The organism is Pseudomonas sp. B14-6 (genome assembly GCF_013260315.1).
GTDB lineage: Bacteria > Pseudomonadota > Gammaproteobacteria > Pseudomonadales > Pseudomonadaceae > Aquipseudomonas > Aquipseudomonas mandelii.
On sequence record NZ_CP053929.1, the window covers coordinates 4,492,675 to 4,549,797 of the forward strand.

Annotated in this window: 50 protein-coding genes and 3 pseudogenes (1 of these 53 only partly in view); 25 read left to right on the plus strand and 28 right to left on the minus strand. The window is 60.5% G+C overall.

The annotated features are described in order from the left end of the window. Positions 1-13 precede the first annotated feature (13 nt). Entirely contained in the window at positions 14-886 is an 873-nt protein-coding gene (locus HP062_RS20590) for a Tim44 domain-containing protein (RefSeq protein WP_010465378.1), read from the plus strand. A gap of 136 nt (positions 887-1,022) precedes the next feature. Then, a complete protein-coding gene (locus HP062_RS20595) occupies positions 1,023-1,430 on the plus strand; it encodes an SMI1/KNR4 family protein (protein WP_008007803.1) in 408 nt (135 codons plus the stop codon). Between the two features lie 21 nt (positions 1,431-1,451). On the opposite strand, the gene HP062_RS20600 is transcribed toward HP062_RS20595, so the two are convergent. Beyond that, entirely contained in the window at positions 1,452-3,215 is a 1,764-nt protein-coding gene (locus HP062_RS20600; protein WP_010465380.1) for a cation:proton antiporter, read from the minus strand. A gap of 204 nt (positions 3,216-3,419) precedes the next feature. Here HP062_RS20600 and HP062_RS20605 point away from each other — a divergent pair, with 204 nt between their 5' ends. Continuing rightward, entirely contained in the window at positions 3,420-3,902 is a 483-nt protein-coding gene (locus tag HP062_RS20605) for an acyl-CoA thioesterase (protein WP_010465381.1), read from the plus strand. 51 nt (positions 3,903-3,953) lie between these two features. Here HP062_RS20605 and pdxY read toward each other — a convergent pair whose 3' ends face one another. Beyond that, positions 3,954-4,826, minus strand: a complete 873-nt coding sequence (pdxY, locus tag HP062_RS20610; RefSeq protein ID WP_010465382.1) for a pyridoxal kinase PdxY — start codon at positions 4,824-4,826, stop codon at positions 3,954-3,956. Between the two features lie 118 nt (positions 4,827-4,944). On the opposite strand from pdxY, the gene HP062_RS20615 reads away from it, so the two are divergent. Then, positions 4,945-5,358, plus strand: a complete 414-nt coding sequence (locus HP062_RS20615; protein WP_010465383.1) for a DUF3301 domain-containing protein — start codon at positions 4,945-4,947, stop codon at positions 5,356-5,358. On the opposite strand, the gene HP062_RS20620 is transcribed toward HP062_RS20615, so the two are convergent. After that, positions 5,355-6,320: a GTP-binding protein gene (locus tag HP062_RS20620; RefSeq protein WP_172791949.1), complete on the minus strand. Its 966-nt coding sequence runs from the start codon at positions 6,318-6,320 to the stop codon at positions 5,355-5,357. The two genes, HP062_RS20615 and HP062_RS20620, sit on opposite strands and share 4 nt — an antisense overlap. Before the next feature lie 27 nt (positions 6,321-6,347). Here HP062_RS20620 and HP062_RS20625 point away from each other — a divergent pair, with 27 nt between their 5' ends. Then, a complete protein-coding gene (locus tag HP062_RS20625) occupies positions 6,348-6,704 on the plus strand; it encodes an NADH:ubiquinone oxidoreductase (RefSeq protein ID WP_172791950.1) in 357 nt (118 codons plus the stop codon). Here HP062_RS20625 and HP062_RS20630 read toward each other — a convergent pair. Then, positions 6,701-7,351, minus strand: coding sequence for a DUF1826 domain-containing protein (locus HP062_RS20630; protein ID WP_172791951.1), 651 nt, complete (start codon positions 7,349-7,351; stop codon positions 6,701-6,703). The genes HP062_RS20625 and HP062_RS20630 overlap by 4 nt on opposite strands. Then, positions 7,351-8,558, minus strand: a pseudogene (zigA, locus tag HP062_RS20635) (zinc metallochaperone GTPase ZigA). The gene HP062_RS20630 and the pseudogene zigA overlap by 1 nt, the downstream one beginning before the upstream one ends. Before the next feature lie 143 nt (positions 8,559-8,701). On the opposite strand from zigA, the gene HP062_RS20640 reads away from it, so the two are divergent. Then, complete coding sequence (locus HP062_RS20640; protein WP_010465388.1) at positions 8,702-9,079, plus strand: hypothetical protein; 378 nt, start codon at positions 8,702-8,704, stop codon at positions 9,077-9,079. Here the strand turns inward: HP062_RS20640 and HP062_RS20645 are convergent. Then, entirely contained in the window at positions 9,076-10,272 is a 1,197-nt protein-coding gene (locus HP062_RS20645) for an N-acetylmuramoyl-L-alanine amidase (RefSeq protein WP_172791952.1), read from the minus strand. The two genes, HP062_RS20640 and HP062_RS20645, sit on opposite strands and share 4 nt — an antisense overlap. Positions 10,273-10,358: 86 nt before the next feature. On the opposite strand from HP062_RS20645, the gene folE2 reads away from it, so the two are divergent. Genes folE2 through HP062_RS20680 form a run of 7 tightly spaced genes read left to right on the plus strand, consistent with a single transcriptional unit; the run spans position 10,359 to position 16,506 of the window. Continuing rightward, on the plus strand, positions 10,359-11,255 hold the full coding sequence (gene folE2 / locus HP062_RS20650) for a GTP cyclohydrolase FolE2 (RefSeq protein WP_172791953.1): 897 nt from the start codon (positions 10,359-10,361) through the stop codon (positions 11,253-11,255). Then, a complete protein-coding gene (locus HP062_RS20655; RefSeq protein ID WP_083375422.1) occupies positions 11,252-11,920 on the plus strand; it encodes a metal ABC transporter ATP-binding protein in 669 nt (222 codons plus the stop codon). The genes folE2 and HP062_RS20655 overlap by 4 nt, the downstream gene beginning before the upstream one ends. Further along, entirely contained in the window at positions 11,920-12,786 is an 867-nt protein-coding gene (locus HP062_RS20660; RefSeq protein ID WP_102594433.1) for a metal ABC transporter permease, read from the plus strand. The genes HP062_RS20655 and HP062_RS20660 overlap by 1 nt, the downstream gene beginning before the upstream one ends. A gap of 11 nt (positions 12,787-12,797) precedes the next feature. Beyond that, positions 12,798-13,673: a metal ABC transporter substrate-binding protein gene (locus HP062_RS20665; protein WP_010465393.1), complete on the plus strand. Its 876-nt coding sequence runs from the start codon at positions 12,798-12,800 to the stop codon at positions 13,671-13,673. After that, positions 13,670-14,230: a DapH/DapD/GlmU-related protein gene (locus HP062_RS20670; RefSeq protein ID WP_077748526.1), complete on the plus strand. Its 561-nt coding sequence runs from the start codon at positions 13,670-13,672 to the stop codon at positions 14,228-14,230. Before HP062_RS20665 ends, HP062_RS20670 begins: the two co-directional genes overlap by 4 nt. Positions 14,231-14,232: 2 nt before the next feature. Continuing rightward, positions 14,233-15,570 (plus strand): dihydroorotase, encoded by a 1,338-nt coding sequence (locus HP062_RS20675; RefSeq protein WP_172791954.1) that lies wholly within the window; start codon positions 14,233-14,235, stop codon positions 15,568-15,570. A 30-nt stretch (positions 15,571-15,600) separates the two neighbouring features. Beyond that, the gene (locus HP062_RS20680) at positions 15,601-16,506 is read left to right on the plus strand and encodes a His/Gly/Thr/Pro-type tRNA ligase C-terminal domain-containing protein (protein WP_172791955.1); all 906 of its coding nucleotides are present in this window, start codon (positions 15,601-15,603) and stop codon (positions 16,504-16,506) included. 79 nt (positions 16,507-16,585) lie between these two features. Here HP062_RS20680 and HP062_RS20685 read toward each other — a convergent pair whose 3' ends face one another. Further along, positions 16,586-17,107 (minus strand): DUF3617 domain-containing protein, encoded by a 522-nt coding sequence (locus tag HP062_RS20685; RefSeq protein WP_010465397.1) that lies wholly within the window; start codon positions 17,105-17,107, stop codon positions 16,586-16,588. A 131-nt stretch (positions 17,108-17,238) separates the two neighbouring features. Between HP062_RS20685 and cls the strand changes: the two genes are divergently transcribed. After that, positions 17,239-18,678 carry a cardiolipin synthase gene (cls, locus tag HP062_RS20690; protein ID WP_172791956.1) on the plus strand — a complete coding sequence of 480 codons (1,440 nt, stop codon included), beginning with the start codon at positions 17,239-17,241 and terminating at the stop codon, positions 18,676-18,678. Here the strand turns inward: cls and cfaB are convergent. From cfaB to hflK (HP062_RS20715), 5 genes and pseudogenes are all read right to left on the minus strand, one after another. Next, positions 18,675-19,859: a C17 cyclopropane fatty acid synthase CfaB gene (cfaB, locus tag HP062_RS20695; RefSeq protein ID WP_077748522.1), complete on the minus strand. Its 1,185-nt coding sequence runs from the start codon at positions 19,857-19,859 to the stop codon at positions 18,675-18,677. The genes cls and cfaB overlap by 4 nt on opposite strands. 216 nt (positions 19,860-20,075) lie before the next feature. After that, the gene (locus HP062_RS20700) at positions 20,076-21,986 is read right to left on the minus strand and encodes a cation-translocating P-type ATPase (RefSeq protein ID WP_172791957.1); all 1,911 of its coding nucleotides are present in this window, start codon (positions 21,984-21,986) and stop codon (positions 20,076-20,078) included. Further along, the gene (hflK, locus tag HP062_RS20705) at positions 21,983-23,041 is read right to left on the minus strand and encodes a protease modulator HflK (RefSeq protein WP_172791958.1); all 1,059 of its coding nucleotides are present in this window, start codon (positions 23,039-23,041) and stop codon (positions 21,983-21,985) included. The genes HP062_RS20700 and hflK (HP062_RS20705) overlap by 4 nt, the downstream gene beginning before the upstream one ends. After that, on the minus strand, positions 23,038-24,075 hold the full coding sequence (gene hflC / locus HP062_RS20710; protein WP_102594440.1) for a protease modulator HflC: 1,038 nt from the start codon (positions 24,073-24,075) through the stop codon (positions 23,038-23,040). The genes hflK (HP062_RS20705) and hflC overlap by 4 nt, the downstream gene beginning before the upstream one ends. Further along, positions 24,072-25,843: pseudogene (gene hflK, locus HP062_RS20715) on the minus strand (protease modulator HflK). Before hflK (HP062_RS20715) ends, hflC begins: the two are co-directional and overlap by 4 nt. On the opposite strand from hflK (HP062_RS20715), the gene HP062_RS31175 reads away from it, so the two are divergent. Beyond that, complete coding sequence (locus HP062_RS31175) at positions 25,766-26,104, plus strand: hypothetical protein (RefSeq protein WP_256666199.1); 339 nt, start codon at positions 25,766-25,768, stop codon at positions 26,102-26,104. The pseudogene hflK (HP062_RS20715) and the gene HP062_RS31175 sit on opposite strands and share 78 nt — an antisense overlap. A 142-nt stretch (positions 26,105-26,246) precedes the next feature. Next, on the plus strand, positions 26,247-27,647 hold the full coding sequence (gene lpdA, locus HP062_RS20720) for a dihydrolipoyl dehydrogenase (RefSeq protein ID WP_083375413.1): 1,401 nt from the start codon (positions 26,247-26,249) through the stop codon (positions 27,645-27,647). A 70-nt stretch (positions 27,648-27,717) separates the two neighbouring features. On the opposite strand, the gene HP062_RS20725 is transcribed toward lpdA, so the two are convergent. Continuing rightward, positions 27,718-28,191 (minus strand): Lrp/AsnC family transcriptional regulator, encoded by a 474-nt coding sequence (locus HP062_RS20725; RefSeq protein ID WP_010465412.1) that lies wholly within the window; start codon positions 28,189-28,191, stop codon positions 27,718-27,720. Between the two features lie 145 nt (positions 28,192-28,336). Between HP062_RS20725 and HP062_RS20730 the strand changes: the two genes are divergently transcribed. Next, positions 28,337-28,966, plus strand: coding sequence for a LysE family translocator (locus HP062_RS20730; RefSeq protein WP_138739040.1), 630 nt, complete (start codon positions 28,337-28,339; stop codon positions 28,964-28,966). Positions 28,967-28,969: 3 nt separating this feature from the next. On the opposite strand, the gene HP062_RS20735 is transcribed toward HP062_RS20730, so the two are convergent. The 6 genes from HP062_RS20735 to HP062_RS20760 form a co-directional block, all read right to left on the minus strand. Next, positions 28,970-31,087, minus strand: coding sequence for a hypothetical protein (locus HP062_RS20735; protein ID WP_172791959.1), 2,118 nt, complete (start codon positions 31,085-31,087; stop codon positions 28,970-28,972). Beyond that, on the minus strand, positions 31,074-32,267 hold the full coding sequence (locus HP062_RS20740; protein ID WP_172791960.1) for a DUF3142 domain-containing protein: 1,194 nt from the start codon (positions 32,265-32,267) through the stop codon (positions 31,074-31,076). The genes HP062_RS20735 and HP062_RS20740 overlap by 14 nt, the downstream gene beginning before the upstream one ends. Before the next feature lie 114 nt (positions 32,268-32,381). Continuing rightward, positions 32,382-33,209, minus strand: a complete 828-nt coding sequence (locus tag HP062_RS20745; protein ID WP_010465420.1) for a class I SAM-dependent methyltransferase — start codon at positions 33,207-33,209, stop codon at positions 32,382-32,384. Then, positions 33,203-34,360, minus strand: a complete 1,158-nt coding sequence (locus HP062_RS20750) for an acyltransferase (RefSeq protein ID WP_172791961.1) — start codon at positions 34,358-34,360, stop codon at positions 33,203-33,205. The genes HP062_RS20745 and HP062_RS20750 overlap by 7 nt, the downstream gene beginning before the upstream one ends. A gap of 52 nt (positions 34,361-34,412) precedes the next feature. Beyond that, a complete protein-coding gene (locus HP062_RS20755; RefSeq protein WP_172791962.1) occupies positions 34,413-35,711 on the minus strand; it encodes a glycosyltransferase in 1,299 nt (432 codons plus the stop codon). Beyond that, positions 35,705-37,270, minus strand: a complete 1,566-nt coding sequence (locus HP062_RS20760; RefSeq protein ID WP_256665860.1) for a glycosyltransferase — start codon at positions 37,268-37,270, stop codon at positions 35,705-35,707. The genes HP062_RS20755 and HP062_RS20760 overlap by 7 nt, the downstream gene beginning before the upstream one ends. Before the next feature lie 428 nt (positions 37,271-37,698). Here HP062_RS20760 and HP062_RS20765 point away from each other — a divergent pair, with 428 nt between their 5' ends. The 8 genes and pseudogenes from HP062_RS20765 (at position 37,699) to HP062_RS20800 (ending at position 46,684) form a co-directional block, all read left to right on the plus strand. Beyond that, positions 37,699-38,613, plus strand: coding sequence for a GDP-mannose 4,6-dehydratase (locus tag HP062_RS20765; RefSeq protein WP_172791964.1), 915 nt, complete (start codon positions 37,699-37,701; stop codon positions 38,611-38,613). Then, entirely contained in the window at positions 38,610-39,581 is a 972-nt protein-coding gene (gene gmd / locus HP062_RS20770; protein WP_172791965.1) for a GDP-mannose 4,6-dehydratase, read from the plus strand. Before HP062_RS20765 ends, gmd begins: the two co-directional genes overlap by 4 nt. Before the next feature lie 3 nt (positions 39,582-39,584). Further along, complete coding sequence (locus HP062_RS20775) at positions 39,585-41,027, plus strand: mannose-1-phosphate guanylyltransferase/mannose-6-phosphate isomerase (RefSeq protein WP_077748510.1); 1,443 nt, start codon at positions 39,585-39,587, stop codon at positions 41,025-41,027. After that, the gene (locus HP062_RS20780) at positions 41,028-41,825 is read left to right on the plus strand and encodes an ABC transporter permease (RefSeq protein ID WP_083375406.1); all 798 of its coding nucleotides are present in this window, start codon (positions 41,028-41,030) and stop codon (positions 41,823-41,825) included. It begins immediately after the preceding gene. Continuing rightward, positions 41,825-43,075, plus strand: a complete 1,251-nt coding sequence (locus HP062_RS20785) for an ABC transporter ATP-binding protein (RefSeq protein ID WP_172791966.1) — start codon at positions 41,825-41,827, stop codon at positions 43,073-43,075. The genes HP062_RS20780 and HP062_RS20785 overlap by 1 nt, the downstream gene beginning before the upstream one ends. Continuing rightward, a complete protein-coding gene (locus tag HP062_RS20790) occupies positions 43,072-44,439 on the plus strand; it encodes a glycosyltransferase family 1 protein (RefSeq protein WP_172791967.1) in 1,368 nt (455 codons plus the stop codon). The genes HP062_RS20785 and HP062_RS20790 overlap by 4 nt, the downstream gene beginning before the upstream one ends. Beyond that, positions 44,423-45,552: pseudogene (locus HP062_RS20795) on the plus strand (glycosyltransferase family 4 protein). Before HP062_RS20790 ends, HP062_RS20795 begins: the two are co-directional and overlap by 17 nt. Position 45,553: 1 nt before the next feature. Further along, positions 45,554-46,684, plus strand: a complete 1,131-nt coding sequence (locus HP062_RS20800; RefSeq protein ID WP_010465444.1) for a glycosyltransferase family 4 protein — start codon at positions 45,554-45,556, stop codon at positions 46,682-46,684. A gap of 101 nt (positions 46,685-46,785) precedes the next feature. On the opposite strand, the gene HP062_RS20805 is transcribed toward HP062_RS20800, so the two are convergent. The 9 genes from HP062_RS20805 to atpD form a co-directional block, all read right to left on the minus strand. Continuing rightward, complete coding sequence (locus HP062_RS20805; RefSeq protein WP_145306440.1) at positions 46,786-47,163, minus strand: DUF6124 family protein; 378 nt, start codon at positions 47,161-47,163, stop codon at positions 46,786-46,788. A 479-nt stretch (positions 47,164-47,642) separates the two neighbouring features. Then, the gene (locus HP062_RS20810) at positions 47,643-49,673 is read right to left on the minus strand and encodes a pyridoxamine 5'-phosphate oxidase family protein (protein ID WP_169857233.1); all 2,031 of its coding nucleotides are present in this window, start codon (positions 49,671-49,673) and stop codon (positions 47,643-47,645) included. A gap of 63 nt (positions 49,674-49,736) precedes the next feature. Beyond that, the gene (locus HP062_RS20815) at positions 49,737-50,363 is read right to left on the minus strand and encodes a glutathione S-transferase family protein (protein WP_010465449.1); all 627 of its coding nucleotides are present in this window, start codon (positions 50,361-50,363) and stop codon (positions 49,737-49,739) included. 115 nt (positions 50,364-50,478) lie between these two features. Continuing rightward, positions 50,479-51,396, minus strand: a complete 918-nt coding sequence (locus tag HP062_RS20820) for a LysR family transcriptional regulator (protein ID WP_010465452.1) — start codon at positions 51,394-51,396, stop codon at positions 50,479-50,481. Between the two features lie 79 nt (positions 51,397-51,475). Next, complete coding sequence (glmS, locus tag HP062_RS20825; protein ID WP_077748855.1) at positions 51,476-53,308, minus strand: glutamine--fructose-6-phosphate transaminase (isomerizing); 1,833 nt, start codon at positions 53,306-53,308, stop codon at positions 51,476-51,478. A 1-nt stretch (position 53,309) separates the two neighbouring features. Next, positions 53,310-54,086, minus strand: a complete 777-nt coding sequence (locus tag HP062_RS20830) for a DeoR/GlpR family DNA-binding transcription regulator (protein ID WP_010465456.1) — start codon at positions 54,084-54,086, stop codon at positions 53,310-53,312. Between the two features lie 256 nt (positions 54,087-54,342). Next, entirely contained in the window at positions 54,343-55,710 is a 1,368-nt protein-coding gene (gene glmU, locus HP062_RS20835; protein WP_172791968.1) for a bifunctional UDP-N-acetylglucosamine diphosphorylase/glucosamine-1-phosphate N-acetyltransferase GlmU, read from the minus strand. A 116-nt stretch (positions 55,711-55,826) separates the two neighbouring features. Then, positions 55,827-56,252, minus strand: coding sequence for a F0F1 ATP synthase subunit epsilon (locus HP062_RS20840; RefSeq protein ID WP_010465460.1), 426 nt, complete (start codon positions 56,250-56,252; stop codon positions 55,827-55,829). Between the two features lie 45 nt (positions 56,253-56,297). Next, positions 56,298-57,123 carry the 3' portion of a F0F1 ATP synthase subunit beta gene (atpD, locus tag HP062_RS20845; protein ID WP_008155715.1) on the minus strand. The gene runs 554 nt beyond the window's last position, so only the last 826 of its 1,380 coding nucleotides appear in the window; the start codon falls outside the window, past its right edge; it ends in the stop codon at positions 56,298-56,300.

Here is a 57,123-nt window from a genome sequence, read left to right on the forward strand (position 1 = left end):
GGGAATTCCCTTTATGAAACGTTTTCTTAGCATCGCCATGGCGTTGTGCATCGGCCTGACGATGAGCCTCGACGCCAACGCCAAGCGCTTTGGTGGCGGCAAGAGCTCCGGCGCTGCGCCGACTCACCAGACCAGCCAAATGGCTCCTTCTTCTGCCGCCGGTGGTGCTGCTGCCACTGCGGGCGCGGCCGGTGCCGCTGGCGCTGCCGCCAAGGCCGGCGGAGCTTCGCGCTGGCTCGGCCCTCTGGCCGGCATCGCTGCCGGTGGCCTGCTGGCCTCCATGTTCATGGGCGACGGCTTCCAGGGCATGCAGATCTTCGACATCCTGATCATGGCTGTCATTGCGTTCCTGATCTTCCGCTTCATCGCCGCTCGTCGTCGCAAGCAACAGGAGCACCTGGCTCCAGCTGGCGCACCGATGCAACGTGAAGTGTTCGAGCAGAAGCCAGCCGGCATGGGTTCGATCTTCGGCGGCTCGGCGGCACCTGCTGCCGCTCGTCCGGTAATCAACGCGCCAGCCTGGTTCAATGAACAGAACTTCATTGAAGCGGCCCGCAACCACTTCCAGTCCCTGCAGCAACACTGGGACTCCAACGAAATGGACAAGATCGCCGAGTTCGTGACCCCGCAATTGCTGGAGTTCCTGAAGCGTGAACGTGCCGACCTCGGCGAAGGTTTCCAGTCCACCTACATTGATAACCTCAATGTTCAACTGGACGGCGTGGATGATCGTGCCGACAAGACCATCGCCACCCTGACCTTTACCGGTGTGTCGAAGACTTCGCGTTTCGACCAGGGCGAAGTGTTCAGCGAAAGCTGGAACATGGAACGTCCGCAGGGCGAAAACCAGCCTTGGCTGGTGGCCGGTATCCGCCAGAACGGCTGATCCCCTCCGCGTTACGCATGCTGTAATAGAAACCCCGGCCTCGGCCGGGGTTTTCTATTTCGCAGTTGCATCTGTAGCGAGCTACTGTATAAACCGCCCCAACTGAACCGCGCCATCAAGCAAGAGGATCCCGGACGTGGAAGAAATCATCGAACAACTGCGTGAAGCCAACGAACCGGTACCGGTCCCCTTGGAGTTGCCTGACGAAGACCAGATTGTGGAAATCGAGGAACAACTGTTCATCGACATTCCCTTCGTCTTCAGAGAGTTTTTGCTGACTGTCAGCGACGTTGTCTACGGCAGCCTGGAGCCGGTGACCGTCACCGACCCGCAATCCCACACCTACCTGCCGGACGTTGCTGCCAACGCCTGGGATGCGGGTGTTGATCGCAGCATGATCCCGATCTGCCAGGACGGCGACAATTACTACCTGGTCGAAGAAGACGGCACAGTGGTGCTGTGGTTGGCCGAGGAAGAACTGATTGCCGAAGAAACCTGGGAATCGGTGTGGCACTGGGCGCGGGACGTCTGGCTGGAAAGCTGAGTCGTCTGACGCGCCGCGTGGTCAATGCCCGGACGACTCCTTGTGGTTGTCCAGTGTTTCGAGCAACGCCACCTGCATCCGCGTGTGCACGCGGATGAACCAGCGCCAGAGCAGTGCTGCCACCCCGGCGGCCACCACGACGATCAGTACCAGCAACTTGTTGGTCGGCAAAATACTGGCCGACAAGGCTGCCAGCAGCAGGAAGATCACCAGCAGCGAGAGGATCGGGATCACTTCGGCGATCACCCGGCGCACTCGCTGCGTGTGGCGCCCTGCCATCTCCGGCTTCACGCCCATCTCCGCCAACAGCATCGACAGCGCCTTGAGCTTACGATAAGCGGCGATCAGAAACGGCAGCGACAAGAGCAACGCCCCGCCCCAGATCAACGCTTTCTGCCAGCTCGGATCGCTGATCCACGCTTGCAGGTACACGGACATGCGTTCGGCGAAATACGCGCCGGAAAAAAAGATCGCAATCACCAGCGCCAGATTGACCCCGACCTGCAACAGAATCCGCCGGATCATCGACGCCAGCAGCGCGCCCTCGCCCTGAGGCTGAATGCTGCGCAGCCACTCGCCGTACATCCCCAACACTCGCGCCAGCCGCTGCGGCATCACCGCGGCAAGCTTGATCGACAGCGGATCAGCCGCGCGGATCAGATACGGCGTCAGCAACGTGGTAATCACCGAGACTGCCACGGCGACCGGGTAGAGGAAGTTGCTGGTGACCTGCAGCGTCATGCCCAGCGCGGCGATGATGAAGGAGAATTCGCCAATCTGCGAAAGCCCCATCCCCACGCGCAGTGAGGTGCGTCCGTCATTGCCGGCGATAAAGGCCCCGAGGCCGCAGGAAAGCATTTTGCCGAGCACAACGGCCACGGTAATCACTGCAATTGGCCAGGCGTATTGCAGCAGGATCATCGGATCGAGCATCAACCCGATCGCCACAAAGAAGATTGCACTGAACAGGTCGCGAACCGGCTCGATCAAGCGCTCGATCTTCAGCAATTGCCGTGACTCGGCCATGATCGCCCCAATCAGGAACGCGCCCAGGACCATGCTGTATTCAAGCTTGACCACCAGCAGGCAGAAGCCGAAACACAGGCCCAGCACAGTGATCAGCAGCATTTCATTGCTTTCGAACTTCGCCACATAGGCCAGTAATCGCGGCACCAGCAAGATGCCAATGACCAGTGCCACGATCATGAACAGCGAGAGCTTGCCCACCGTGGAAAACACTTCGCCGGAACTGACCGTGCCGCTGACCGCGATGCTCGACAGCAAGGCAATGATGCCGATACCGAGGATGTCCTCGACAATCAGCACACCGAAGATCAGCTGGGCAAAGCGCTCGTTCTTCATCTTCAGGTCGTTGAGCGCCTTGACGATGATGGTGGTCGAGGAAATCGCCAGGATCGCGCCGAGGAACAGCGAATCCATGGTGTTCCAGTCAAACCATTGGCCGATTTCGTAGCCGATCCAGATCATCAGCACGATTTCGAGGAACGCCGCGATGAATGCCGTGGCACCGACCTTGAACAGCTTGCGCAGGCTGAACTCCAGGCCCAGGCAGAACATCAGGAAAATCACCCCGAGTTCCGCGAGGGTCTTGATGGTTTCTTCGTCGTGGATCAGGCCGAACGGCGGCGTGTGCGGACCGATGATGAAGCCGGCGACGATATAACCCAGTACCACCGGCTGTTTGAAGCGGTGGAACAGCACCGTCACCACCCCTGCGACCAACATGATCACTGCCAGATCCTGAATAAAACTGATGGCATGCATGGTGTCGGGCTCCTTGAGGTGGACGTCCGGAGGTTAACACCGGGACTTCCGCCAGAAAGGCGGTGCAATATATGGAAACAGATCGATCCGGCGTGACGGCGAGCAGCCGCCCGGCGTCCCGATAACTGTGGTTTGAAAAAAACCGACCAGGCACCCGCAGAGGTGCCGCCCTTCCGCCATTCTGCCTTGACCCGTGAGAACGCTATGGAACCCGGAAACGCCCAGCTGTCGATGACGGTATTGATGACCCCTGACATGGCCAACTTCTCTGGCAATGTTCACGGCGGTACCCTGCTCAAATACCTCGACGAAGTGGCCTACGCCTGCGCCAGCCGTTACGCCGGTCGCTACGTGGTGACCTTGTCGGTGGACCAGGTGATTTTCCGCGAGCCGATTCATGTCGGCGAACTGGTGACCTTCCTGGCCTCGGTCAATTACACCGGCAACACTTCCATGGAGGTGGGCATCAAGGTGGTGACCGAAAACATCCGTGAGCGCTCGGTGCGCCACACCAACAGCTGCTTCTTCACCATGGTGGCAGTGGATGACGACCGCAAACCGGCTGCCGTACCGCCGCTGCAACCGCAGAACAGCGAAGACAAGCGCCGCTTCATGCAGGCTCAGCAACGCCGGCAGATTCGTCAGGAACTGGAAAAGCGGTATCAGGAAATCAAGGGCGATGCCTGACGTGTTCAGGCTTTAGATCGCTTTCGCGGGCAAGTCTTGCCCGCGAAGCTTTTAAAGGCTGATGGCAGTCGCTTCGAACTTCACCCGCGGATGCGCAATCCGGTCCTGCGCCCGCACCAGCTCCAGCTCATAGCTGGCACACGCCTGGGTTTCCAGCAGCACTTCATGCACCGCCGCCGCCGTGAACTCGAAGGCCGCCAACAGGCTGTCGCCTAACAGCACACGCGCCAGGAACAGCCCCGACGTCAGGTCGCCAACGCCCACCGGCTGACGCGGAAACGCCAGCAACGGACGACGCAGGTGCCAGCTGCCTTCCGCCGTTACCAACAACATCTCGAAGCCATCCGCCGGCTTGCCGGGATAGTCCAGATGCTTGACCAACACCGCCTTCGGTCCGCGCGCCAGCAGTGCGCGTGCCATCGCCAGGCAATCGAACAGCGACTGCGGCTTGCGCCCCGAGAAACTGTCCAGCTCCAATTGGTTCGGGCACATGAAGTCCGCCACCGAAGCCGCCTCTTCCAGCAGGAAATCGCTGACTTCGGCCGGCACGCTGCAGCCCTTCTCCGGATGGCCCATTACCGGGTCGCACAAATACAGCGCCTTGGGGTTCATCGACTTGATCCGCGCCACACCCGTCAGGATCGCCCGGCCCTGAGCCGCACTGCCGAGATACCCGGACAGCACCGCATCGCAATTGCCCAGCTCGCCAATCGCCGCGATCCCTTCAACCAGATCGGGGATCTGGTGCGGTGCCAGCACCTCACCGGTCCACTGGCCGTATTGCGTGTGGTTGGAGAACTGCACGGTGTTGAGTGGCCAGACATTCACCCCGACCCGCTGCATCGGGAAAACCGCGGCGCTGTTGCCAGCGTGGCCGAACACCACGTGGGACTGGATGGCGAGCAGATGGGGCGTACGTTTCATGCGGTGAGTTCCGTAAAACGATTGAAATTCGAGCCGCGCAGTATGCGACGAAACACGGCCTGTACGACAGACCGGCGACGCAGTTAAGCTGGCACTATCTTGTTGGAGCAATTTGCTGATGCTGACCCTCGGAAATATCTTCGTGCTGATGCTGCTCGCCACTGGCGGCGCATGGCTGTGGCACAACCACGGCTTGCGCGAGCGCGCGCTGGAAAGGGTCAAGCTGCATTGCACCAAGCTCGGGATCGAGTTGCTGGACGGTAACGTGGCGCTGAAAAAGATCGCGTTCATCAAAGACGCCAACGACCGGCGGCGCCTGGCTCGTGTGTATAACTTCGAGTTCACCGTGACCGGCGAAACCCGCCACAACGGCACCATCACCCAATTCGGCGCCCACAGCGCACAGATCGAACTGGCGCCTTACCCAATGCCGTTCGACGACACGCCTGCTGTGGTCGACGTGGAGAAGCCTCGCGCGGAAGTGATCGAGCTGAGCCAGTGGCGGCAAGAACACACCAAGTGGCGTCCTTAACCGGTCCGACAGTCGGCCAACGCTTTTTGCAGTGAAGCCACTTCCTGCGGCTCACCGAAAATCAATTCGATCCTCGAATCCTGGCGCCATTCGCTCGGCTGCCATTCCAACGGCGAGTTATCCAGCGCATTCGCTGATACCCAACCGTCGACGCTGTGGATGACCAGCTTCGCCCGCCGCCAGGCAAAGCTTTCAAGCCACTGGCTAACGCGAGCCGCATCGAAGGTCTGAGTCGGATGCCACCGCCAACCGACGCTCCAGCCGCCGTCCTGCGCCTGACTCAAGCAAATCGGCAGCGCAGGATCGGTCCATATGGCCGGCATCTGCGCCAATCCCTTGGGCACGATAAAGTTATCCACACCCGCCTCCGCCTGAACGCCAAGGCCCGGTAATTCGTTCAACGGCAGGCGCGCTTGCTGCGTCCAGTACAAAGGACGAGCAGGCAGCTGCGCGGCGATTCGCTGGCGATCATTGACGTCGAGACCTTCCGCCTTGTTCAGCACCAACAAACCGGCACCGCTCAACGCCTCCTGTTGCGCCTCGGGCAATGGTTTGCCAGCGGCGAGCGCCTGGGCATCCAAAACCAGTACACAAGGTTGTACCGCCAGTACGCCTTGCCACGGCGCTTCACTCAATTGCTTGAGCAACTGCGCCGGGTGGCCCAACCCTGATGGCTCGATGAACAGCCGATCCGGCCGCGCCTTGCGCAGCAACCGCCCGAGGCCGATCTGAAACGGTGCACCATTCACGCAACACAAACAGCCCCCGGCCACTTCCCCCAGTGCGATACCATCGGCGTCCCGGGTCAGCAGCGCGGCATCGAGGCCGATCTGGCCGAACTCATTGATCAGCACCGCCCAGCGCTCGCTCGCTGGCCGCTGCGCCAGCAGGTGCTTGATCAAACTGGTCTTGCCCGCGCCCAATGGGCCGGCAATGACGTGAGTGGGAATGTTCTGCAACATGGTCGATGTTTTCTGAGGAGGTAATGGATGCGGTTGATGGAATTGTCGTTGCTGTTGGCGCTCTGTTCCGGTGAGGCGCTGGCCCAGGCTTGCGTGGTACATAGCACAGCCGAGCGACTTGACGTGAAAGTCTGCCAGCAGAACCGCAACATCCCGCAAAAGCTCTTCGCCGACGGATTCTGCCAGCCGAACCTTCCCGGGCAGAACGTCGACGTGCAATACGTCGACCAATGTCCCACGGGCGCGTTCGGCGTGTGCAGCAACGCCCAAGTCGCCAATATGCCTTACCGACAGGATATTCACTATTACGGCGTAGCCACCGATGCGGCGTATCTGAAGCCGTTTTGCGAAGGCCAGAGCCAGGGCAACTGGCTCAAGCCTTAGGCCAGCCAATCCAGGGTCAGGATCAAACGGCGTTCGCCCGATGCGGGTTGCGGCGAACGGTGGATTAGGCCGAATCCTTCGTTGCCGTGCCATTTCTCGCCTTTCAGCAGTGCCACTTCACCGCTGACGATCTGCTCGATCAGCGAATGCTTCGTGGGCTCGGCACCAGGCTGGCCCAGTTGCCGGCGATCCATCACCCCTTCTTTCAGCCACTGACTGCCCGCTCCGGAATACGTCGTGATTAACCGCACCGGCACATGATCGACGTGAAAACGCGGGCACATGGCCTTGTCCAGAACGCGCACGCGCAGGCCGATGCGCTTGGCGCCCAACAGACAAGCGAATGCGCTGACCAGCCAGGACACGTCGGCAATGAAACCGGCATAGCCTTCGAGATCGCGGAAACCGGATGCCAATTCATGCAGATCGGGCTCGGTGTCTTCGTTGGGTAACTCCAGGACCAGCGACTCGGCCAGTGGCTCGTTCAGGGACAGCAACAAGCACCCGAAATCACTGATGTGCGCCGGGAGCTGGCGCTGCCAGATCGCCAGATTTACCCCGTCTTCAAGAATTCGGGTCAGGGTTTGCGGCGTTTCACCTTGAACTTGATGAACGACCGGCCGCAGCTTCAGACTGGGCGCCAGCATCAGGCGGCAACCTCTTCGTCCCAAGGGCCGAACGGATCTGACAGCAAACGCCAGCCTTCGATACCCAAGGCCATTTCATCATCGCTCAGCAGGCAATTGTCGAGTTCGGCGGTGAGTTGCGCAAAGTCGATGTTCTGACCGATAAACACCAACTCCTGACGGCAATCGCCGGTGTCTGCCGTCCAGTTTTCCATGATCCCGGCCGTGCTCTCTTCGTCCTGCGGCCACTGGGTTTTCGGCACGAAGCGCCACCAGCGCCCGGCGAAACCATGGCGCATCAAGCCGCCGGCCTGGGACCAGCTACCCGCGTCCATATGCTTGCTGGCCAGCCAGAAAAAGCCTTTGGAGCGCAACAGTTTGCCGTTCACCCACGGTCGATCGATGAAGCTGAAAAAACGTTGCGGATGAAACGGTCGGCGAGCTCGGTAAGCCGTCGAGGCGATGCCGTACTCCTCGGTTTCCGGCACGTGTTCGCCGCGTAACTCCTGCAGCCAGCCTGGCGCTTGAGCCGCCTTTTCAAAGTCGAAACGCCCGGTGTTGAGGATTTCCTTCAGGGGACTTCACCCATGACCATCGGGATGATGTGCGCCTGAGCGTTGAGGCGTTCAAGAATCGCGATCAGCTCCTCACGTTCGTGGCGACTGATCAAATCGATCTTGCTGATGAGGATCACGTCGGCGAATTCGATCTGCTCGATCAGCAGGTCGGTGATCGAGCGCTCGTCCTCCTCGCCCAATGTTTCACCACGGGAAGCGAGGCTTTCGGCCGCCTGATAGTCGAGCAGGAAGTTCATGCCATCGACCACCGTGACCATGGTGTCGAGCCGCGCGATGTCGGCCAGGCTCTGCCCCTCTTCATCACGAAAAGTGAACGTTTCGGCCACGGGCAATGGCTCGGAGATGCCGGTGGATTCGATCAACAGGTAATCGAAACGCCCATCCCTGGCGAGCTTGCTGACTTCTTCGAGCAGGTCTTCGCGCAAGGTGCAGCAAATGCAGCCATTGCTCATCTCCACGAGTTTTTCTTCGGCACGATTCAGGCTGAAATCGCGCTGGACTTCGCTGCCATCGATGTTGATCTCGCTCATATCGTTGACGATTACCGCGACTCGCAGGTTCTCGCGATTACGCAACACGTAATTGAGCAGCGTGCTTTTACCGGCGCCGAGAAAGCCGGACAGGACGGTCACGGGGAGACGATTGGGCATCAGGATTTCCTCACAGAGATGCCCGATCGCAGTGTCGGGCTGATTTCAATGTTATAGTATAACAATGCAATCAAGCCAGTCTGCTCTTGCCCTTCACGATAAAGGGTACGATGTTGAAACCCGCCCACGCCGTGAGAATTCCCATGCGCATTGCCCTGAAATCAGCGCTGGTTACCTTTTCGCTGTTGCTCGCCATAGACGCCCGGGCTCAGATCCCGAACCTGGCCACATGCACCCGAAGCGCCAATTTGCTCGCCTGCGTGGATGCCGATGGCAATGCCTATAGCGTCAACACCGTTGGCAGCACGATCTACTTGCGCGGTTTCGAAAGGGTAGGCAAACGCTATTGGGCGCAGACCAACAGCCGTTACGGTCAGCTCACGTTTTTCACCGGCATCGCTTCCGACGGCGAAGCCTGGGTCGGTTACAACCGGCGAGTCGGCTGGACTACGATCAACCGTTTCTCCAGCTCAGGCGGCAGTAGCGCCAGGTTCACCTGTAGCAGGATCAGCGGCTGCTAGGCCTGCGCTTTTTTCTGTTGCTGTTGCCAGGCGATGTAGCTGTCGAGCGGCGGGTTCTTCTGAAAATAGCGCTGCAATCCTTCGAATAATCCATCAGCCACAGCCTGCTGATGGCGGGCGGTTACCAGTCGCTGACTGTCGCGGGCGTTGGATATGAAGCCGGTTTCCACCAGGATCGATGGCACGTCCGGCGACTTCAGCACCGCGAATCCCGCTTGTTCCACACGCTTCTGATGCAGCGAGGTGATGGCCGCCAGACTGCCGAGCACGGTGCTCCCCAGCTGCAAGCTCGCGGCGATAGTGGCATTCATCGACATGTCGAGAATCACCCCGGCGAGCATTGGGTCCTTGTCCTTGAGATTGAGCAGACTGGTGGCGCCCAACAAGTCCGCGCCGTTCTCCCGCTGCGCCATGAAACGCGCCGTGGCCGAGGTGGCGCCGCCCTCCGACAAGCAATACACCGACGCGCCTGAAGCGGTGAGACGCGGCGCCGCGTCCGCATGCACCGAGATGAAGATATCGGCGTTGTGCTTGCGGGCAATCTCGACACGTTTACGCAGCGGAACGAAGAAGTCGTCGTTGCGCACCAACTTCACGTCGAAGCCCTTCTCGCGTTTCAACCGCTTGGCCAATAGCTGGGCGATGGACAGGACGACGTCTTTCTCTCGCTCCCCTTTGGCGCCCACTGCACCGGGGTCTTTGCCGCCGTGACCGGGGTCGACCACCACGATGACGTCGCGCCTGGGGTGAGCCTTGTCGACCCTCGCCTGGGTCGCCTCGGCGATGTTGAGCGGCGCTGATGGCTTCAGATCGAGGACCAGCCGGTCGCCTTGGCCATCCTGCGGCGGCAGCAGAAAGCTGTTGAGCTGAACCGGGCCGCTGAGGTCGAGGACGATCCGCGTATCGCCCTGACCGAAACGCCCGGACCGGATCGAACGAATGACCGTATTGCCAAGCGCCAGTTGGCTGAAGTCACCGCTGAGGCTGGCACCACGCAGGTCAACAATCAGCCGCTCGGGAGTGCTTAGCGAGAAGGTTTTGTACTGCACCGGCCCGCTCAAATCGAACACCAGACGCAGCTTGTCATCCGATCGCCAGAGCCGCGCGTTGCGAATCTGCGTAGCCGAAACACCAAAGGGCAACGCGAAGGCCGCGCAGGCCAGCATCCAGTTGAGCAAGTGACGTCGGTGCATGTTGGAAGCCGCTCGTGAAAAAGGCATGGTCGATTTCAATGTAATAACATAACATATGGAACCCCACTCCTACGACGGACTTGCTCATGAATGCGCTGACTCTGCCGGATATCGCCGCGCAGGCTTCCCGCCAAGCCCTGCCACTCGACTGGGTGGGCATGTGCGGCATCGCTCTTCCTGTGTTGTTCGATGGCCAACGGCTTAGTGCAAAGGTGGACGCCGGCGTGAGCCTCGATGATGGAGAAGCGCGCGGTATTCACATGTCCCGGCTGTATTTAGCGCTGGAAGCACTTGAGCAGGAAAACCTAACGCCCGCCCTATTGCGGCGAGCTCTTCAACGTTTTCTCGACAGTCATGAAGGGCTGTCCCACGGCGCTTACTTAAAAATTGATGCGGATTTACTGCTCAAAAGGCCGGCGTTGATCAGTCCGCTGGCCGGCTGGAAAACCTATCCAGTGAGCATCGAAGCGTGTTTGAAAAACGCGATGTTCCACGTGGAACTAAAAATCGATGTTCCATACTCCTCGACCTGTCCGTGTTCAGCCGCACTTGCCCGGCAGTTGATTCAGCAACAATTCGTCGACGATTTCGCCAACAAGTCGCTGCAACACGCTGATGTATTGGCGTGGCTTGGTTCTACCAAAGGCATCGTTGCGACACCGCACAGCCAACGCAGCACCGCACGTTTACAGCTGCGGCTGGACGACTATCTGGATGACCTGCCGCTGATTGCACTCATCAATGACGCCGAAGCGGCACTCGGCACTGCCGTACAAACCGCGGTGAAGCGTGCCGATGAACAAGCCTTCGCCTTGGCCAATGGGCAAAACCTGATGTTCTGCGAGGACGCCGCTCGCCGATTGAATCTGGCCTTGAAACGCTCTCCCGGTATCAACGCTTTCCACATACGCGTCGTCCACGCCGAAAGCCTTCATGCCCACGATGCCGTTGCCGAAAGCCGATGGAACTGGGTAACCGCATGATCCGTTGTCAGGCATTGCGCTGGGGGGCGCCCGGTCAACCGCTTACGCCCCCTGTGGATTTTGAATTGCCCGAAGGCAGTCTGACTGCCGTGATCGGCGCCAATGGCTCGGGTAAAAGCAGTCTGCTGAAAGTCATCGCGGGGCTGCAAAAACCCTTGGCCGGAAAAGTCAGCCTCGCTATTCCACGCAAGGGCTCGCTTTCCTTCCTCCCTCAACAGCAACACCTGGACAGGCAATTCCCCATCAGCCTTCAGGAGTTGGTAGCCGCTGGTTTCTGGGGCAGCAAGCAATCGCCAGAGATACGCCACCAACGTATCAAAGCCGTGCTGGAAGACTGGTGCCTGACGGGATTGGAACAGCGCCCGTTGATGGCCCTTTCCGGCGGCGAATTGCAGCGCGCCCTGCTCGCTCGCTTGAGTCTTGCCGAAGCGCCTTTGCTGTTACTCGATGAACCCCACGCCGCGCTCGATGAGCTGGGCCAGTCGCTGCTCTGGAAACACCTTCATAACTGGCACGCCGAAGGTCGAACCCTGGTGGTCGTGTGTCATGACCTCGCCGCCGTTCGCCAACACATTCCTCAAAGCCTGCTGATCAAAAGCAGCGGCTGCATCCTCGGACCCAGTACCGAACTGATCCGCCAACCACAGCAAGTGCAGGTGGCCTGATGCTCGCTGCCGCTCAGCTTTGGCAACCGTTCCACGAGTTTGTATTCATGCGCCGGGCACTCTTGGGCGGATTGGTCTTGGCTTGCAGCACCGCGCCGTTGGGCGTGTTTCTGATCCTTCGCCGGATGAGCCTGATCGGCGACGCGGTAGCTCACGGCATCCTGCCGGGTGCAGCGCTCGGTTTCTGGTTCGCCGGCTTGAGCCTCCCGGCACTGACCATTGGCGGACTTGGTGCAGGCCTGAGCATGGCCGGACTCGCCGCATGGATCACCCGCCGAACGGGGTTGCGCGAAGACGCGAGCCTCGCTGCGATCTATCCGATTTCCCTTGCCAGCGGCGTGCTGATCCTCGGCATTGCCGGCAAACGCCTGGACCTGCTTCACCTGCTGTTCGGCTCCGCGCTGGCGGTCGATGGGCCGACGCTGACCGGCATGCTGTGGGTCTCCGGGTTCAGCCTGATCGCCATGGCGCTGATCTACCGACCCTTGCTGCTGGACACCCTCGACCCGCTTTTCCTGCAAACCGTCAGCCGTCTTGGCCCGCTGGCTCACGGCGTATTCCTGACCCTGGTGGTACTGAACCTGGTGATCGGCTTCCAGGCCATCGGTGCCTTGATGGTGGTCGGTTTAATGATGTTGCCGGCCGCCGCGTCGCGGTTCTGGAGTCGCCGTTTACCCATGTTGATAGCGATTGCCGCCCTGCTCGGCTGCCTCTCGGTATGGCTCGGCTTATTGCTGTCGTTCTATTACTCGCTGCCCAGCGGCCCGGCGATCGTGCTGGTAGCGGGCGGTATGTATGCGCTGTCCGTGGTGTTCGGTCCGGTGCACGGTTTGCTGCGCCGCCCACCTTTGCTCACATCCCAATGAGGTTCTTTCCGATGCGCGCTTTACTCGTGCTGTTCAGTCTGATGCTGTCGATGTCGTTGTCTGCGGCGGAAAAACTTCAGGTGGTCACCAGTTTCAGCATCCTTGCCGACATGACCCATCAGGTCGGCGGCGACCATATCCAGATCACCAACATGGTCGGTCCTGACGCCGATGCCCACACCTACGAGCCGACTCCGGACGATGCCAAAGCCTTGCTCAAGGCCAGACTCATCATCAAAAACGGTTTGGGTTTCGAGCCATGGCTGGACCGCCTGGTGACCAGCACCGAGACCAAGGCCCCCGTCATCAGTGCGAGCCACGGCGTCATCCCGCGCTCCCTGGATGAAGACGGCGAGACCGTGCCCGACCCTCACGCCTGGCACAACCTGGCCAACACCGAGCTGTACATCAGCAACATCACCAAGGCGCTGATCGCCGCCGATCCGGCGAACACAGCCGACTACCAACGCAACAGCCAGGCCTACCTGAAACAGATCTACGCACTGCTCGCCCAAGCCAAGGCCAAGCTCGGTTCGCTACCACCGGGCAATCGCAAGATCGTCACCTCTCATGATGCGTTCGGTTATCTGGGTCAGGCCTACGGCATCGACTTCATGGCGCCGCAAGGCCTGTCGACGGAACGCGAACCTTCAGCTGCGGAAGTCGCGGCACTGATCACCCAGATTCGTCAGGCCAAGGTCAAAGCGGTGTTTATGGAAAACATCAAGGACGCCCGTCTGCTCAAGCAGATTGCCGATGAAAGCGGCGCGCACATCGGTGGCACGTTGTACTCCGATGCGCTCGCCGCAAGCGGTCCGGCGAGTACCTTTGCCGGCCTGTTCGAATACAACCTCAACACCCTCTACGACGCGTTGAGCAAGCCATGATCCGCAAGAACCCCTCAGGCGATTTGCCACTGATTGCGGAATCCGCCTATGTGGATAAAACTGCGATCATCTGCGGCAAGGTGGTGATTGGCGAAAACGTCTTCGTCGGTCCCTACGCCGTCATTCGGGCTGACGAAGTGGACGCGTCAGGCGAGATGGAGCCCATCACTATCGGCGCCAACTCGAACATTCAGGATGGTGTGGTGATCCACTCCAAGTCCGGCGCGGCGGTGACCATTGGCGAGTTCAGTTCAATCGCTCACCGCTCCATCGTTCATGGCCCTTGCACGGTTGGCGATCGAGTGTTCATCGGTTTCAACAGCGTACTGTTCAACTGCGCGGTCGGCGATGGCTGCGTGGTGCGGCACAACTCGGTGGTCGACGGTCGTGACTTGCCCGAAGACTTCTACGTGCCCTCCACCACCCGTATCGGCCCCAACACCGACCTGTCGCAGTTCCCACCGGTGAGCGTCAGTGCCTCGGAATTTTCCGAGGACGTGGCGCGCACCAACGTCGACCTGGTGCGCGGCTACAAAGCCCTGCAGAACGAGTTTTAACCATGAGCAGCGTGCTGATTCGCAATGCCAGATTGGTGAACGAAGGTCGGGAATTCGATGGCGACCTGCTGGTGAGCAACGGCAGGATCGTGAAGATCGCGGGCAGTATCCACGGAGAAAATGCCCACGTCGAAATCGATGCACAAGGACAGTGGCTAGTGCCTGGAATGATCGATGACCAGGTGCATTTCCGAGATCCCGGGGCACCGGACAAGGGTAGCTTTTACACCGAATCGCGGGCGGCCGTGGCGGGCGGCATCACCAGTTTCATGGACATGCCCAATACAAATCCGGCAACCCTGACCCTCGCGGCACTCGATGACAAGAAGCGTCGAGCAGCGATCAACTCCGTCGCCAACTACGGCTTTCACTTCGGCGTGAGCAACGACAACCTCGACACCGTGGCGGCGCTCAATCCCTGTGAAGTAGCCGGTGTGAAAGTGTTCATGGGCGCCTCTACCGGCAACATGCTGGTGGACGATCCGCAGACGCTCGAACGATTGTTCGCCGAGGTGCCGACCCTTCTGCTGGCCCATTGCGAACACACACCCAGCATCGAAGCCAATGCTGCAAAAGTCCTCGAGCGTTTAGGGGAGCACATTCCCGCCTCGGTGCACCCGCAGATTCGCGATGCCGAAGCGTGCTTTCGTTCGTCCTCAATGGCCGTGGACCTGGCCAGGCGACACGGCACCCGCCTGCACGTTTTGCATTTGACCACCGCGCGTGAACTGGCATTGTTCGAAGACAAACCGCTGACACACAAGCGCATTAGCGCCGAAGTCTGCCTGCATCATTTGCTGTTCGATGATCGCGACTACTCGAGCCTCGGCAACCTGATCAAATGCAATCCGGCGATCAAGACCCAGCCCGATCGTGATGCCCTGCGCCAAGCCCTGATGAGCAATCGGCTGGACGTCATCGGCAGCGATCACGCGCCGCACACCTGGGCGGAAAAACAACGGCCCTACCACCAGGCCCCGTCCGGATTGCCATTGGTGCAACACGCCCTGCCCGCGTTAATGGAACTGGTGATCGACGAAGTGCTGCCGATAACTGCCCTCGTGGCCAAGACCAGTCATCGCGTGGCTGATCTGTTTGCCATTCCCGACCGTGGCTATCTGCGCGAAGGCTACTGGGCCGACCTCGTTCTGATCAAAGCCGAGCCAGAGGGCGTGGCCGTTTCCAGGCAGCCGATCTTGTCGCAATGCGGCTGGACACCCTTCGCTCGCCAGCGTTTTCGCCACAGCGTCAGCACCACGATCGTATCGGGGCAAATCGCCTGGCACGACAAACGTCTTAATGACAACTGCCAGGGTTTACCCCTACGGTTTATGCGCTAACGCGCGTTAATTGCACTCGAGAGCACCGACATGATTCACATCACCCTGAGCGATGGTTCATTGCGTGAATACGACCAGCCGTTGTCGGTGTATGAATTCGCCGCGAGCATCGGTGCCGGGCTGGCCAGAGCGGCCGTGGCTGGTCGGGTGGACGGTGTTCTGGTGGACTGTGAGTTCATGATCGAGGCCGATGCCCGGGTCGGAATCGTCACGCCTCAGGAGCCCGATGGGTTGGAGATCTTGCGACGCTCCTGCGCATTGATGCTGGCGGTGGCCATCAAGCAACTCTATCCAAAAGCGCAATTACAGATCGGATCGGCGATGGGTGATGGCTTCTTCTACGAGTTTGCGTTTGAGCGTCTGTTACACCTGGTCGACCTTGCCGGTATCGAAGCGCGCATGAGGACCCTGGCTGCAACCAACCATTCGATCCGGCGCAGAAAGCCGCCAACCGGATCGACGCCCCCGGAAAAGTCATTGCCCTATCTCCTTGGGGACTTCGAGTGTCTGTCAGTGGGGCCGCATGTTCCCGCAACCCGGGTGTTGCAGGCATTCGCGCTCGATCACATCAGCGGCACCACGCCACAACGGATTTATGGAACGTGCTGGCCCAGCCAACAGGAACTGGATGACTGGCGGGCGCCGCTGCACGTGATCATTGTCAGCATGGACGAGCGTCAGGCGGATTACGCACAGTCGGTGACCGAGGCGTTGCGCCGGGGTGGCGTGCGCGCTCGTGCCGATCTGCGCAACGAGAAAGTCCGCCACAAGATCCGCGAGCACAGTCAGCAAGTGCCGTATCTGGTGGTGATCGGTGAGAAAGAAAAAGCCGGCGGGTTTGTCAGTGTGCGCAGCCGCACCGGAGAGGATTTCGGCAGGATGGCGGTTGATGCGGTGTGTGAGTGGTTGAGGTCAATTGGCATTGCGAGAGTCTGAGCCGGCCCCTTCGCGGGCAAGCCTCGCTCCCACAGGATCTGCATCGACCCTGTAGGAGCGAGGCTTGCCCGCGAAGCTTTTAAGCCCTCGGCTTGACCGTCCCGCAATCCTGACCCAGCCAAACCGCACGGGTATCGAGGCTACCCTTCTGCTGAAGGCCGGTCGCATTGAACGTGCCGTTGACCTTGGTGGTGAACTCACGATCACTGAGGAAAGTGGCGACCCCCGCGCCCTGCGCTTTCGGACAGCTGAAACGGAATTTCCACTGATTACCGCTGCGGTCAGTGATTTCCTGTTTGCAGCCCGATTGCGGGTCCGTCAGCGGGATATTGTCTGACTTCACTTGCTCAGGCGTCAGGCACGCCCGAATCCCCTTTCCGCCCATGGTGATGCCCTGCTTCTCCAGCTGCGCACGCTGTTGCGGGGTCATCTGGCCCTGCAATTGGCCGAGGATCAGTTGCAAGTCCGGCAGGTTCTGGTCATCGACCTTCATGTTGCTCGTGGTCAACTCCCACAAACCTGGCTGCAGCATCTGCGCCTGAGCGGCCAGGGGAACTGCTAAACCTAAAGCCACGGCCAAACCCAGCAGACGAACGTTCATCGAGTAACTCCTGATCAGTAGTGGCCGTTAGACGTCAGCCGCAGGCTTCAGTTCATGGGCCAATTAAATAGCGACATTCTGCACGGAACATGGTCTGTTAAGCATTGAATCTTCAGGAGCAAGGCTGCCCCATGGATTACTTTGGACCGCACATTTTCGGCTACATGATTGCACTGCTCCATACGTTGGGCCTGATCGCAGCCATCCACGCCGTACTCACCGTCCGGACCGCCCAGGGCGCTATCGCCTGGGCCCTGTCGTTGATCTTCATGCCTTACCTCACGCTTATTCCGTATCTGGTCTTTGGCCGCAGCACCTTCGATGGCTACATCAAGGCGCGGCGCCAGGCCAACGAGGAAATGCGCAAGGCGATCTCAGAGCTCAACTGGCGCCCTTGGGTAGAAGAGGCGCTGACCGCACGCGCCTCCAACGCCTACGCGTCCCTGCGGGCGATGCCGAAACTGGGGCGCATGCCGTGCCTGGCGAACAACGAAGTGCGCTTGCTGATCAACGGCCAAGCCACCTTCGACGCAATTTTCAAAGCCATCGACAACGCGAAGGAAGCGGTGCTGATTCAATTCTTCATCATCCACGACGACCGCCTCGGCCAGCGCCTGCAAACCCTGCTGCTCAAGAAAGCCGCAGAAGGCGTGGCCATACATTTGCTGTACGACCGCATCGGCAGCCATTCCCTGCCCCACAGTTACGTCCAGCCGTTGCGCGATGCCGGCGTCGAGGTCAAAGCCTTCGCCACCCGCAGCGGCTGGCTTAACCGTTTCCAGGTCAACTTCCGCAATCACCGCAAGATCGTCGTGGTCGACGGGGTTCTGGGCTTCGTCGGCGGGCATAACGTTGGCGACGAATACATGGGCGAGAAACCGCCGCTGGCGCCCTGGCGCGATACCCACGTGCGCGTATGCGGGCCGGTGGTGGCCTGCATGCAGGAATCGTTTGCCGAAGACTGGTTCTGGGCGGCGCGATCATTGCCACCACTGATCCTGCCGGACGTGTATCCGGACGACGGTGTGCTCTGCCAATTACTCGCCAGCGGCCCGGCCGATTCCTACGAAACCTGTTCATTGTTCTTCGTCGAAGCCATCCATGCGGCAACAGAAAGGGTATGGATCACCAGCCCCTACTTCATCCCCGACGAAGCCGTGTTCGCTGCGTTGAGACTGGCCGCTCTTCGAGGCGTGGATGTGCGGCTGCTTCTGCCCTCACGACCGGACCACCGAATCGTTTACGCGGCCTCAAGCCTTTATGCTTTCGAAGCCGTGCGCGCAGGCGTACGCGTGTTTCGGTACGCGCCGGGTTTCCTGCATCAGAAGGTGGTGTTGATCGACAGTGAAATCAGCGCCATAGGCAGCGCCAACCTGGATAACCGCTCATTCCGGCTCAATTTCGAAGTGATGTTACTGACCGTCGACAGCGCGTTTGCCGCCGAGGTGGAACAGATGCTCAATGATGACTTCGCCCAGGCCCACGAGATCGCCAAAGAAGAAAGCCGGGAGACCCGCCGCCTGCAACAGGTCGGCATGCGGATCGCCCGGCTTATTTCACCGATTCTCTAAAGGTAGATGTCGTCTCGCGTCCAAGGCAGTTCATGGCTGCCATCGGCGTGGGCTTTCACCGCGAGGATCTGGTGCAGGTTGATCCAGCCTCTGGCGAACGCGTAAGCGCATCCCGCCAGGTACAACCGCCAGATCCGCAGCGCCTGTTCCGGAACCAGTTTTGAAGCCGCTTCCAGATTGTCCTCCAGGCGTTCGCTCCAATGGTCCAGGGTGCGCGCGTAGTGCAGGCGCAGGCTCTCGACATCGACAATCTCCAGACCGGCTTCGCTGATCTCGGCGGAGATCATCGACAGGTGCGGCAACTCGCCGTTGGGGAACACATATTTCTCGATGAAATCCCCGGCACCGCGCCCCACAGGTCGGCCATCCGTGTGCTTGGCGGTGATCCCGTGGTTCATTACCAGGCCGCCCTCTTTCACTGCGCCGAACAAGGTCTTGCAGTACTCGGCCAGGTTGGCGTGGCCGACGTGTTCGAACATGCCGACGCTGACCACCTTATCGAAGCGCCCGTCCTGAGGCAGATCGCGGTAGTCGAGCAGTTGCAGTTCAACCAGATCGTCCAGGCCTTCGGCGGTCACTCTTTCACGGGCCAGGGCCAGTTGCTCTTTACTCAGGGTAATCCCGAACACTTTCGCGCCAAACTCGCGGGCCGCAAAACGGGCCAGCCCTCCCCAACCGCAACCGACATCCAGCAGGTATTCACCCGGTTGCAGCCGCAGCTTGCGGCACAGGTGGCGGAACTTGGCTTGCTGGGCTTGCTCCAGCGTTTCGCTGCCGGTCTCGAAATAGGCGCAGGAATACGCCATGTCGCTGTCGAGCCACAGCTGATAAAACGCATTGGAAAGGTCGTAGTGGTAGGAAATCGCCTTCGCGTCGGTTTCCTTGTCGTGGACCGTGCGCACAGGCTGACTGTCGTCGTCCTCGCTCAACAACGCCTGACTCCATTCATCACAAACGCGGATCACGTCGCTGATGGAGCCTTCGAGTTCCAGCTTGCCTTCGACAAACGCCGCTCCGAGCGCGTCCAGGCTGGGATGAGTGAACTGGGTAACCATTTGTGGGTCCTTGACCACAATAGTGACGCTGGGCGTCGGCCCCAGGTTGAATTCATGGCCGTCCCAGAGTCGCAGGCGTAGCGGTAACTGCAGATTCTGTAAGGCCGGTGGAAGTTGCGCGAGCATGGAAAGTCCCCCTTGTTTCAGACGTCTGATGTGAGGGTAGACCATCCTAGAAAAATAGCTGGCTATCGATTTAATAGCGTTTTTCTATAACTCGCGGCGCTTAAACCAGCCGTCGTGCGTCCACAAAAGCAGATGGTCCTTACCCTAGATGACTACAAATTTGATGCACAGTTCTAAAAACTCGGTTTTGCCCTCATAGCCCTGGGTTAGAGGCGTTCAAGCCTCGTCTTTGATTTTCAGCAAAGGCTCCTGAAAGCGCAGCAGACGCCCCGCATTACCGAGCACCAACAACGTACTGAGGTTATGCAGCAACGCTGCAATCATCGCCCCCGCAGCACCGAGCCAGCCGAATGCCGCAAACGCGACAATCGCCAGGGTCCAGCCCAGACCGATGATCACGTTGACCTGCAAGGTCTGCCGACATTGGCGACTCAACCGGACACAGGTGCCGAGGCGACGCAGGTCGCTGCCGATCAACACAATGTCCGCCGACGCCAGCGCGATGTCCGCGCCACCCGCGCCCATGGCCACCCCCACGACGCCGGCCTTGAGTGCCAGCGAATCGTTGATGCCATCCCCCACCACCATCGGCCGGAAGCCGTTGCCGATTTCCGTCAGCACCCGGTTGAGTTTGTCCTCAGGCAGTGCCTGCGCTTCAACGTCACTGATGCCGACATCCCGTGCCAGCGTGTGCGCGACGCTGTGCCGATCGCCCGTAAGTAACAACTGGCGACCCAAACCCAGTTCACGTAATTCACTCAAGGCAAAACGCGCCTCAGGTTTGACGCTGTCTGCCAGCAACAGCCAGGCCAGGAATTCACCGTTGAGTGCCAGCCCGGCAATCGGGCCATCGTGTTCGGGAACCGCCGAAGTGGCGATGCCCAGTTGCGCGAATAGCTCTGGACGGCCGAGCGCTGCTTCGCCCTGCTCCGTCATCGCGACCACGCCCAGGCCCTGGCGCTCGTGGATGTCCGACAGCAGCAGAAAATGTTCCTGAGTGACCAACCCGGCGAGCGCACGGCTCACCGGATGACTGCTGGCCGAGCCGAGGCTCGCAGCGAGTTTAAGCACGTGACTGCGGTCCTCCAGCGGGCTGTCGATGGACTGCAAGCGCAAGGTGCCAAACGTCAGGGTTCCGGTCTTGTCGACCACCAGCGACGTGAGGTCCGCCAACTCTTCCAGGAACGCCGAGCTGCGAATCAGAATCCCGTGCCGCGCCGCCACCGCCACGCCGGCAATCGCCGTGGCTGGCGCCGATAACACCAACGCGCAAGGACACGCCGCCACCAGCACCGCGAGCATCGCCTGGGCATCATTGGTGACAAACCAGGTCACTGCGGCCAACAGCAATACCAACACCATGTAACTGCCGGCGTAACGTTCAAGCAAACGGGTGATCGGCGGCTTCGAACGCTCGGCGCTTTGCATCAGGGCGATGACTTTACCGAGGGTCGATTCGTTACCGGTGCGCGTCACTTCGAGGCGCAGCAAACCGTCGAGATTGATCGCGCCGCCAAAGACCTGCATGCCGACACCCGCTTCGATCGGCACCGACTCACCGGTGATCGATGCCGTGTCGAGGCTTGCCTGACCGGACAACACCCGACCATCGGCCGGCACTCGGTCGCCCGCACGTACCTCGACAATGTCGCCGGTTTTAAGTGTGCCGTTGTCGACTTCGACGATGGCTCCGTCAGCCTGAACCTTGCGAGCGTGACTGCGGGTCAGCTTGCCGAGCGCACGAATCGCTTCCTGGGAACCGATCACGCTGCGCTCTTCCAGCACGTGGCCGAAGATCATGATGATCGGCAGCAACGCAGCAGTCAGCAGATCACCCGTCGCCCAGGCACCGAGCATGGCGAGGGCAATCAGCTGATCGGTGATCCCGTGCAAGCTTGGATATCGCAGGCTGTACCACGCCGAACGCATCACTGGCACGGCCACCAGCAACGATGCAAAACCCAACAGCAATTGACTGACGCCCGTCTGCTCCGGTGACAGCCAGCGCCAGATCAACCCGAGGCTGAGCAAGCCAAGGGCAAGCATGGCCAAGGTCAATTGGCGTGCAGCGCTGCGTTGTTCAGCCGAGGACAACAGGCTGGGTGCGGCGGCGGTTGGGGTGGTCATTGCGCTGCTCCCTGAATGATCAGGCGGGAATCATCTTTCGGATTGACCGTCGTTACTGAGCCGGCCTGGCCGAGAATCTTCGGCATCCGCTCGCGGTAGATACGCAGCAACATTTGCGGGTCAGTGCCCTGTTGTTGCGCTTGGGCCAGGCTCAACACCGTGGCCGTATCAGCCGAAGCTTTGGCCAGCCGTTCGCTCGCCTGGGCGTGGGCGACTTGCAGTGTCCGGTCGCCTTGTTCATTGGCGGTCTGGGTCAGTTTCTCGGCCTCGGTGCGCGCATTGGCGACGGTTTTGTCCGCTTGCTGGCTGGCGGTCAGCACCGCATTAAAAGCGTTCACCGCTGGGCCGGGCAGACTCGATTGCACGTCGACTCGCGCCACTTCGATACCCAGGCCCTGTCCCGTCGCGGTCAGCTCGGCCAGACGCTGATTGATGCCCTGCACCAAATCACCGCGCAGACGTTCGCGACGTTCTGCCGCCTGATTGTCGCTACCGATCAGTTCCGGTCGCGCCACCAAAATGGTGTCCAGGTCTCGCGCGGCCGTCAGGGCAACGGCGCTGCGGGTGACCAGCCGATCGAGTGCCGGCAACACATGTTCACCTTGAAGCACGAAGGCATAAGGTTCGGTGACCTTGTAGAAAACCCGCACATCCAGCTGCACCACGCCCGCGTCACCGGTCAGCAAATAGCCCGATCCAGCGAGCGTATCGCTCAGCGGTGTCGCGAAAGAAGCCACCCGATCGGCCTGCAACGCAGCATCGCTACGAAGCAGATTCTCCACCCGACGTTCGATCACCCGATCAGCTGCCGGCAACAAAATCACTTGCTCAAAGGGGCGCGGCCAGGCCAATAGCAAACCGGCATTCTGGATGCGATCCAGCGCGCCGAAGTGCAGGACCACCGCCCGATTCTGAGGATCAATCTGCCGCACATTGGAGAATGCCCACGCTAACGCAGCCAGAACGGTCACGCCGTAAAGCGCCAAAAAAGCCAATCGCCCAGCCTGAATCCAGGGGCTGCTTAACTCATGTGTTCCACGTGGAACGAAATTCATGGCTGTGACCCGGACTTGTTATCGAGGGTCGGTGGACCGTCAACCAGCACCCGGAAAGGTGCAGCATCAGTGCGCAATATCAGTTTGGTGCCCGGGGTGACGATCGTGCCCAATGTATCGAGGGAGCGCAGCAAGTTGTAAAGCTGTGGCGAACCGGCGTAGGCACGGCCGTAAATCTGCGCGGCTTCGACGCGGGATTGGGCTTCGATATCGGCAGCTTTCACCGTGGCATCAGCTTGCACGATGCGCGCATCTCGTTCAGCCGCGGACCGGATTTGCGCGGCTTCACGCTTGCCGATGGCGGTGCGCTCGGTGGCAATTGTTTCACGCTCGGCGCGCATGCGATCGACGGTGGCGGTGAGCGTCACCGACGGCAGGGTCAAACGCTCGATGCCCACTTGCAGCACGCGAACGCCATACGTGGTCAGCAACTGCTGATCGATCTGTTTACGCAACTGCGCTTCGAAGTCGGCAATGTGCACCTGATTGGCGTCGGTGTTTACCAGGTTGGCCAGGTCGAAACTGCTCGCGGTGGTTTCCAGTGCCGACCCCACAAACGTGCGAATCTGCCGCGCCGCTTCGTCCGGCTGATTCTGCACGGCGCGCATAAAGCGCTGCACATTGTCCGGGTCGCCCTGAACCTGCCACGCCACGTAGGCCTGAACAATGATGCGCAATCCGTCGCGCGTGCCCACATCCTGCAAACCGCTGGAGGTGGTGCGCAGCCGTAAGTCGACCGGAATGGCCGCTTCAAACGGTGCCGGCCAGCGCCATCCGAGACCCGGCTCCAGCAACACCCGCGACGGATTACCGAAGCGAGTAATCACCGTGGCCTCCCCCGAGCGAACCTGCACCAGACTCGCTGCCGCGATGGCGAATGCCACGAGCAACGCCGCCCACCCCATGCGCCGCCACGGGAATGGACCGGCTTCCTGTGAATCACCGTGATGATGGTGGTGACCGTGGTGATGTCCGCCATGTCCGTGATCGTGGCCGGCGTGGTCGTCATGATCGTGAGAGTGCGACTGGCTCAATGGGCAGCTCCTGGCTGAGCGCTGTTGCGCGGCGACGCAGGATCGGCCGGCAGCGTGAAGGTACGTAGGTCGATGGTCGGTGCATTGCTGGTGCCGCCCAGACGATGATCGAGCACCAGCAATTTGGCGTTGGCCAGACCCTGGGTCAGTTGGCTGAAATACTGCTCCAGCAAGAACGCTTGGCCGGCACTGGCATAGGCTTTTTGTTCGGCGGTGAATTTCAGATCAGCCGCCTGCGCGGCGGAGTTGATTTCATGCGCGCTGGCGCTCGCCTGATCGCGAGCGATGCTGGCCTGCAACTGCGCTTGATTGGTCGCTTGCGCTGCTGCCCCGCGCTCACGCGAGATCAATGCCTGGGCACCAATCTGCGCCGCCTGAACGCCGTGATAAGCGTTGGCTGCACCGGCCGGCGGATGGATCGCCTCCACCACGGTGGCGAGAATTTCCACACCGCTGTCGAGCTTCTGCAGATCAGATTGCACGGCGCGGCCGATCTCCTCGGCCAGCCCTACCCTGTCCTCGCCAAGCAAACCGTCGAGGGTCCGCGAGGCAAAGTCGTGAACCAGAATCCGGCTGGCAGTGCTGCGAATCAGCGTTGGTACATCGGCGCTGTTGTACGTCGCAGCCAACGCCGCTTGATCGGTCAGACCGATGCGGTACACAAAACGCACGTCCATGTTAACGATCTGAAAGCTCTGCTTGTCGGCACGGCTGCTGGCGATCACCTGGGATTTATCGTTCACATGGCTGGCGTCCCACAAGCGATTGGCAATCGCCGGCGCCGGGCCTTCTGCAGGTTCCAGGACGACCGGCACCGATGTTTCGCCAACGCTTGTTGCCAACTCGTGAACCACGCCGTTTTCAACGCTCAGTACCCGGCCCAATGGCCACGGCAAACCGGCGTGCAACCCCGGACCGAACACTTCCACCGGTTTGCCGAAACGTTCGTAGATGCCCCGCCCTTGCAGGGGTATTTCGTGAACGCCGGTGAGCGACCACCCGACAATCGCCACCACCGCCATCACCGGCAAAAATGCCCGACGCATATAGGTGAAGGCCCAGATCTGCCGCAAGTCGATGCCGTAGCGGTTATGCAGTTCGTGCTGCAACGCCAGCAACGGTTGTGGCGGCCAGCGCAGCATGTCGGCGACAACACTTCGTGCCAGCAACGTCGGTTCAAAGTGTTCACGGCGAGGACTGAACAACGACAACATGGCGCGTAGCAGCAACTCGGCCGCGACCAGTCCCGGCAGCAACCCGATCAACACGGCAAGGCGTACTGGCCAGACCGAAGTTTCGCTGCCAAACAACAAACACAACGCGCTGAGCACCAGGCAAATGATCGCCACCCGGCTCAGTTGCGCCAACTGCCCCGCTTCTGGCCATTGGGCGACGTTTTCCTGGGCGAGCTGACGCTCAAGCACCAGCAAACCGAAGGCCAGCAACAACGACAGCACGGCACCGACGCTTGCCGATAATCCCAACGCTGCAGGCGCCAACGCGAGGTTCCAGAATTGGCTGATGCTGTAGATCGCCAACAGTGCCCAACCGGCAAGCCATAGGGTCGGTGCGCCGATCTGCCCGAGCAAGCGCACCCAGCGCTGACCGAGCCGCTCCAGCAGTCGCTCATACCAGCCATCGGGGCAACGGTTTCATCCGAAACAACCTCTGGCAACGGCGGATTCATCGCTTGCGCGCGCCACTGAGTCACCCACCATGCCGATTGCAGGCCGGCAATCAGCACCAGCAAACCGGCGCTCTGATTCACCAGCAACGGGGCCCACAGCGACAACGGCGCAAACAGCCCGACAAAAAACGCCAACACCAACCCGACCGCCGCCAAGGCACTCAGGCCGATGGCGAACTGACGCAATCGCCGCCCTTGAAAAACCGCCTGCTGAAAGCGCGGCAGCCCGGCTACCTGCGTTCCATCGACTTCGAGATCGACTTGCATACCACCCCAGTGCTTATCATTGGCCACATCGCAATTCGTTACGATATAACGAAAGTGGTGAAATTTTTGTACTAAATCGCTCTATCTAAAGATGCCCAACCTGTCGCTACGCTGAAGCCTTGACCGAAATAGCCGTAAACGCACATATTACGCTCATAATTTTAATCAAAGACTACGTTTACCCAGCCCATTTCCCTTTCAGTCCAGGAGTACATCCATGAGCACTTATGACGTCGTGATACTGGGCGGTGGCCCCGGCGGTTACAACGCAGCGATCCGCGCGGGCCAACTGGGCCTGAAAGTAGCGTGCGTGGAAGGTCGGGCGACCCTCGGCGGAACCTGCCTGAATGTCGGCTGCATGCCCTCCAAGGCACTCCTGCATGCCTCGGAACTCTACGACGCCGCCATGGGAACGGAATTCGCCAACCTGGGGATCGAGGTCAAACCCACTCTCAACCTCGCCCAGATGATGAAGCAGAAAGATGAAAGCGTGACCGGGTTGACCAAGGGCATCGAATTTCTGTTTCGCAAAAACAAAGTCGATTGGATCAAAGGTTGGGGCCACATCGACGGGCCGGGCAAAGTGACGGTGACCGACAACCAAGGTGGCAAGACCGAACTGAGTGCCAAGGACATCGTCATCGCCACCGGCTCCGAGCCCACTCCCCTGCCCGGCGTCCAGATCGATAACAAACGCATCCTCGATTCCACTGGCGCGCTGTCGCTGGCCGAAGTGCCGAAGCACTTGGTAGTGATCGGCGCCGGCGTGATCGGCCTGGAACTGGGCTCAGTGTGGCGCCGCCTGGGCGCCCAGGTGACCGTGATCGAATTTCTCGACCGGATCTGCCCCGGTGTGGATGCTGAGGCGGGCAAAACCCTGCAGCGCTCGCTGAGCAAACAGGGCATCAGCTTCAAGTTGAGCTCAAAAGTGACCAGCGCCACCCCGTCCGCAAACGGCGTTCAGCTCAGCGTGGAGCCGGCGGCGGGCGGCACTGCCGAGACGATTGAGGCCGATTACGTGCTGGTGTCCATCGGCCGTCGGCCTTACACCGAGGGTTTGGGCCTGGAAAACGTCGGCCTGACCACCGACAAACGCGGCATGCTCGCGAACAAGGGCCATCGCACCGACGCTGCGGGCGTGTGGGTGATCGGCGATGTCACGTCCGGGCCGATGCTCGCCCACAAGGCCGAAGATGAAGGCATGGTGTGCATCGAGCAAATCGTCGGCAAGGCGGGCGAGGTCAACTATGACTTGATCCCCAATGTCATTTACACGAAGCCTGAACTGGCCAGCGTCGGCAAGACTGAAGAGCAGCTCAAGGCAGAAGGTCGCGCGTACAAAGTCGGCAAATTCCCCTTCACCGCCAACAGCCGGGCGAAGATCAACCACGAAACCGAAGGCTTCGCCAAAGTGCTGGCCGATGAGCGCACCGACGAGATTCTCGGCGTGCACCTGGTCGGACCCAGCGTCAGCGAAATGATTGGTGAGTATTGCGTGGCGATGGAGTTCAGCGCTTCGGCGGAGGACATCGCGCTGACGTGCCATCCGCATCCGACGCGGTCCGAGGCGTTGCGTCAGGCGGCGATGAATGTGGAGGGGATGGCGACGCAGATGTGAGCCCGCCTGCCAGATGATCGTTCCCACGTCGAGGCGTCGAACCGTCCGCGTGGGATCGATCCTGCTCGGTCTAAAGCGGCAAATGCCCCAACGGCAACGCCCCCGGCGTCTTCACCGTGTGAATCGCAAAGTTGCTGCGGATATCACTTACACCCGGCAATTTCAGCAGGCGCTCGGTGAGAAAGCGGTCATACCCACGTAGATCCGGCACCACCACTTGCAGCAGAAAATCCGATTCCCCTGACACCAGGAATGCCGAAATCACCTCCGGCAGTGCGGTGACGGCCAGGCGAAAGGCTTCGGCCTGCTCATCGTTGTGGCGCTCAACCTTGACCCCGACAAACACCGTCAGCCCAAGTCCCACTTCGTCACGATCAAGGTTGGCCTGATAGCCGCGAATCACGCCGGCCTCCTCCAGCATCCGCACCCGACGCAAACAGGGGGAAGCGGACAAACCGATCTCGTCGGCCAATTGCACATTGCTCAGGCGCCCGTCCCGTTGCAGGGCGGCGAGAATCTTGCGGTCGTAGGCGTCCAGCTTCATGGCTTGGCAGATCCTGATGGTTTGATCGTCACAAAGTGGCAGGTTATGCCAATTACCCAGCGTTTAGAAGCTGACTTCGCAAGCACCTGCCCCACCCTTCAACCCTAGACTGGCGCTACCGAATCAACAACGAATGGGGTGCAACGTGGAAGGACTCTGGCTGTTTTTCATGGCGCTGGCAGTGGTGTATCTGTTGCCCGGCCCGGACATGATTCTGCTGCTGCAAACCGGCGCCCGTCAGGGCAAAGGCGCGGCGTTGGCAACGGCGGTGGGTCTGGGCATTGCTCGTGGATGTCATGTGGCGCTGGCCGCGCTGGGGCTGGCGGCGCTGTTCAAGGCTGCGCCGTGGACCTTCGACGTGGTGCGCCTGGCGGGAGCCGCCTACCTGTTGTGGATCGGCATTCAGTGCCTGCGAACCACGATGTTGCCGAACCTGAATGGCGCAGACGCAACCGGCGAAAAACCATGCTGGCGGGCCTCCATCCAGCGCGGCTTGCTGACCAACCTGCTCAACCCCAAGGCGTTGCTGTTCTGCTCAGTGTTATTGCCCCAATTCATCAACCCTCACGCCGGGCCGGTGCTCGCGCAATTTGCGGTATTGGGCATGCTGCTGGTCGGCGTCGGTTTGCTGTTCGACAGCGCCTATGCCTTGACCGGCGCCGCGCTGGGCCGCTGGCTGCAACGCAGCCCCTCGGCCCAGCGCCTGCAACAATGGGTGTTCGGCAGCCTGTTGATCGGCTTCGCGGTGCGGCTGACCTTTGTTCAACAGGCATGAGCCTTACTGCGCTTTACGGCGACGCCGGTTGATCAATACCAGCGCCGCGGCCGTCACCGCGATAACACCACCGATCTGCAATGGCCACTTGTACGGCCGCAGCGCCGAACGGGCGGCGTCAGTCGCCTGGGTCACATACCGTTTGCTGGCATTCTCGAAGTCGGGATACGGGCACTGGTGGCCGAAATCCACCGCCCAATCCACGTAGGGCCCTTCTTTGACATAGCGCTGGTACAGCGCACTTTGGTCTTGAAGGCTGCTGTTCCACCCCGCCGCCGAGCACAACACGGCAGCAAAGGCCTGGCTGGTGTGAGGCAGGTTATCGGCGGCGCGGTTGGCCAAGGCCGTGGCGACGAATCGATAGTGGTAGCGCTCGTCGGGCTTCGCGGCACTGGCTTGCTGGCGCTGGACTTCACCTTCGGCCACCAAGGGGCCGACCTTCAGTTCAGTCGTCTCCAGGCTGTAATTGCCGCCAAACGTGGCGTAGTCCGGGGCCATTTCATAACCCAGAATGTCCATGCCCCACTCGCGTGCCGTCCAGGCTGCGTTGAACAGAGCAGACGCACGCTTGGTCGGCCACCACGCTGAATCAGCGAGCTGACGCTGTTGCGCATACAACCGGGCCTTTTTCTGTAGATCGGGGTTGTCGAAATACACCAGCGCCTCGTCGTAGCGCTCTTCACGCAGTAATCGACGGCCGAGCAGATTGCGCAGTTGCGCCGCCACCGGCAACGGCACGTAGTTGTCGCGATCCTGCTGGCTGAGCGCTGGCGGCGCCGGCACCTGGGTGTCAACGTAATGTTTGAGCTCATCGACGGTCAGCACGCGCTCGGCAACGGTCGCGGCATCGAACCAATAGATACTTTGGCTGCGATAAAGCTGATCGAACGCTTGCAGGTAATCCCCGCGTTGCAGCGCCAGGATCGCGCTTTCACCCTCGACCCGGCACTTGGGTTGCAGGCTTTCGAAATCATAGTCAGGCGTGCGTCGCTCACCCCACGATTCGTTCTGCGGGAAGGCCTGGGCCGCCTTGGCATACGCCGCAGCCGCCGCGCTTTTGTCACCCTCACGCAACGCCAGTTTCGCCCGCAACCACCACGCCAGACCGCCGTCCCCGGCATGCTCAAGGAACGCTTTGGCGCTGGTGTAATCGCCCTGTTGATAATTCATCGCCGCCAGTCGGTCCGCGTTGTCCAGACTGCCCCGGGTGCTGCTTTGCAGGAGTTTGATCAGCTTCAGTTCATTCGGCGGTTGATCACCGAATGACCAGCCCAGGCGACTGATCAGCGACGCCGTCACCAGTTGTTGCACCGGTTTGCCCTTGAGCAACTCGGTCAACTGATCTTCAGGCATCGCCAGCAGATCCGCCATCAACAGCTTCAGCGAGGTGTAACCCACCGCCGAACCGTGGCGATTTTGCGTGGCGTACAGATTGATGGCGCTGTTCCAGTCGCCAGCGGTGCGCGCCACGCGGGCCTCCTCGCCGAGGCTGGCGACACCGAGTTCCAGCGGGTCGCTGAAGCCGTCGATGCTCAGCTGACGGGCCTGCTCGAAGGCTTTGCGCGACTGTGCCAACAGGTCAGGCGCTGCGTCTGCTTCGGCGCTCTGGGCAAACAGCGTCCGGCCCAATGAATAAGCGGCCCAGGTGCTGCGCAAGGCGCGTTGATCCGCCGGCAGCGCCAGCACTTTCTGGAAGTACTCGGCGGCCAGCGCATGATCACCGGCGTTAAACGCCACCGCACCCGCCAGATAGAAACGAAGCTCGGCCGGCAGGCTCGCGCCCTGGGTCTCGACTTGACGGGCCTCGGTCAGCGCGCGCAACTGTTTGACCAGGGCTTGCTGCTCCGCCGTCAACCCGGCCTGTTCGGCCTTGTCCCGCTGCTCGGCGTAGTCGGTTGCCTCCAGGCCGTAAGGGGACGACTCGACGTTCTTGAGCCCTGCGATCACATGCCCAAGGCGATTGATCTCGAACTGGAAGTTGCCTTCCGGCAGCTCCGCCAGCGACTGGGCGCGGTTGTCCAGCAAGCGCATCGGGAAGTCCGGCCCGCAGGCCAACGCCGAACCCAGCGGCAGGCTGAGGCTCAGGCAAAGCACATGGCGGGGCCAGTTACGGGTGAACATTCGAACCTCCTTGATCAATGTGTGCGCAGCGAGCCCAACCGATGGCGCGCTGCTCGCCGGCCGGTATCCGGCCGTCGCGCAGGCGGGTGAAGGTAAGCAGATCCGGGCTTTGTTGCAATGCGTAACCGGCCAGCGCATCGGCACCGTCGCAGCCGCGAACCGCCAGAGTGACGCGTTCGGGCCAGGCGTTGTCGAGGTTGCCTTGATTGCTGACGCTGATGTCATAGAGGTCGTCTTGTGCGATGAGTTTCAAACTTAACCGACTATTGAGCGAATCTCCGCGAGCAACGGCCCTCAGCGTGTTCAGGCTCCAGGCCCGACGATCACCCGCCAGCGGCAGACGAAACCAGATCAGACCGGCCAGATGCGCCGGTGGATCGGCGCGCAACTCGGCGGCGAGTGCGCTCAGTTGCAAGGGATCCGCCAGCAATTCCCGGCGTTGGCCGGCTCGCCCGACAGGCACTTCGCTTTCCACGACCGGCGCACCGCTGGCGCCCGGCAACAGGGCCACGCCATAGGCGGGCAGCGCCAGGTAAAAGGGTTTTGAGGTGATGAGGCTCCAGGCGTTTACCCATTTCCTGGCTTGATCCGGATCAAACAGACCACGACGCGGATCACTCACCGCATGCACCTGCAACACGCTGCTGTCGACGGTCGCCAAGAGTGCCGGCAATTCAGGGCTGTCGAGCCAGGCCGGCAATGCGGTGATGCTTAACGGCAAAGCGGTGGGTAAAGCCGTGCGCAGGTGAGTAAGAAATTCGCGGTAAGCCGGTAGCCGGGCGCTACCGGCGTCGTGGTCGATTTCCACGCCAGAGAGCGTCAGCCCCTGCCCTTGCCACTCGCTGAGCACTTGCTGGATGTGCGTCGTGACGTCGTCCTGATCCAGCGACTTGAGCTGGCCGTCGAGGCGAATCACCGCAATCAGCGGTCGGCCATCGCGCTTGAGCAGCGCCGGATCGACTCGCGCCCGGCTCCAGCCCGCCTGAGGAAACGCCTGCAAGGCCAGCACCCGCAAGGTCGAAAAGTCCGCGCGACTGTCTTGCAGGGCGGCGTCATGGGCTGACGTCCATTGCCGTTGCCAGACGTAGAGTTGCTGATCGAGCGGCGGCGCGTCTGTTTGCTCGCAACCGTTGAGCAGTGCCAGAGCAACAAGCAGGACAGAAAGACGAACTAACAACATGAAATCCCTGATCCTGGAAACACAGGGCTACAGGGTACACAAAACCTGTGGGAGCGAGCCTTTGTGATGAGGGGATTTATCCTCTCACCACAAGGCAGCGGCTACAGAGAGTGGCTACACCAAGGGCTTGCGGGCAATGATCACCTGACTTTTCGCCACGACCGCGTCCAGCGCCTGTTTGATCTGCGCGCCACGGGGCGACGCCAGAATGGCCTGCCAGGTGTCGGCCCAGTGGTTGAGCAACGGGTGGTCAGGATTGCTGAAATCGACCTTGGCTTCCCAGAACAACAGCATCCACATCGACCAGTAAAACCCGTACTGGCTGTGGCTGAGCACTTCCAGGCCAGCGTCGCTGACCATCGCCTTGAACTGCTCTTCGCTGATGATGCGAATGTGGTTGGGCTTCTGGAAATACTCGGGCGCGGCGATGTCTTTTTGCAGGTCTTCGGAGCTTGGGTGCGGGACGCTGAGCAAATACAACGCGCCCGGTTTGCCGACACGCACCAGTTCTGCGAGGAACTGCGCCGGATCGTCCACGTGTTCGATGACTTCGGTGGACACCACGCGAGTGGCCGTCGCATCGGCAATCGGCAGCGGGTTGCAGTCGGTGACGTGGCATTCGACGTCACGCGCCGGTGTGTCGCTCAGGCGCTGTCGGGTGGCTTCGACCTTGGCCGCGTCGATGTCGGCGATGATGATCTTCGCCCCGCGCATGCCGCAGAAATGCACGTTACCGCCGTCACCGCAGCCGACGTCCAGCAGCGTGTCTTCGGCGGTCACCGGGAACCCGGTGAACAGCTCGCCGGTTTGCTGATTGAACCAGCCGCTGAGCATCGCGTCGTGCAGGCCGAGCATGTACGGATCGACCTTCTCGACCGTGTCCGCCACAGGGGCCACGGGAACGGGCGTACCCGCCGTGAGTTTCTTCAAAAGGCTCAGCATGAGGTAGCTCCAGAGGTTTGGGCGGCTGTTCGGGACGTGCCCAGGCGTTTGACCAGCGAGGCACCGCGGTTACGCATGGGCATTTCGATGAAGCGGTAGTTGAGTTCGCTCAACAAAGCGATCAAACCGCCAGCAATCATCAGTGTCAGGATCGGATGGCCGCCGGGATTGGGCAGACCGGCGCCCTGCAAGCGGAACGTGAATTCGCGCACCAGCAAATAAGCCGGTATGTGGATCAGATAGATCCCGTAGGAGCGACTGCCGACCCACGTCATCAGGTTCTTCAACACGCCCCGTGGCAGCAGGTAGTCGCGATTGTAGGAAGCGATCCAGACCAGCACCGCGCACAACAACGCGATCGTGCCGATGCGGTAATGAGTGAACGTGAAGCGATCCGTCGCCATGAAACTGAGCACCAGCGACAGCGCGACCAATGCTGTCACCCCGGCCCATGGACGGCGCAGGAACGTCGGCTCCCAGCGCAGATACGAGGGTTGCGCGCTCCACATCGCCAACAGGATGCCGAGTGCCAGCGCATCGGTGCGAACCACCATCAAGATCGGTGTGCGCAACGTGAACAACTGCACCGCGACCAGCGCCAGCAAGGCCCAGACCAGGTGCTTGCGACAGATCAGAATCAGCAGCGGAAACAACAGGTAGAACTGCTCCTCCAGCGACAGGCTCCAGTACACGAAACTGGTGCCGTACTCATAGTTATAGAAGCTGTCGGCGAAGCGGAAGTTCGCGTACTGCCCGACCCCGGCCAGGGTCGCCTGAAGGTTGGCGTGCAGCGTGCCGAACGCTCCGGAGCGATTGAGAAAAATGCAGCCCAGCAACATCAGCGCCAGCCACAACCACGCCGACGGCAGCAATCGAAAGGCCCGGCGCAGCCAGAAGTTACGCGTCTGCTGCCAGTACTCCTGACGGGTGCTGCAACCCCGCAACGCCGGGATCAGGCTGCGCGCAATGACAAACCCGGAGATGGCGAAAAACAGATCCACGCCCCACCACGGCTGACCCCACGCGGTGATGGCTTGCAACAGCGGCACCGGGGCCGCAAACAGGCTGTCTTGCAGGTGATGAAACAATACACCGAGCACCGCAATGCCGCGCAACAACTCGATGTCCATGATCCGTCTGTCGTTATTCATGCCGTCCTCCTGGACGTTGCCCTGTTTTCCACCCCATTCAACACTGCGCGGATCATGCTTCGCGGGTATCCGGAGCGACGCGGGTTTCAAGGAGCTGCGCGAAGAAGGCTTTCAGTCGTTGCTCGGCGGTGGCCTGGCTGCAGAATTTTTCGAGGCTGGCCACCGAATGCGCGGACATCTGCGCGTAACGCTCGGCGTCGTTTTTGGCGACGTCATAGCTGGCCCGATAAGCGCGGCACAACGATTCCCAGTTCGTCACGTAACGCAGGGTTCGGAACGCCCTGCGCGGGTCGTGGGGCCAGGCCGTCAGCTCGTCGGTGGAGTCGATCAGAAACGCATTATCGGCATCCAGGTAATCGATCATCGCCGTGGTGCGTGGCGCGACCGCCGGTTTACCGCAGGACATGAACTCCATCAGCGGCAGGCACTGGCCTTCGCCGTAAGAGGTGTTGACCACAAAGCGGGTTGCCTGCACCAGGTGCTCGTAGTCCGAATCCGCGAGGTAGCCGTAGATCAGCACGATGCGGCAGCGATAGGACTGGTTTTTGTACAAATGGTGAAGGATGTCGGTCAGCGCTTCTTCGGCATCGTGGTGGGTCAGTTTGAGCACCAGCGTCGCGTCATCCACCTCGCGGAACGTCACGCAGAAGGCACTGAGCATGTCTTCCCAATTCTTGCGCCCATCACCCGGGTTGAACACCGAGGTGTAAATCACGCCGTCGAGCACCAGTTCGTGTTCACGGGGCGGTGCTTCGAAATCGATACCTTCGCCTTCGCGTAACGACGCCGGCCCAAAGGCTCGCAAGTCCAGGGTGCGGCTGTCGGCCACCAGGCCTTTGATCTTCAGGCGCACCTGACTCGCCAGTGGCTGACGTTGCAACTGGGCGCCGCGTGCCGAGAATCGATCCCACACCGGCGCCGGCACCGCGACGATCGAATAGTCGGCGCCCATCGCCTCGCGCACGGCGTTTACCGTGTAGCTGGAATGGGTAATCGCCGCGCCTGAAGCGCGCAATACCGTGCGCCAATCATTGCGCGGTTCACCCGCGAAGGGTTCGTAGGGAATGGTGCTGAATTCCCACGCAAACACCGGCAAGGTCGGACAGGCGAAGTGCACCGGCGTGCAATGCGGCGGCGAGAACGACAGGAACACGCAGTCTTCACCTCGGGACAGCGCGTCGCGGTACAAGGCATCGACTTCGGTCTGCGGGTCTCTGACTTCCACCACACGCCCCAGACGTTCCAGCACCGGGCGGTATTCCTTGAGCACGAAGTAATAGCTGTACTCCGAACGGCCAAGGTTCTGGGCGATGGTGTGCTGGTTGGTTTCCGAATGAATGATGATCAGCATGAGGCGTTATCCGTCACGGCCGCTGCCGGCAAAGCCTGCGGCGTCAGCCCGAAAAAATCCGCCAGGCGCTTCTGCACCGGGGCGAAGGCGCAGTAGTCGTGCATGCGCTCGACCGCATCGCCCGACATGCGCCGGTACTCCAGCGGTTGCTCCTTGGCCGTCCGGTAGCTGTTTTCGTAGGCGGTTTTCAGCGAGCCCCAGTCCGGGCGATAACGCAGGGTCCGGTAAATGATCCGGGTGTCTTGTGGCCAGATGGTCAGCTCTTCGCTGGACTTGACCACAAACGCCACACGCTCATCGATGTAATCCTCCATGGCGGTGTGGTCCGGGGCGATCACCGGCTTACCGCTGGCCATGAATTCCATCAGCGGCAGGCACAACCCCTCGCAGCGCGACGCGTTGACGTAATAACTGGCGGCTTCGTACAACCGGGCGTATTGCGGATCATCCAGGTAACCGTGCATCACCACCACCCGACAGGCGAACGGCGAGAGTTGCGCGAGCAAGGTCATCAGCTCGTCGTAGTAGGACGACAGGTCGCTCTGGGTAATCTTCAGCACCAGCGTGGCATCATCCGTTTCGCGAAAGGCCCAGCAGAATGCGGTGATCAATTGATGCCAGTTCTTGCGACCGTCACGGGGGTTGAACACCGTGACGTACACCACGCCATCCACCTGGGTTTCAACCCGGGAAGTGGTGTCCGGCCAATCCCGCGGTGCAGGCTCGGGCACGGCCATCGTCTGCGGACCAGCGATAGCCGGTAGATACTCGGCAAGCCGTGCATGAACGGTATCGGAAAGAAGATCGCGGATGCCTTCCCAATACCACTGGCTCAGAAAATGCGTGCGATGCACCGGGACGGGCAGCGTTTTGCCCATGTCCCGACGCCACATGTGCAGGTAATGGCGAGCGATGACGAAGCGACGTTTTAGCGTCAACGGCGGCGGCTTCAATGCCTCCAGCGCCGCCAGTTCCTCGGCGCTCGGCGGTACGGGAATCAGCGCGTCGGCAGACAGCCCAAGCGTGCGCGTATCGAAGATGCAGCCCTTGATCTCCAGCGTCGAACCGGCATTCACCGGCGCGCTGGCGTGGTGGCTGCGAATGGCCGCGAAGTTCTCCCACAAGGGCGTGGGCAACACCAGCACGGGGAAATCTTCGCCCATGGCCCGCCGAATCGCCCGGGCCGTGTGGCTGGAAAGCGTGATGACCCGGCCCTGGCGCGCCAGCATCTGCGTCCAGTCCTGACGTGGGTCGTTATCCCATTGCTCATCGGGAATGGAGTCGAACTCCCAGGCCACTACGCAGATCGTCGGGCATTCAAGATCGTTCGGGGTTTTCTGCGGCGGGGTGAACGACAGGAACAGGCTGTCTTCGCCGGTGGCCAGCAATTGTCGATAGAGAGAATCGACCTCGGCGGTGGAGGACACCACATGCACCCGCCCGAGGCTTTCGAGCACCGGGCGATAAGCCTTGAGCACGAAGTAATAACTGTATTCGGGACGACCGAGGCTCTGACTGATGGAGCTGTCGTTGACGTCCGAGTAAAGAATGAAGTTCATGGCATCCCACGATGAAACCGCCATCCCGGCAGCCCCACTCTATGACGGCAAAGCCACGGATCGACCCGGCGTTTGCCAGTCGTCGTCCAGCGCCTTCTTGCCCGTCTACGTTCTTGTTTTAATGGTCAGCTTCGCGGGGTGTGAATACCACCCGGCCGAACCCTGGGTAATCGTGACGAGGGGCATTCTAAACACATCCGCTGAGGATTCGTGAACCGCCCGGCGAGAATAAATCGGGCTACGCTGACGAGAACTGACCAGTCACGGTGGGACCTGTTGAAATTGCCGCGCAATTGGCACAGATTGGCTACCAAACAACTACAACAAACGTTTCGCCTGTCTTTCGACCAAGGAATCCACCCGGTCTGTCAGACATCTCCATAAAGCCTGTGGGGAATGGACGAAATGCACGACCAAGGGGCCGCTGTTTGAAAAAGCGTCTGTTCGTTACGGGTCTCAGTGGATTCGTAGGACAACACATCCAAACCCGCCTGAAGGCTGATGCCTCGGAATGGGAGCTTCTGCCTGTCGCCGCCCGCTACGATCTCGGCGAGCCAGGCTCCCTCGACGCCCTCTGGCCGGACATGCCCGACGCGGTCATTCACCTGGCCGGCCAGACCTTCGTTCCCGAAGCCTTCCGCGATCCGGCACGCACGCTGACGATCAACCTGCTCGGCACCTTGAACCTGCTTCAGGCACTCAAGGCCCGTGGCTTCAACGGGACCTTCCTGTACGTCAGCTCCGGCGACGTCTACGGGCAAGTGACCGAGTCAGACCTGCCCATTACCGAACACCAGCCACCCTGCCCGCGCAATCCCTATGCCGTCAGCAAACTGTCGGCCGAGTTCCTCAGCCTGCAATGGGGCCTGAGCGAAGGCTGGCCGGTCGTGGTCGCCCGCCCGTTCAACCACATCGGCACCGGCCAGAAAGACAGCTTCGTCATCGCCAGCGCCGCCCGCCAGATCAACCGTATCAAACAAGGCCTGCAAGCCCCGCAACTGGAAGTCGGGGACATTGACGTCACTCGTGACTTCCTGGACGTGGGCGATGTGGTGTCCGCCTATCTGGCGCTGCTGGAAAAGGGTACGCCGGGACAGGTCTACAACATTTGCTCGGGGCGCGAGCAGAGCATCCGCAGCCTGATCGAACAACTGGGGGACCTCGCCCAGGTCGACCTGCAATTGATTCAGGATCCTGCGCGTTTTCGCCGCGCGGATCAGCGTCGCGTTTGTGGCAGCTCTGCCAAGCTCGCCCAGACCACAGGATGGACGCCTGAAATCACAACACAACAATCCCTGCGGGCGATCCTGTCCGACTGGGAGATGCGAGTACGACAAGAATGACTAAAAGTGCACTGATCACAGGGATCACGGGCCAGGACGGCGCCTATCTTGCCAAACTGCTGCTCGACAAGGGTTATAAAGTCCACGGCCTGGTGGCGCGTCGCAGCAGCGATGCACGCTGGCGTTTGCGTGAAATGGGAGTCGAGGGGGACATCGTTTACCTGGACGGTGACATGGCCGATGCCTGCTCGGTGCAGCGCGCGGTGATCAAATCCGCTCCGGACGAAATCTACAACCTGGCGGCGCAAAGCTTTGTCGCGGCCTCCTGGGATCAACCGGTCACCACCGGCATCGTTGACGGGCTGGGCGTGACTCACCTGCTCGAAGCGATCCGCCAGTTCAGTCCGCACACGCGTTTTTACCAGGCGTCTACCAGCGAAATGTTTGGCCTGATCCAGGCCGAGCAGCAGGACGAGAACACGCCGTTCTACCCGCGCAGCCCTTACGGCGTGGCCAAGCTGTATGGCCACTGGATCACCGTGAACTATCGCGAAAGTTTCAACCTGCACGCCAGCAGCGGGATCCTGTTCAACCATGAATCGCCCCTGCGCGGCATCGAGTTCGTGACCCGCAAAGTGACCGACGCCGCCGCCCGCATCAAACAGGGCAGACAGCAGGAACTGCTGCTGGGCAACATCGACGCCAAACGCGACTGGGGGTTTGCCGGTGATTACGTCGAAGCCATGTGGCTGATGCTGCAACAGGACAAGCCTGACGATTTTGTGGTCGCTACCGGCGTGACCACCACCGTGCGCGAGATGTGCCGCATCGCCTTCGATCACGTGGGCCTGAACTACCGCGACTTCGTGAAGATCGACCCGGCGTTCTTCCGCCCGGCCGAGGTCGAAGTGCTGCTCGGCAACCCGGCCAAAGCTCAGCGCGTATTGGGCTGGAAGCCAAAAACAGACCTGGATACCTTGATCCGCATGATGATGGATGCGGACATGAAACGCGTCGCCAAGGAGTAGGCCATGCTGATTCCTGTGATTCTCTCCGGCGGTGCCGGTACTCGCTTGTGGCCGGTGTCCCGCGAGGGCCATCCCAAGCCGTTCATGACCCTGCCCGACGGCCAGTCGCTGCTGGGCAAAACCTATCGGCGAGCGGCCGGTCTGCTTGATGGCTGGGGCGATATCGTCACGGTGACCAACCGCGACTACTACTTCCAGAGCAAGGATCACTATCAGGAGGCGCAGCTCAGTCGCCATCGCGGGCACTTTCTGCTGGAGCCGACAGGCCGCAACACGGCCCCGGCCATCGCCGCCGCCGCCCTGTCACTGCAAGCCCTGCACGGCGATGACGCGATCATGGTGGTGATGCCCGCCGACCATTTGATCCTCAACGAAAACGCCTTGAAGTCTGCGGTCGAGCACGCCGTGGCACTGGCCAAGGATGGTTTCCTGGTGACGTTCGGCGTGGTGCCGACGGCCCCGGAGACCGGTTTCGGCTACATCGAGACCGGCGCGGCACTGGACGAAAAAGGCGCCGCCAAAGTGCAGCGTTTCGTCGAAAAACCGGATCTGCAAACCGCCACCCATTACCTGGAAAGCGGCAAGTTCCTTTGGAACTCGGGGATGTTCTGTTTCTCCGTGACGACCGTGCTGGCCGAATTGCAGATCCATGCCCCCGAGCTCCTGGAGCAGACGCAAACCTGCATGGCGCAAAGCGCCCCCGTGGAAACGGCCGGGTGCCTGCAGCAGGAATTATCCCCGGCGTTGTTTGCCGAGATCACTGACATTTCCATCGACTACGCCTTGATGGAACGCTCCGACAAAGTGGTGGTGGTGCCCGCCGGTTTTGACTGGAGCGACATCGGCTCCTGGGGCGCGGTGGCCGCGCTGGTGCCGGCGGATGCGCAAAACAACCGCGCCAGCGGTGACGCGGTGTTCGTCGACAGCCACAACAACTTCGTCCAGAGCGAAGACCGGCTGGTAGCCGCGGTGGGTGTGGATAACTTGATCATCATCGACACCGCCGACGCGGTGCTGGTGGCCCACGCCGATCGCGCACAGGATGTGCGCCGGGTGGCCAAGCAGCTCAAGGACAAAAAGCACGAGGCCTATCGCCTGCACCGCACGGTCAGCCGGCCCTGGGGCACCTACACCGTGCTCGAGGAAGGCCCTCGCTTCAAGATCAAGCGCATCGTGGTCAAACCAGGCGCCAAGCTATCGCTGCAAATGCACCACCACCGCAACGAACACTGGGTGGTCGTCGAAGGCATGGCCAAGGTCACCAACAACGGCGCCGGCACCCATCTGGTGGCCAAGAACGAATCAACCTTCATTGCCGCCGGTCACAAGCATCGCCTGGAAAACCCGGGCGTGATCGACCTGGTGATCATCGAAGTGCAAAGCGGCGAATACCTGGGAGAGGACGATATCGTTCGCTTCGAAGACCAATACGGCAGGACGGTTTGAATGCTGCTTTCCCTATACCGCACGCTGCGTAGTTATCGAGGGTTTATCTTCGGTAGCGTCCAGCGTGAGTTTCAGGCGCGTTATCGCAATTCGCTGTTTGGTGCTCTATGGCCGGTGCTTAACCCCCTGTCGATGATCATCGTCTACACCGTGATTTTTTCCCACATCATGCGCGCGCGCCTGCCCGGCGTGGATGACAGCATGGCCTACAGCGTTTACCTCTGTGCCGGCCTGCTCGCCTGGGGACTCTTTGCGGAAATCACCTTGCGCAGCCAGAACATGTTTCTGGAAAACGCCAACCTGCTGAAGAAAATCAGCTTCCCACGGATCTGCCTGCCGGTGATTGTGCTGTTTAACGCGGGCATCAACTTCGCAATCATCATGGCCCTGTTCCTGGGCTTTCTGCTGATCACCGGACGTTGGCCGGGAATGGCGTTGTTCGCCTTGATACCGCTGATGGCATTGCAAATGATGTTCTGTGCCGGGCTGGGAATGATACTCGGCGTGTTGAATGTCTTCTTCCGGGATGTCGGGCAACTCTTCGGCATCTGCCTGCAATTCTGGTTCTGGCTGACGCCCATTGTTTACCCGATGAGCATCCTGCCGGACTGGGTGCAGCGCCTGCTGCAACTCAACCCCCTGACCAACCTGATCGTCAGCTATCAAAACATGTTTCTTTATGGGCAATGGCCGGTCTGGAGTTCGCTGCTGCCGATTTTTGTCACGGGCTTAGTGTTCTGTCTGATCGGGCTGCGTCTGTTTCGCCAGCGCGTCGGTGAAATGGTGGATGAACTCTGATGGGGCATATTCGCGTCACCGGCCTGGGCAAGGCCTACAAGCAATACCCGACCCGCTGGAGCCGACTGGCCGAGTGGCTGATTCCTTTTTCGCCCCTGCGCCACCACCAGCACTGGGTGCTGCAAGACGTCGAATTCGAGATTGCCCCCGGTGAGGCGGTGGGCATCGTCGGGGTCAACGGCGCAGGCAAAAGCACCTTGCTGAAGATGATCACCGGCACCACCCAACCGACGTGCGGCAAGATCGAGCTCGAAGGCCGGGTGGCGGCCCTGCTGGAACTGGGCATGGGCTTTCACCCGGACTTTACCGGCCGACAGAATGCAATCATGGCCGGGCAATTGCTGGGCATGCAGGTCGATGACATCGAAGCGCTGATGCCACAGATCGAAAGTTTCGCGGAAATCGGCGAAGCCATCGACCATCCGGTGCGTACCTATTCCAGCGGCATGCAGATGCGCCTGGCGTTCAGCGTGGCCACCGCACAGCGTCCGGACATCCTGATCGTCGACGAAGCCCTCTCCGTGGGCGACGCCTACTTCCAGCACAAGAGCTTCGAACGCATCCGCAGCTTCCGCAAGGCCGGCACCACCCTGCTGATCGTTTCCCATGATCGCTCGGCCATCCAGTCGATTTGCGATTCGGCGATCCTGCTCAAAGACGGCCGCATGGCCATGTACGGCAAACCCGAAGCGGTCCTGGATTACTACAACGCCCTGATGGCCGAGCGTGAAGGCCAGGTGGTCCGTCAGGAAATGCTCGCCGGCGGCGAAATCCAGACCGTGTCCGGCACCGGTGAAGCGGCCATCCTCAGTGTGCGGATGCTGGACGAGAATGAACGTTCCATCGACGCCGCCGAGGTCGGTCAGAGCGTGGTGCTGGAAGTCCAGGTCGAAGTCCGCCAGGACATCGAGCGATTGGTGCTCGGTTTCATCCTCAAGGACCGCCTGGGTCAGATGATGTATGGCATCAACACCCATCGCCAGGACAAGGCCCTGACCGATCTGCACGCCGGGGAGCGTTACACGTACCGTTTTTCCTTCGTCATGGGCCTGGGCAAGGGCAACTATTCCGTGTCCCTGAGCTTGTCGCGGCTGGACTCGCATCTGGATCGCAACTACGAATGGCGCGATTACGGGCTGGTGTTCCATGTGATCAACAACCGGCATGAAGACTTCGTCGGCTGCTCGTGGCTGGCGGCGCAAACCACCATTACCCGCTCCGACTCGATTGTTTCGGAGCGCACGCCATGACGCGCCTTCTAGTGGAATGCACCCACGTGTTCCTGCACCCCAAAGTCAATTCGGGTATTCAGCGGGTGGTGCGTAACGTCATCAATCAATTGCCGGCAAGCGTCGACGGTGTTGAGTGCATTCCAGTGGTGATGCTCAAGGGCAAACTCTATCGGGTGCTCAAACTCGGTGCGTTGAACATCCCGTTTTTTGATGGGCTGATGACATTCGGTGGGCGACTGGAGCGGCTGGCTCATCGTTTCTGGCAACTGCATCAACGCTTGCACAATCGCAGTCACTCGCGAGTGGTCAAGCGCCTGCTGCACGTGGCCTACCGCCTCACGGCGATCACCTGCTTCAGCATTCCTTTGCGCCTGATCGACGCCATCAACCAATATCAACTGCCCAAACGGTGCTCGCCATTGCAACATCAGCCGGGCGATCAACTGGTGTTGCTCGATTCCTCCTGGCACAGCGATTTCTTCCCGTTTGCCGAACAGCTCAAGCGTGAAGGCGTGGGCATCGTTTCGGTGATCTACGACCTCATCCCGCTGACTCACCCACAGTTCTACGACACGCGGCTGGTGCAGATTTTCAACGAGTGGTTCAACTGGATCACCCAGACCGCCGACGGCTACGTGGCGATCTCCGCCACGGTGCGCGATCAGGTGCGCGAGGAATTGCAGCGTCGGCTGGGTCCGGCCAAAGCCGATACGTTGTGGTTCGATTATTTTCACCTCGGCTCCGAACTGGACCTGAGCGAAGCCTGCGCCGCCGTCGAGCCGAGACTGACGCGCGTGTTCAAAACACCGGAGCCGGTGTTTTTGATGGTCAGCACCATCGAGCCGCGTAAAAACCACGATTACCTGCTCGACGCGTTCGAACGTGCCTGGGCCTCAGGTTCGCACGCCCGGCTGTGCATCGCCGGGCGCATCGGCTGGAAGTGCGACGCCCTGCTCGCCCGCGTGCGCAACCACCCACAGCTGAACCAACGCCTGTTCATGTTCAACGACCTGAGCGACACCAGCCTCGAACACGCCTATTCCCACGCTAGCGCGCTGGTGTTTCCGTCGTGGGTTGAAGGCTTCGGCTTGCCACTGGTGGAAGCCATGCAGCGCGGTTTGCCGGCCATGGGCAGCGACATTCCGATCTTTCGCGAAATCGGTGGCGAGTTCATGGCGTACTTTGACCTCGCCGAACCGCAAAGCCTGGCGGACCTGGTCACCGGTTTCGAACGCTCCGGGAAATTCCCGGCCGCTCGCAGCGTGGCGGACTGGCAGTGGATCGGCTGGCGTGAAGCCAGTGCGCAACTGGCTGAACGCACCCTGCGCAATCTGGTAGACGCGCCGGTCGTGCAAGAGAGGCAACATGCGAATTGCCCTTAACGCCCGGATCCTTCAAGCCCCGCGCACCGGCATCGGCCATTACGTCGCCGAACTGGCGAACGCGCTTGCTGATGAGCCCGATGTCGAACTCGCACTGTTCCACGGTTGGGGCTGGAGTTCGGACTTGCCAGAAGCCGCCATGCCCGGCTATTCGCGACTGACGCCGTTGCTGCGACAAATTCCGGGGGCTTATCAAGCCCGGCGCTGGCTGGAGCAGAAACGCTTCGATCAAGGGCGCTCGAAAACCATCGACCTCTATCACGAACCGAGCCTGTGGCCGCTGTCGTTCGACGGCCCGACAGTAATCACCCTGCATGACCTGACGCACCTGCACTACCCCGACACGCAACCCCCTCGCGCCTGCGGGAAATCGAGCGGCGCCTGGCCGACGGCGTGCAGCGAGCGAGTCTGATTCTTACCGACTCGCAGTACATTGCCGACGAAGCCCAGGCGTATTTCGCACTGCCGGCCGAGCGTTTTGTCGTCGCACCGCTGGGCGTGGCCGCACGTTTCCACCCACGGGAGCCTGAAGCCATTAACGCGGTGCTCAAGACTCACGGCGTCGAGTCGCGGGAATACTTCCTGTGTGTTGGCACCCTCGAGCCGCGCAAGAACCTGACGCTGGCCCTGCGCGCCCATGCCCTGTTACCGGAAGCCGTGCGCCAGGGTTTTCCCCTGCTGATCGCCGGCATGGCCGGTTGGCAAGGCGAACAATTCAGTGATGAATTGCGCGCAGCCCTGGCCACCGGGGATGTGTGCCTGCTCGGGTATCTGCCCGATGAAGCACTGGCACAGCTGCTGGCTGGCGCCCGGGCGTTGATCTTTCCCTCGTTGTACGAAGGGTTCGGCCTGCCCGTCCTGGAAGCCATGGCCAGCGGCACCCCGGTGATTCTGACCCAGCATTCGGCAATGCCGGAAGTCGCGGGTGCCGCAGGCAACTACATAGCACCGGACGATCCTGACACCTTGCGCGATGCCATGATCCGACTCATCGACGACCCGCTGCATTGGCAGGTCTGTCGCGAAGCCGGTTTGCAACAAGCGAAGCTTTTTTCCTGGGAGCGTTGCGCGAAGGCCACGGCCCGCGCTTACCGCCAGGCTATGGGAGACTGATATGCGCGTACTGCACTTTTACAAGACCTACCTGCCGGACTCGATGGGTGGCATCGAACAAGTCATTTTTCAACTCTGCGAGAGCGGTGCGCGCCACTCGGTCGACAGTACGGTACTGACGTTGAGCAACAACCCGGCACCTGGCGCGATACAGATCCGTCATCATCAGGTTCACCAGGCCCGGATGGATTTTCAGATGGCCTCCACCGGTTTTTCCTATAGCGTCTTCAAGCAATTTCGTGAGCTGGCGGCTGAGGCGGACGTGGTCAATTACCACTTCCCCTGGCCCTTCATGGACCTGGTGCATTTTTTCAGCGCCACTAAAAAACCCTGCGTGGTGAGTTACCACTCGGACATCATTCGCCAGCGCCATTTGCTCAAGCTCTACCGTCCATTGATGCGTCGTTTTCTGGACAGCGCCGACCGAATCGTCGCAGCCTCCCCCAACTACTTTCACACCAGCGATGTGCTTCAGGACTACCGCGAGAAAACCCGCGTCATCACCTACGGGCTGGACAAGTCAGGTTATCCACAGCCTGACGCTGCACGTACTGAACGCTGGCGCAAACAAGTCGGCGACCGGTTCTTCCTGTTCGTCGGCGTGATGCGCTACTACAAGGGCCTGCATATTCTGCTCGACGCGATGCAAGGGCTGAATTATCCGGTGGTGATCGTCGGGGCCGGACCGCTGGAGGCCGAACTGCATGCCCAAGCGAAGGCATTGGGGTTACAGAATCTGCACTTTCTGGGGCGGTTGGGTGACGAGGACAAAGTTGCTTTGCTGGAGCTGAGTTACGCAGTGGTGTTTCCGTCGCACCTACGCTCGGAAGCGTTCGGCATCTCGCTGCTCGAAGGCGCGATGTACGGCAAGCCGATGATCTCCAGTGAAATCGGCACTGGCACCAGCTACATCAACATCCACAACGAAACCGGGCTGGTGGTGCCGCCGAGTAATCCACAGGCGTTCCGAGAAGCAATGCGCACGTTGTGGGAAGACCCGGTGCGTGCGGCAGCAATGGGCGTGAAGGCTGAGGCGCGTTATCGGCAGTTATTCACCGCCGATGAAATGGGCCGCAAGTGGACGGCGTTGTACGAAGAACTGCTGGAAGAAAAATCCCTGTCCTACGCCTGAAATCTGTAGGAGCGAGGCTTGCCCGCGAAGGCGGTGTGTCAGTCGACATCAATGTTGAATGACACGCCGCCTTCGCGGGCAAGCCTCGCTCCTACAGGGGTTTAGCGGTGTGGCGCAGCGTTTGGTACGGCCACGTTGTCCAGCATCCGGTTCACCGCAAGCTCCGCGAGCATGACGATCTGCTGAATCGCCATCGCCGTGTGCCGGTGCGGTCCTTCCAGGTACCCCGCAAAATCACTCGCCATCACATTGGCCTGGGCCAAGGATTCACAGGTGTGGGCCAGCAGGTCTTCGTCTTTGATGTCCGGCGCGATCATGAACATCGTGCTGGGCTTGCGGGTCGCGGGGGATTTGAGGGCGGAGGGGTTGAGGTAGTGATCCAGCGCCCGCTCGGCGGCTTCGTTGAGCTTTTTGGAATCGATGGATTCGTAGGGGGAAACGTCGTCGGTTTCCGGGGGATTTGGTGTTTCTTTAATCATGGCAAAAGACCTTTTGAGCTATGGAAGTTGAACCGCCACGTTTCGTTTTCCAGACGAAAAGGTGGCAGCTGTACGCGGACTGGAAAAACCGAGATAAAAGGTCAAAACCCGGCAGACCCGAAGGTCTCCCACGCACAGCCGCCATAACTCAAACTGAAGCCAGAAAAAAGCGCCACAGTATGCCACGGGGGACAAGCCTATTATCTTCGGGTTTTCCAGACCCGATCGCTGATGTGCAGCGACCTCCAAAGCCTATCCCCCCGACTTCCGACACGACAACCGCTAGAACGTGTCGGAATCGTCCTCCCGAACACTCAAGTCTGTAGGACGTTCGCAGTATTTTTCAGGCCAACCCCGGCCCAATGTGGGAGCGAGCCTGCTCGCGAAGGCTGTTTAACATTCAACATTGAAGCTGGCTGATACACCGCTTTCGCGTGCAGGCTCGCTCCCACGAGGGTTTTCTGTGTTAGCCCGATGGGTCACAGGTCCAGCACCAACGGCTGCGACCCCTGCGCCGGCACCGCGCAACAAATCAGCACCTCTCCCGCATCGGGCACTTCCGCCGGAGGCTGTGGATAATTCACCGCGCCACTGATCAGACGGGTCTTGCAGGTCCCGCAGGAACCCCCACGGCAACTGAATTCCGGGCGCAATCCGCGGCTTTCCGCCAACTCCAGCAAACTGCCGCCATCCGGCTGCCAGCGCGCTTCTTTGGCCGAGCGCTCGAACACAACGGGCACTGAAACCGTGGCGGCCGGTGGTTGTTCGATGACCACCGCATCCGGGTCTGGTGTGCGACGCAGTGTCGACGGGCCAAAGGTTTCGGCATGAATCCTCGAATCGCGAATGTCCAGCTCCCGCAGCGTGTCGTACAGCCCCTGGGTAAAACTGCCCGGGCCGCAGAGGACAAAGTCCACTTGGTCGTAGTCCTCCGCCTCAAGCATCGTCTTGAGCAAGTCGCCGTCAATCCGCCCGGTCAGGTCGAAATCTTCACCCTCGCGAGCCTCCGCCTCAGGCTGACTGAGCAACCGCCGCACGCGCACCGCGTCACCGAGGCCATCCAGCAAACGGTCCAGTTCCGGGCGAAACGGCTGATCGGCCAGGGTCCGCGAACTCTGGAAAAACCAGGTCGGACGAATACGCCGCGTGCGCAGGCCTTGATACACCACCTCGCGCACCATCGACAGCAGCGGCGTGATGCCGACGCCAGCCGCCAACAGCACCAGCGGCCGACGCTCATGGGACGCCACGGTGAAATGCCCTTGGGGCGCGCGGGCTTCCAGCACATCACCGACCCGGATCTGCTCATGCAGGTGCGACGACACGAGGCCTTCACGCTTCACGCTGATGCGGAAAAAATCATCGGACGGCGCGCTCGACAGGCTGTACGTGCGGATGTGCACATCGCCGGCAATATTGAAGCGCAGCGGCAAATGCTGCCCGGCCTGGAACACCGGCAACCCGGCGTCATCAGCGGGCTCCAGATAGATCGAACGGATGTTGTGGCTTTCCTGTTCGATGCGCGCCACCCGCAACGGCCGCCAGTGATCGCCCAGGGCCTTGGCTTGCAGGCGTGCATTTGCCTGCGCCCAGGTGCCTGTCAGCAAACTGGTGGGCGACACGCCGTCAAAGCGCCAGCGCAAGGCCAGCGCCGCAGGCCGGCGCACAACGCGCTCTACCTCAAAGGTCCAGAGCCGCTCGGCCCCCTGAAAAGCCTCGACCTGTGGGCCTTCGAGGATGACGTCCGCGCGGCCGCTGAGGTGCAGCAGATCGCCCGTATTGAAATCGATGAACAGCAAACCGGCCCGAGGATTGATCAGCAGGTTGCCCAAGGTGTTGAAGAACAGGTTGCCGGCGAAGTCCGGGATGGTCAGGCGATTACCTTCCACCTGTACGAAACCGGCCTGACCACCGCGATGAGAAACATCCACCGAGCGTTGGCCGTCGACGTCCACATAACTGGCGACAAAGAAGGTATCGGCCCCAGCGATCATGGCTTGGGCCGCGTCATCCAGCGCGTTGAGATGCTGCGCGACACGGGTCGACGGGTCCGCCAGGGGCACCGAGCGAAACTGGCGCAATTGAATGTATTGCGGGCAATTGCCGAACGATTGGTCCACCGTCACCCCGAAGCCGCTCGAAGTCACAGCACCGACCCGGCCATTCATACGGTTGCGACGCCGGGTGTGCAACTCGATACCGAGCAGGCCGATCGCCGCGCCGTCTTGCAATTGCGCTGGGTCGTCGCTGCCGGGCAGACTGTCGAACTGTAACAGCGCAGGCGCTGGAGAATGAGCAAAACCCGGCGGCCCTTCAAGAACACTGGCCCAAGGGTTGCCGTCAGCATCCACCGCGCCGTACAGCATGAACGGCAGTTGCTGATAGAACTGGCGGTGCTGATCGGGCATCTCGCCGCGAATCACCCTACGACCTAATGTGTCCATTCGCTCGGCTACACCTACGTGAGCCTGCAACTGTTTCTCGCCAGCGTGCCAAGGTGAACGGTCCATAACGGCTTCTCCCCTGCGCTTATCGCGCAACAAGAACGGCCCGACTGAATCGGGCCGTGAGCATCAGGCTGTTTTTTGCAGGCCGGCGACGGTGCGCGGCATGCCGACAAACCCTGGCAAGGCTTCGACGCGCGCCAGCCAGGCGCGGATGTTGGCGTAGTCGTCCAGCGACACATTGCCTTCCGGCGCATGGGCGATGTAGCTGTAGGCCGCGACGTCGGCGATGGTCGGCTCGTTGCCGACAAGGTATGGGCTGGCGGCCAGTTCCTGATCGATCACTTTGAGCACGGTGTGGGCGTAAGCGATCACCTCCTCAGCGTTGTAAGGCGCACCAAACACGGTGATCAGCCTTGCTCTTGCCGGGCCAAAGGCAATCGGCCCGGCGGCGACCGATAACCAGCGCTGCACCTTGGCCGCACCGACGGGATCGGTGGGCAGCCAACGACCGTTGCCATATTTCTGCGCCAGATAGACCAGGATCGCGTTGGAGTCGGCCAGCACCACGCCTTGATCATCAATCACCGGTACCTGACCAAAGCGATTGAGCGCCAGGTAATCCGGCTGCTTGTGTGCGCCCTTGGCCAGATCGACAAAGATCAGCTCGGTTGGCAGTTGCAGCAGGGACAGCATCAGCTCCACACGATGAGCATGGCCAGAGCGTGGGAAGTTGTAGAGTTTGATGGCTTGCATGGTCGACTCCGCTGGGTGGAGGCGCCAATTGGAAAGTGTCGGCGCCGATGGGTTGTCATCTTCCACCTGCTACCGAAACAACAGAATAACCAGCAAACGCAATCCATTATTTCAACTAGAGCAATAATGCCTCGTTCTTCAAAGCGGGATGCTCGCGCAGGGCATTCACCGTGAAGTCGACAAAACTGCGTACTCGCGCTGGCGCCTTGCGCCCGCCCTGATAAATCACATGAATCGGCAACGGCGCCAGTTCGAATTCAGCCAGGACGATTTGCAACTCACCCGCCGCGACTTTTCTCGCGACTTGATAAGACAACACACGGGTGAATCCCAGACCCAGGCAGGCGGCCGTGATGGCAGCCTGATTGGCGGTGACCACCAGCCGAGCCTCCGTGCGCACCGTCAGCGGATCGCCATTTTCAAGGAATGGCCAGTTACGTAACTGGCCCGTGGCCGATGTCGCAATGATCGGCGCCTGCACCAGATCCTGCGGATGAGAAGGCCGGCCATGGGCTGCGATCAGCGCTGGCGAACCACAAATCACCCGCCGCACTTCGCCGACACGAATCGCATGCTGATTACTGTCAGGCAAATCGCCGATGCGCACCGCCACATCGATTCCCTCTTCGACAACACTGACCACACGATCAAGCAACAGCGCATTGATACTGACCTCAGGAAACTGCGCCAGATAATCAACCATCACTGGCGTGACAAATAACTCTCCGAACAATACCGGCGCGGTAATCGTCAATTGCCCACGGGGTTGTGCGTGACTGCCTGCCGCCGAATCCTCCGCTTCCTGCACCTCGGTGAGAATCCTCCGACAATCCTCCAGATAACGCTGCCCCGCCTCGCTCAAATGCACGCTGCGGGTGGTACGGGTGAGCAACTGCGTGCCAATGCGCGTCTCCAGCGCCGCCACCGCCCGGGTGACACTGGCCGCCGACATCCCCAACCGACGCGCCGCTGCAGAAAAGCCCTGGTCCTGGGCGACGGCGGCGAAGACCTGCATTTCCTGGAATCTGTCCATGGGGCAATGTCCTTCATTCGGATAAAAAAAATCGCAACCATAGGCTGCGATTTTTAGTGTTCAGTCAGCTGTGGATAACTTATTCCACCGTCACCGACTTCGCCAGATTCCGCGGCTGGTCTACGTCAGTGCCTTTCAACACGGCCACGTAGTACGACAGCAACTGCAGCGGGATGGTGTAGAGGATTGGCGACAGGATGTCGTGGATGTGCGGCATGTGGACAACGTGGGTGCCTTCGCCGTTGGTCATGCCAGCCTTCTCGTCTGCGAAGACGATCAACTGGCCGCCACGGGCGCGGACTTCCTGGAGGTTGGATTTCAACTTCTCCAGCAGTTCGTTGTTCGGTGCCACGGTGACCACGGGCATGTCGTTATCCACAAGCGCCAACGGGCCGTGCTTCAGTTCGCCGGCCGGGTAGGCTTCAGCGTGGATGTAGGAGATTTCCTTGAGTTTCAGGGCCCCTTCCATTGCGACCGGGAATTGCGCGCCACGACCGAGGAACAGGGTGTGGTTCTTCTCGGCGAACAGCTCGGCGATTTTCTCTACGGTGCTGTCCATGGCCAAGGCTTCGCCCAGACGGGTTGGCAGACGACGCAGTTCTTCAACCAGGGTGGCTTCGACGCCTTTGGCCAAGGTGCCGCGAACCTGACCCAGGGACAGGGTCAGCAACAGCAGGCCGACCAATTGGGTGGTGAAGGCTTTGGTGGAGGCCACGCCGATTTCGCGACCGGCCTGGGTCAGCAGGGTCAGGTCGGACTCACGCACCAGCGAGCTGATGCCGACGTTGCAGATCGCCAGGCTGGCGAGGAAGCCCAGTTCCTTGGCGTTGCGCAGGGCAGCCAGGGTATCGGCGGTTTCGCCGGACTGAGAGATAGTGACAAACAGGGTATCCGGCTGCACCACGACTTTGCGGTAGCGGAATTCACTGGCGACTTCGACCTGGCACGGGATACCGGCCAGCTCTTCGAGCCAGTACCGGGCAACCATACCGGCGTGGTAGCTGGTGCCGCAGGCGACGATCTGTACGTTGCGCACTTTGGCGAACAGCTCGGCAGCCTGTGGACCGAACGCCTGCACCAAGACACCGTTCGGGCTCAGACGACCTTCGAGGGTGCGTTGAACCACGGCCGGTTGCTCGTGGATTTCCTTGAGCATGAAGTGGCGGAATTCGCCCTTGTCGGCTGCTTCAGCGCCGTCGCGGTACTGCACGCTTTCGCGCTCGACGGTTTGGCCGGTCACGTCCCAGATGTGCACGCTGTCGCGGCGAATTTCGGCGATATCGCCTTCTTCCAGGTACATGAAACGGTCGGTGACCTGACGCAGGGCCAACTGGTCGGAAGCGAGGAAGTTTTCACCCAGGCCCAGACCGATCACCAGCGGACTGCCACTGCGCGCTGCCACCAGACGATCTGGTTGATCGGCGCTGATAACGGCCAGACCATAAGCACCGTGCAGTTCTTTAACGGTGGCTTTGAGGGCCACGGTCAGATCGCGCAGGTCCTTGAGTTTGTGGTTCAGCAGGTGTGCGATGACTTCGGTGTCGGTGTCCGAGGTGAACACGTAACCCAAGGCTTTCAGCTGTTCGCGCAGGGCTTCGTGGTTCTCGATGATGCCGTTGTGCACCACGGCCAGGTCGCCGGAGAAATGCGGGTGCGCGTTGCGCTCGCACGGCGCACCGTGAGTGGCCCAGCGGGTGTGGGCGATGCCGAGGCGACCGATCAGAGGTTCGGCTTCCAACGCGTTTTCCAGTTCGCTGACCTTGCCCGGACGACGCATGCGCTCGAGCTTTTCGTCGTTGGTGAAGACCGCCACACCGGCGCTGTCATAGCCACGGTACTCCAGGCGCTTGAGCCCCTCGAGCAGGATGGCGGTGATGTTACGTTCTGCGACTGCGCCGACAATTCCACACATGCTATTTCTCCTGACTGACAGCCGCGCAAATCAAATTGATGCCGCGGGCCTGAATCTGATCGCGTGCCGCTAGTGGCAGGCGTTCATCGGTAATGAGGGTATGGACGCTGCTCCAGGGCAGCTCCAGATTAGGAATCTTGCGGCCGATCTTGTCAGCCTCCACCATCACGATCACTTCACGGGCGACGTCAGCCATGACCCGGCTCAGACCCAGCAATTCATTGAAGGTGGTGGTACCGCGAACCAGGTCGATGCCATCGGCACCGATGAACAACTGGTCGAAGTCGTAAGAGCGTAGTACTTGCTCGGCGACCTGGCCTTGAAAGGACTCGGAATGCGGGTCCCAGGTGCCACCGGTCATCAACAGCACCGGCTCGTGTTCGAGTTCGCTCAACGCATTGGCAACGTGCAAGGAGTTGGTCATCACCACCAGGCCCGGCTGTTGGCCGAGTTCCGGGATCATCGCGGCGGTGGTGCTGCCGCTGTCGATGATGATCCGAGCATGCTCACGAATCCGCGTAACAGCAGCGCGGGCGATGGCTTGCTTGTATTTGGAAACCGGTTGACCGATGTCGGCTACCAGCTCCTGAGGCATGGTGATCGCTCCGCCGTAACGGCGTAGCAGCAGACCATTACTTTCAAGCGCGGCCAAATCCTTGCGAACCGTAACTTCGGAAGTTTCGAAGCGCTTGGCCAGCTCGTCCACACTGACTTCGCCCTGTTCATTGAGCAAGGCGAGAATGTTGTGGCGGCGTTGGGGTGTATTGCGTTTCGACATGAGCGAGTAAGTTTCGATTCGAAAGATAACGGAAGCAATCAAAACCTATTGGCGAAACTTCGTCAAGTCTGCGCTAGAAAAATTATCTGTGGATAAAAAGCTTCGCGGGCAAGTCGGATCGCCGCCCGCTCGCTCCTAAGGACCGGAGTCGTTCACAAAATTTGTTAACGACATGGATCCTGCAGGAGCGAGCGGGCGGCGATCCGACTTGCCCGCGAAGGCAATCTCAAAACCGCCGCAACGCGCTGTGGATAACTCAGCTCTTTTTGATCTTCACCGGCCGTTTCCAGCCATCGATGTTTTTCTGACGTGCCCGACCCACAGCCAACTGCGCGTTATCCACATTCTGCGTGATGGTTGAACCGGCCGCCGTCGTCGCACCGGAAGAGATATCCACAGGCGCCACCAACGAGTTGTTGGAACCGATGAACACGTCTTCACCCAAGACGGTTTTCCACTTGTTGGCGCCATCGTAGTTGCACGTGATGGTGCCCGCGCCAATGTTGGTGCGCGCACCGATCTCGGCATCGCCCAGGTAGGTTAAATGACCGGCCTTGGCGCCTTCACCCAGGTGGGCGTTTTTCAGTTCGACAAAGTTACCCACATGCGCGCGAGCTTCAAGCACCGTACCCGGACGCAGACGTGCGAATGGACCGGCATCGCTACCTTCGCCCAGGATCGCACCTTCGATATGGCTGTTGGCTTTGATCACCACGCCTTTGCGCAGGGTGCTGTCCTTGATCACACAGTTCGGGCCGATCACCACGTCATCTTCAATGACGACCTTGCCTTCGAGGATCACGTTGATATCAATCAGCACGTCTCGGCCGACGGTGACTTCACCGCGTACATCGAAGCGGGCCGGGTCACGCAGGGTCACGCCTTGAGCCATCAAGCGGCGACCGGCGCGCAATTGATAATGACGCTCGAGTTCGGCGAGCTGCTTGCGATCGTTGGCGCCCTGCACTTCCATGGCGTCATGGGGATGCTCAGTGGCCACCACCAGACCATCGCTGACTACCATTGCGATCACGTCCGTCAGGTAATACTCGCCTTGGGCATTGTTGTTGGAGAGACGGCTCATCCATCCACCCAGCTGTGCGAAAGGTAGGGCCAGAATGCCGGTGTTGCCTTCGGTGATTGCGCGCTCGGACTCGTTGGCGTCTTTCTGCTCAACGATGGCTGTGACCTTGCCGGCGGCATCGCGGACGATGCGGCCGTACCCGGTCGGGTCATCCAGCTCGACGGTGAGCAAGCCCAGTTGCTGCGGGGCTACTTTCTTGAGCAAACGTTGCAGGGTTTCAACTTCGATCAGCGGAACGTCACCGTACAGGATCAGTACGGTGTCGGACTCGATGAACGGCACGGCCTGAGCCACCGCATGGCCGGTACCCAGCTGTTGGTCCTGCAGGACGAAATTCAGATCATCCGCCGCCAGACGCTCGCGCACCGCTTCGGCGCCATGGCCAATCACCACGTGGATGCGCTGTGGATCAAGTTGCCGGGCGCTGTGGATAACATGACCAAGCATCGAGTTGCCGGCGATCGGGTGCAGAACTTTCGGCAACGCCGAACGCATGCGAGTGCCTTGGCCGGCAGCGAGAATAACGATTTCAAGAGACATGACTGGCTACCAATCCTGGGTGGTCAGCGGCTGCGACCAGGTTATGAAAAACGGAAAAGAAAAAAGGGTAGCCGAGGCTACCCTTTTTAATCAATCGCGCAACAAGCAATGGCCTATTAGTGGCCAAACTTCTTGCGGATCTGCTGGACGGTGCGCAGCTGAGCTGCGGCCTCGGCCAGACGTGCGGCAGCAGAACCGTAATCGAATTCCGCGCCCCGCTCATGCAAGGCCTTCTCGGCAGCCTTAACGGCTTCCTGAGCGGAGGCTTCGTCCAGGTCGGCAGCACGTTGCACGGTGTCGGCAAGAACCTTGACCATGTTCGGCTGAACCTCGAGGAAACCACCGGAGATGTAATACACCTCCTCTTCCCCGCCCTGCTTGATCAGGCGGATCGGACCCGGCTTGAGATTAGTGATCAGCGGCGCGTGACCCAAGGCGATACCAAGATCACCCAGTGCACCGTGCGCAACCACCATCTCGACCAGGCCGGAAAAGATTTCCCCTTCCGCGCTGACGATATCGCAATGGACTGTCATAGCCATCTGATTGCCTCAACCTAAATTAGCGCCCGTTGCCGGGCGCCGGGATTACAGTTTCTTGGCTTTCTCGATCGCTTCTTCGATGCCGCCGACCATGTAGAACGCTTGTTCTGGCAGGTGGTCGTAGTCACCGTTGAGGATGCCTTTGAAGCCAGCAATGGTGTCTTTCAGGGAAACGTATTTACCCGAAGCACCGGTGAAGACTTCAGCCACGAAGAACGGCTGCGACAAGAAACGCTGGATCTTACGAGCACGGTTTACCAACTGCTTGTCGGCTTCCGACAGCTCGTCCATACCCAGGATCGCAATGATGTCCTTCAGTTCTTTGTAACGTTGCAGAACATACTGTACGCCGCGAGCGGTGTCGTAGTGGTCCTGGCCGATTACGTTCGGGTCCAGCTGGCGCGAAGTCGAGTCGAGTGGATCGACCGCTGGGTAGATACCCAGGGAAGCGATGTCACGGGACAGAACGACGGTGGCGTCCAAGTGGGCGAAGGTGGTCGCTGGCGACGGGTCAGTCAAGTCATCCGCAGGTACGTATACCGCTTGGATCGAGGTGATCGAACCGTTCTTGGTCGAAGTGATACGCTCTTGCAGAGTACCCATCTCTTCGGCCAGGGTCGGCTGGTAACCTACTGCGGAAGGCATACGGCCCAGCAGTGCGGATACTTCAGTACCGGCCAGGGTGTAACGATAGATGTTGTCGACGAACAGCAGAACGTCGTTACCTTCGTCACGGAACTTCTCGGCCATGGTCAGGCCGGTCAGTGCTACGCGCAGACGGTTACCCGGCGGCTCGTTCATCTGACCGTAAACCAGTGCCACTTTGTCCAGAACGTTGGAATCCTTCATCTCGTGGTAGAAGTCGTTACCC

What these genes read in the sequence shown, in the direction of transcription:
- HP062_RS20590 (WP_010465378.1), top strand. Translation starts at nt 14, where the DNA reads ATGAAACGTTTTCTTAGCATCGCCATGGCGTTGTGCATCGGCCTGACG.
- HP062_RS20600 (WP_010465380.1), bottom strand. Translation starts at nt 3,215, where the DNA reads ATGCATGCCATCAGTTTTATTCAGGATCTGGCAGTGATCATGTTGGTC.
- HP062_RS20605 (WP_010465381.1), top strand. Translation starts at nt 3,420, where the DNA reads ATGGAACCCGGAAACGCCCAGCTGTCGATGACGGTATTGATGACCCCT.
- pdxY (WP_010465382.1), bottom strand. Translation starts at nt 4,826, where the DNA reads ATGAAACGTACGCCCCATCTGCTCGCCATCCAGTCCCACGTGGTGTTC.
- HP062_RS20615 (WP_010465383.1), top strand. Translation starts at nt 4,945, where the DNA reads ATGCTGACCCTCGGAAATATCTTCGTGCTGATGCTGCTCGCCACTGGC.
- HP062_RS20620 (WP_172791949.1), bottom strand. Translation starts at nt 6,320, where the DNA reads ATGTTGCAGAACATTCCCACTCACGTCATTGCCGGCCCATTGGGCGCG.
- HP062_RS20625 (WP_172791950.1), top strand. Translation starts at nt 6,348, where the DNA reads ATGCGGTTGATGGAATTGTCGTTGCTGTTGGCGCTCTGTTCCGGTGAG.
- HP062_RS20630 (WP_172791951.1), bottom strand. Translation starts at nt 7,351, where the DNA reads ATGCTGGCGCCCAGTCTGAAGCTGCGGCCGGTCGTTCATCAAGTTCAA.
- HP062_RS20640 (WP_010465388.1), top strand. Translation starts at nt 8,702, where the DNA reads ATGCGCATTGCCCTGAAATCAGCGCTGGTTACCTTTTCGCTGTTGCTC.
- HP062_RS20645 (WP_172791952.1), bottom strand. Translation starts at nt 10,272, where the DNA reads ATGCACCGACGTCACTTGCTCAACTGGATGCTGGCCTGCGCGGCCTTC.
- folE2 (WP_172791953.1), top strand. Translation starts at nt 10,359, where the DNA reads ATGAATGCGCTGACTCTGCCGGATATCGCCGCGCAGGCTTCCCGCCAA.
- HP062_RS20655 (WP_083375422.1), top strand. Translation starts at nt 11,252, where the DNA reads ATGATCCGTTGTCAGGCATTGCGCTGGGGGGCGCCCGGTCAACCGCTT.
- HP062_RS20660 (WP_102594433.1), top strand. Translation starts at nt 11,920, where the DNA reads ATGCTCGCTGCCGCTCAGCTTTGGCAACCGTTCCACGAGTTTGTATTC.
- HP062_RS20665 (WP_010465393.1), top strand. Translation starts at nt 12,798, where the DNA reads ATGCGCGCTTTACTCGTGCTGTTCAGTCTGATGCTGTCGATGTCGTTG.
- HP062_RS20670 (WP_077748526.1), top strand. Translation starts at nt 13,670, where the DNA reads ATGATCCGCAAGAACCCCTCAGGCGATTTGCCACTGATTGCGGAATCC.
- HP062_RS20675 (WP_172791954.1), top strand. Translation starts at nt 14,233, where the DNA reads ATGAGCAGCGTGCTGATTCGCAATGCCAGATTGGTGAACGAAGGTCGG.
- HP062_RS20680 (WP_172791955.1), top strand. Translation starts at nt 15,601, where the DNA reads ATGATTCACATCACCCTGAGCGATGGTTCATTGCGTGAATACGACCAG.
- HP062_RS20685 (WP_010465397.1), bottom strand. Translation starts at nt 17,107, where the DNA reads ATGAACGTTCGTCTGCTGGGTTTGGCCGTGGCTTTAGGTTTAGCAGTT.
- cls (WP_172791956.1), top strand. Translation starts at nt 17,239, where the DNA reads ATGGATTACTTTGGACCGCACATTTTCGGCTACATGATTGCACTGCTC.
- cfaB (WP_077748522.1), bottom strand. Translation starts at nt 19,859, where the DNA reads ATGCTCGCGCAACTTCCACCGGCCTTACAGAATCTGCAGTTACCGCTA.
- HP062_RS20700 (WP_172791957.1), bottom strand. Translation starts at nt 21,986, where the DNA reads ATGACCACCCCAACCGCCGCCGCACCCAGCCTGTTGTCCTCGGCTGAA.
- hflK (WP_172791958.1), bottom strand. Translation starts at nt 23,041, where the DNA reads ATGAATTTCGTTCCACGTGGAACACATGAGTTAAGCAGCCCCTGGATT.
- lpdA (WP_083375413.1), top strand. Translation starts at nt 26,247, where the DNA reads ATGAGCACTTATGACGTCGTGATACTGGGCGGTGGCCCCGGCGGTTAC.
- HP062_RS20725 (WP_010465412.1), bottom strand. Translation starts at nt 28,191, where the DNA reads ATGAAGCTGGACGCCTACGACCGCAAGATTCTCGCCGCCCTGCAACGG.
- HP062_RS20735 (WP_172791959.1), bottom strand. Translation starts at nt 31,087, where the DNA reads ATGTTCACCCGTAACTGGCCCCGCCATGTGCTTTGCCTGAGCCTCAGC.
- HP062_RS20740 (WP_172791960.1), bottom strand. Translation starts at nt 32,267, where the DNA reads ATGTTGTTAGTTCGTCTTTCTGTCCTGCTTGTTGCTCTGGCACTGCTC.
- HP062_RS20745 (WP_010465420.1), bottom strand. Translation starts at nt 33,209, where the DNA reads ATGCTGAGCCTTTTGAAGAAACTCACGGCGGGTACGCCCGTTCCCGTG.
- HP062_RS20750 (WP_172791961.1), bottom strand. Translation starts at nt 34,360, where the DNA reads ATGAATAACGACAGACGGATCATGGACATCGAGTTGTTGCGCGGCATT.
- HP062_RS20755 (WP_172791962.1), bottom strand. Translation starts at nt 35,711, where the DNA reads ATGCTGATCATCATTCATTCGGAAACCAACCAGCACACCATCGCCCAG.
- HP062_RS20760 (WP_256665860.1), bottom strand. Translation starts at nt 37,270, where the DNA reads ATGAACTTCATTCTTTACTCGGACGTCAACGACAGCTCCATCAGTCAG.
- gmd (WP_172791965.1), top strand. Translation starts at nt 38,610, where the DNA reads ATGACTAAAAGTGCACTGATCACAGGGATCACGGGCCAGGACGGCGCC.
- HP062_RS20775 (WP_077748510.1), top strand. Translation starts at nt 39,585, where the DNA reads ATGCTGATTCCTGTGATTCTCTCCGGCGGTGCCGGTACTCGCTTGTGG.
- HP062_RS20780 (WP_083375406.1), top strand. Translation starts at nt 41,028, where the DNA reads ATGCTGCTTTCCCTATACCGCACGCTGCGTAGTTATCGAGGGTTTATC.
- HP062_RS20785 (WP_172791966.1), top strand. Translation starts at nt 41,825, where the DNA reads ATGGGGCATATTCGCGTCACCGGCCTGGGCAAGGCCTACAAGCAATAC.
- HP062_RS20790 (WP_172791967.1), top strand. Translation starts at nt 43,072, where the DNA reads ATGACGCGCCTTCTAGTGGAATGCACCCACGTGTTCCTGCACCCCAAA.
- HP062_RS20800 (WP_010465444.1), top strand. Translation starts at nt 45,554, where the DNA reads ATGCGCGTACTGCACTTTTACAAGACCTACCTGCCGGACTCGATGGGT.
- HP062_RS20805 (WP_145306440.1), bottom strand. Translation starts at nt 47,163, where the DNA reads ATGATTAAAGAAACACCAAATCCCCCGGAAACCGACGACGTTTCCCCC.
- HP062_RS20810 (WP_169857233.1), bottom strand. Translation starts at nt 49,673, where the DNA reads ATGGACCGTTCACCTTGGCACGCTGGCGAGAAACAGTTGCAGGCTCAC.
- HP062_RS20815 (WP_010465449.1), bottom strand. Translation starts at nt 50,363, where the DNA reads ATGCAAGCCATCAAACTCTACAACTTCCCACGCTCTGGCCATGCTCAT.
- HP062_RS20820 (WP_010465452.1), bottom strand. Translation starts at nt 51,396, where the DNA reads ATGGACAGATTCCAGGAAATGCAGGTCTTCGCCGCCGTCGCCCAGGAC.
- glmS (WP_077748855.1), bottom strand. Translation starts at nt 53,308, where the DNA reads ATGTGTGGAATTGTCGGCGCAGTCGCAGAACGTAACATCACCGCCATC.
- HP062_RS20830 (WP_010465456.1), bottom strand. Translation starts at nt 54,086, where the DNA reads ATGTCGAAACGCAATACACCCCAACGCCGCCACAACATTCTCGCCTTG.
- glmU (WP_172791968.1), bottom strand. Translation starts at nt 55,710, where the DNA reads ATGTCTCTTGAAATCGTTATTCTCGCTGCCGGCCAAGGCACTCGCATG.
- HP062_RS20840 (WP_010465460.1), bottom strand. Translation starts at nt 56,252, where the DNA reads ATGGCTATGACAGTCCATTGCGATATCGTCAGCGCGGAAGGGGAAATC.